General features: G+C 65.8%; 50 protein-coding genes, 1 tRNA gene and 1 pseudogene. 18 read left to right on the forward strand and 34 right to left on the reverse strand.

Going from position 1 to position 55,272, the window contains the following annotated elements:
• Window positions 1-452 (forward strand): polyphosphate kinase 2 family protein (locus tag GOOTI_RS00290; protein WP_007236548.1); only part of this gene is annotated, 452 nt, incomplete at its 5' end.
• A gap of 38 nt (window positions 453-490) precedes the next feature.
• Window positions 491-787 carry a DUF503 domain-containing protein gene (locus GOOTI_RS00295; protein WP_007236549.1) on the forward strand — a complete coding sequence of 99 codons (297 nt, stop codon included), beginning with the start codon at window positions 491-493 and terminating at the stop codon, window positions 785-787.
• Between the two features lie 53 nt (window positions 788-840).
• Here the strand turns inward: GOOTI_RS00295 and mug are convergent, their stop codons facing one another.
• Entirely contained in the window at window positions 841-1,410 is a 570-nt protein-coding gene (gene mug, locus GOOTI_RS00300; RefSeq protein ID WP_007236550.1) for a G/U mismatch-specific DNA glycosylase, read from the reverse strand.
• A gap of 55 nt (window positions 1,411-1,465) precedes the next feature.
• Here mug and GOOTI_RS00305 point away from each other — a divergent pair, with 55 nt between their 5' ends.
• From GOOTI_RS00305 to poxB, 3 genes are all read left to right on the forward strand, one after another.
• The gene (locus GOOTI_RS00305; protein ID WP_007236551.1) at window positions 1,466-1,846 is read left to right on the forward strand and encodes an NYN domain-containing protein; all 381 of its coding nucleotides are present in this window, start codon (window positions 1,466-1,468) and stop codon (window positions 1,844-1,846) included.
• Between the two features lie 86 nt (window positions 1,847-1,932).
• Window positions 1,933-3,069 carry a baeRF11 domain-containing protein gene (locus tag GOOTI_RS00310; RefSeq protein WP_007236552.1) on the forward strand — a complete coding sequence of 379 codons (1,137 nt, stop codon included), beginning with the start codon at window positions 1,933-1,935 and terminating at the stop codon, window positions 3,067-3,069.
• Window positions 3,070-3,201: 132 nt separating this feature from the next.
• Window positions 3,202-4,935, forward strand: a complete 1,734-nt coding sequence (poxB, locus tag GOOTI_RS00315) for a ubiquinone-dependent pyruvate dehydrogenase (protein WP_007236553.1) — start codon at window positions 3,202-3,204, stop codon at window positions 4,933-4,935.
• Between the two features lie 29 nt (window positions 4,936-4,964).
• Here poxB and GOOTI_RS00320 read toward each other — a convergent pair whose 3' ends face one another.
• On the reverse strand, window positions 4,965-6,335 hold the full coding sequence (locus tag GOOTI_RS00320) for a glycoside hydrolase family 183 protein (RefSeq protein WP_007236554.1): 1,371 nt from the start codon (window positions 6,333-6,335) through the stop codon (window positions 4,965-4,967).
• A gap of 117 nt (window positions 6,336-6,452) precedes the next feature.
• Window positions 6,453-7,265 (reverse strand): shikimate 5-dehydrogenase, encoded by an 813-nt coding sequence (locus GOOTI_RS00325; RefSeq protein WP_007236555.1) that lies wholly within the window; start codon window positions 7,263-7,265, stop codon window positions 6,453-6,455.
• A 95-nt stretch (window positions 7,266-7,360) separates the two neighbouring features.
• On the opposite strand from GOOTI_RS00325, the gene GOOTI_RS00330 reads away from it, so the two are divergent.
• Window positions 7,361-8,134, forward strand: a complete 774-nt coding sequence (locus tag GOOTI_RS00330) for an SGNH/GDSL hydrolase family protein (RefSeq protein ID WP_007236556.1) — start codon at window positions 7,361-7,363, stop codon at window positions 8,132-8,134.
• Between the two features lie 24 nt (window positions 8,135-8,158).
• Here the strand turns inward: GOOTI_RS00330 and GOOTI_RS24890 are convergent.
• Window positions 8,159-8,530, reverse strand: a pseudogene (locus GOOTI_RS24890) (NUDIX hydrolase); the annotation flags it as partial.
• Between the two features lie 70 nt (window positions 8,531-8,600).
• Window positions 8,601-11,090 (reverse strand): Tex family protein, encoded by a 2,490-nt coding sequence (locus GOOTI_RS00340; protein ID WP_007236557.1) that lies wholly within the window; start codon window positions 11,088-11,090, stop codon window positions 8,601-8,603.
• Window positions 11,091-11,265: 175 nt separating this feature from the next.
• Between GOOTI_RS00340 and GOOTI_RS00345 the strand changes: the two genes are divergently transcribed.
• The gene (locus GOOTI_RS00345) at window positions 11,266-13,179 is read left to right on the forward strand and encodes an acyl-CoA thioester hydrolase/BAAT C-terminal domain-containing protein (RefSeq protein WP_007236558.1); all 1,914 of its coding nucleotides are present in this window, start codon (window positions 11,266-11,268) and stop codon (window positions 13,177-13,179) included.
• Between the two features lie 57 nt (window positions 13,180-13,236).
• Here GOOTI_RS00345 and GOOTI_RS00350 read toward each other — a convergent pair whose 3' ends face one another.
• Window positions 13,237-14,256 carry an LLM class flavin-dependent oxidoreductase gene (locus GOOTI_RS00350; RefSeq protein WP_007236559.1) on the reverse strand — a complete coding sequence of 340 codons (1,020 nt, stop codon included), beginning with the start codon at window positions 14,254-14,256 and terminating at the stop codon, window positions 13,237-13,239.
• A gap of 180 nt (window positions 14,257-14,436) precedes the next feature.
• Between GOOTI_RS00350 and GOOTI_RS00355 the strand changes: the two genes are divergently transcribed.
• From GOOTI_RS00355 to GOOTI_RS00365, 3 genes are read left to right on the forward strand one after another with little or no spacing between them, the layout of a single operon-like run.
• Window positions 14,437-16,398 (forward strand): amidohydrolase family protein, encoded by a 1,962-nt coding sequence (locus tag GOOTI_RS00355; protein WP_007236560.1) that lies wholly within the window; start codon window positions 14,437-14,439, stop codon window positions 16,396-16,398.
• On the forward strand, window positions 16,391-17,788 hold the full coding sequence (locus GOOTI_RS00360; protein WP_007236561.1) for an MFS transporter: 1,398 nt from the start codon (window positions 16,391-16,393) through the stop codon (window positions 17,786-17,788). Before GOOTI_RS00355 ends, GOOTI_RS00360 begins: the two co-directional genes overlap by 8 nt.
• Window positions 17,789-17,807: 19 nt before the next feature.
• Window positions 17,808-19,331 (forward strand): pyridoxal phosphate-dependent decarboxylase family protein, encoded by a 1,524-nt coding sequence (locus tag GOOTI_RS00365; RefSeq protein WP_007236562.1) that lies wholly within the window; start codon window positions 17,808-17,810, stop codon window positions 19,329-19,331.
• A 10-nt stretch (window positions 19,332-19,341) separates the two neighbouring features.
• On the opposite strand, the gene GOOTI_RS00370 is transcribed toward GOOTI_RS00365, so the two are convergent.
• Complete coding sequence (locus GOOTI_RS00370; RefSeq protein ID WP_007236563.1) at window positions 19,342-20,175, reverse strand: aldo/keto reductase; 834 nt, start codon at window positions 20,173-20,175, stop codon at window positions 19,342-19,344.
• A 148-nt stretch (window positions 20,176-20,323) separates the two neighbouring features.
• Here GOOTI_RS00370 and GOOTI_RS00375 point away from each other — a divergent pair, with 148 nt between their 5' ends.
• The 3 genes from GOOTI_RS00375 (at window position 20,324) to GOOTI_RS00385 (ending at window position 22,739) form a co-directional block, all read left to right on the forward strand.
• Window positions 20,324-21,400: a threonine aldolase family protein gene (locus tag GOOTI_RS00375; RefSeq protein WP_007236564.1), complete on the forward strand. Its 1,077-nt coding sequence runs from the start codon at window positions 20,324-20,326 to the stop codon at window positions 21,398-21,400.
• Window positions 21,401-21,510: 110 nt separating this feature from the next.
• The gene (locus tag GOOTI_RS00380; RefSeq protein ID WP_007236565.1) at window positions 21,511-22,365 is read left to right on the forward strand and encodes a sigma-70 family RNA polymerase sigma factor; all 855 of its coding nucleotides are present in this window, start codon (window positions 21,511-21,513) and stop codon (window positions 22,363-22,365) included.
• Between the two features lie 137 nt (window positions 22,366-22,502).
• Entirely contained in the window at window positions 22,503-22,739 is a 237-nt protein-coding gene (locus GOOTI_RS00385; protein WP_007236566.1) for a hypothetical protein, read from the forward strand.
• Between the two features lie 11 nt (window positions 22,740-22,750).
• Here the strand turns inward: GOOTI_RS00385 and GOOTI_RS00390 are convergent, their stop codons facing one another.
• Both GOOTI_RS00390 and GOOTI_RS00395 read right to left on the reverse strand, forming a co-directional pair.
• The gene (locus GOOTI_RS00390; RefSeq protein WP_007236567.1) at window positions 22,751-23,245 is read right to left on the reverse strand and encodes a flavin reductase family protein; all 495 of its coding nucleotides are present in this window, start codon (window positions 23,243-23,245) and stop codon (window positions 22,751-22,753) included.
• Between the two features lie 126 nt (window positions 23,246-23,371).
• Window positions 23,372-23,794, reverse strand: coding sequence for a nitroreductase family deazaflavin-dependent oxidoreductase (locus GOOTI_RS00395; protein WP_007236568.1), 423 nt, complete (start codon window positions 23,792-23,794; stop codon window positions 23,372-23,374).
• A 106-nt stretch (window positions 23,795-23,900) separates the two neighbouring features.
• On the opposite strand from GOOTI_RS00395, the gene GOOTI_RS00400 reads away from it, so the two are divergent.
• Window positions 23,901-25,274 (forward strand): NADP-dependent succinic semialdehyde dehydrogenase, encoded by a 1,374-nt coding sequence (locus GOOTI_RS00400; RefSeq protein WP_007236569.1) that lies wholly within the window; start codon window positions 23,901-23,903, stop codon window positions 25,272-25,274.
• Window positions 25,275-25,339: 65 nt separating this feature from the next.
• Here GOOTI_RS00400 and GOOTI_RS00405 read toward each other — a convergent pair whose 3' ends face one another.
• Entirely contained in the window at window positions 25,340-25,984 is a 645-nt protein-coding gene (locus GOOTI_RS00405) for an Ltp family lipoprotein (protein ID WP_083835799.1), read from the reverse strand.
• 222 nt (window positions 25,985-26,206) lie between these two features.
• Between GOOTI_RS00405 and thiD the strand changes: the two genes are divergently transcribed.
• Window positions 26,207-27,022 (forward strand): bifunctional hydroxymethylpyrimidine kinase/phosphomethylpyrimidine kinase, encoded by an 816-nt coding sequence (gene thiD, locus GOOTI_RS00410; RefSeq protein ID WP_007236571.1) that lies wholly within the window; start codon window positions 26,207-26,209, stop codon window positions 27,020-27,022.
• A gap of 119 nt (window positions 27,023-27,141) precedes the next feature.
• Entirely contained in the window at window positions 27,142-27,960 is an 819-nt protein-coding gene (locus GOOTI_RS00415; RefSeq protein WP_007236572.1) for a DUF1684 domain-containing protein, read from the forward strand.
• Here GOOTI_RS00415 and GOOTI_RS00420 read toward each other — a convergent pair.
• From GOOTI_RS00420 to GOOTI_RS00450, 7 genes are all read right to left on the reverse strand, one after another.
• Window positions 27,954-28,562, reverse strand: coding sequence for an MSMEG_1061 family FMN-dependent PPOX-type flavoprotein (locus tag GOOTI_RS00420; RefSeq protein WP_007236573.1), 609 nt, complete (start codon window positions 28,560-28,562; stop codon window positions 27,954-27,956). The genes GOOTI_RS00415 and GOOTI_RS00420 overlap by 7 nt on opposite strands.
• A 125-nt stretch (window positions 28,563-28,687) precedes the next feature.
• Window positions 28,688-29,563, reverse strand: a complete 876-nt coding sequence (locus tag GOOTI_RS00425) for an exodeoxyribonuclease III (protein WP_039993004.1) — start codon at window positions 29,561-29,563, stop codon at window positions 28,688-28,690.
• Between the two features lie 47 nt (window positions 29,564-29,610).
• The gene (locus tag GOOTI_RS00430) at window positions 29,611-30,135 is read right to left on the reverse strand and encodes a GNAT family N-acetyltransferase (RefSeq protein WP_007236575.1); all 525 of its coding nucleotides are present in this window, start codon (window positions 30,133-30,135) and stop codon (window positions 29,611-29,613) included.
• 85 nt (window positions 30,136-30,220) lie between these two features.
• Entirely contained in the window at window positions 30,221-31,882 is a 1,662-nt protein-coding gene (locus GOOTI_RS00435; RefSeq protein WP_007236576.1) for an ABC-F family ATP-binding cassette domain-containing protein, read from the reverse strand.
• A gap of 90 nt (window positions 31,883-31,972) precedes the next feature.
• Window positions 31,973-32,746, reverse strand: a complete 774-nt coding sequence (locus GOOTI_RS00440) for an amino acid ABC transporter ATP-binding protein (RefSeq protein ID WP_007236577.1) — start codon at window positions 32,744-32,746, stop codon at window positions 31,973-31,975.
• A gap of 1 nt (window position 32,747) precedes the next feature.
• Entirely contained in the window at window positions 32,748-34,484 is a 1,737-nt protein-coding gene (locus GOOTI_RS00445) for an ABC transporter substrate-binding protein/permease (RefSeq protein ID WP_233425384.1), read from the reverse strand.
• 188 nt (window positions 34,485-34,672) lie between these two features.
• Window positions 34,673-35,020: a VOC family protein gene (locus GOOTI_RS00450; RefSeq protein WP_007236579.1), complete on the reverse strand. Its 348-nt coding sequence runs from the start codon at window positions 35,018-35,020 to the stop codon at window positions 34,673-34,675.
• 205 nt (window positions 35,021-35,225) lie between these two features.
• Here GOOTI_RS00450 and GOOTI_RS00455 point away from each other — a divergent pair, with 205 nt between their 5' ends.
• Together GOOTI_RS00455 and GOOTI_RS00460 are read left to right on the forward strand one after the other, a co-directional pair.
• The gene (locus GOOTI_RS00455; protein WP_007236580.1) at window positions 35,226-35,969 is read left to right on the forward strand and encodes an SDR family NAD(P)-dependent oxidoreductase; all 744 of its coding nucleotides are present in this window, start codon (window positions 35,226-35,228) and stop codon (window positions 35,967-35,969) included.
• 56 nt (window positions 35,970-36,025) lie between these two features.
• Window positions 36,026-36,346: a hypothetical protein gene (locus tag GOOTI_RS00460; RefSeq protein ID WP_138985124.1), complete on the forward strand. Its 321-nt coding sequence runs from the start codon at window positions 36,026-36,028 to the stop codon at window positions 36,344-36,346.
• Window positions 36,347-36,481: 135 nt separating this feature from the next.
• Here the strand turns inward: GOOTI_RS00460 and GOOTI_RS00465 are convergent.
• The 17 genes from GOOTI_RS00465 to GOOTI_RS00545 form a co-directional block, all read right to left on the reverse strand.
• Window positions 36,482-36,555, reverse strand: a tRNA-Pro gene (locus GOOTI_RS00465).
• A 207-nt stretch (window positions 36,556-36,762) separates the two neighbouring features.
• A complete protein-coding gene (der, locus tag GOOTI_RS00470; RefSeq protein ID WP_007236582.1) occupies window positions 36,763-38,211 on the reverse strand; it encodes a ribosome biogenesis GTPase Der in 1,449 nt (482 codons plus the stop codon).
• Window positions 38,208-38,906, reverse strand: coding sequence for a (d)CMP kinase (gene cmk, locus GOOTI_RS00475; RefSeq protein WP_007236583.1), 699 nt, complete (start codon window positions 38,904-38,906; stop codon window positions 38,208-38,210). Before cmk ends, der begins: the two co-directional genes overlap by 4 nt.
• The gene (locus GOOTI_RS00480; protein WP_007236584.1) at window positions 38,903-40,069 is read right to left on the reverse strand and encodes a pseudouridine synthase; all 1,167 of its coding nucleotides are present in this window, start codon (window positions 40,067-40,069) and stop codon (window positions 38,903-38,905) included. The genes cmk and GOOTI_RS00480 overlap by 4 nt, the downstream gene beginning before the upstream one ends.
• Before the next feature lie 3 nt (window positions 40,070-40,072).
• Window positions 40,073-40,963 carry an SMC-Scp complex subunit ScpB gene (scpB, locus tag GOOTI_RS00485; protein ID WP_007236585.1) on the reverse strand — a complete coding sequence of 297 codons (891 nt, stop codon included), beginning with the start codon at window positions 40,961-40,963 and terminating at the stop codon, window positions 40,073-40,075.
• Window positions 40,960-41,892, reverse strand: a complete 933-nt coding sequence (locus GOOTI_RS00490; protein ID WP_007236586.1) for a segregation and condensation protein A — start codon at window positions 41,890-41,892, stop codon at window positions 40,960-40,962. The genes scpB and GOOTI_RS00490 overlap by 4 nt, the downstream gene beginning before the upstream one ends.
• Window positions 41,889-42,836 carry a ParA family protein gene (locus GOOTI_RS00495; RefSeq protein WP_007236587.1) on the reverse strand — a complete coding sequence of 316 codons (948 nt, stop codon included), beginning with the start codon at window positions 42,834-42,836 and terminating at the stop codon, window positions 41,889-41,891. The genes GOOTI_RS00490 and GOOTI_RS00495 overlap by 4 nt, the downstream gene beginning before the upstream one ends.
• A 172-nt stretch (window positions 42,837-43,008) precedes the next feature.
• Window positions 43,009-43,920: a site-specific tyrosine recombinase XerD gene (xerD, locus tag GOOTI_RS00500; protein WP_039993005.1), complete on the reverse strand. Its 912-nt coding sequence runs from the start codon at window positions 43,918-43,920 to the stop codon at window positions 43,009-43,011.
• A gap of 32 nt (window positions 43,921-43,952) precedes the next feature.
• Entirely contained in the window at window positions 43,953-44,606 is a 654-nt protein-coding gene (locus GOOTI_RS00505; RefSeq protein WP_007236589.1) for an NUDIX domain-containing protein, read from the reverse strand.
• A complete protein-coding gene (gene pyrG, locus GOOTI_RS00510; protein WP_051997817.1) occupies window positions 44,603-46,381 on the reverse strand; it encodes a CTP synthase in 1,779 nt (592 codons plus the stop codon). The genes GOOTI_RS00505 and pyrG overlap by 4 nt, the downstream gene beginning before the upstream one ends.
• A gap of 185 nt (window positions 46,382-46,566) precedes the next feature.
• The gene (locus GOOTI_RS00515) at window positions 46,567-47,508 is read right to left on the reverse strand and encodes a copper transporter (protein ID WP_007236591.1); all 942 of its coding nucleotides are present in this window, start codon (window positions 47,506-47,508) and stop codon (window positions 46,567-46,569) included.
• Window positions 47,509-47,511: 3 nt separating this feature from the next.
• Window positions 47,512-48,693: a putative cytokinetic ring protein SteA gene (gene steA, locus GOOTI_RS00520; RefSeq protein WP_007236592.1), complete on the reverse strand. Its 1,182-nt coding sequence runs from the start codon at window positions 48,691-48,693 to the stop codon at window positions 47,512-47,514.
• A 92-nt stretch (window positions 48,694-48,785) separates the two neighbouring features.
• Window positions 48,786-50,558, reverse strand: coding sequence for a DNA repair protein RecN (gene recN / locus GOOTI_RS00525; RefSeq protein ID WP_007236593.1), 1,773 nt, complete (start codon window positions 50,556-50,558; stop codon window positions 48,786-48,788).
• A gap of 9 nt (window positions 50,559-50,567) precedes the next feature.
• Entirely contained in the window at window positions 50,568-51,620 is a 1,053-nt protein-coding gene (locus GOOTI_RS00530; protein WP_007236594.1) for an NAD kinase, read from the reverse strand.
• Between the two features lie 59 nt (window positions 51,621-51,679).
• On the reverse strand, window positions 51,680-52,615 hold the full coding sequence (locus tag GOOTI_RS00535) for a TlyA family RNA methyltransferase (protein WP_007236595.1): 936 nt from the start codon (window positions 52,613-52,615) through the stop codon (window positions 51,680-51,682).
• A gap of 56 nt (window positions 52,616-52,671) precedes the next feature.
• Window positions 52,672-52,929, reverse strand: coding sequence for a hypothetical protein (locus tag GOOTI_RS00540; protein WP_007236596.1), 258 nt, complete (start codon window positions 52,927-52,929; stop codon window positions 52,672-52,674).
• Window positions 52,930-52,941: 12 nt separating this feature from the next.
• Window positions 52,942-55,185 carry an HAD-IIA family hydrolase gene (locus tag GOOTI_RS00545; RefSeq protein WP_039993000.1) on the reverse strand — a complete coding sequence of 748 codons (2,244 nt, stop codon included), beginning with the start codon at window positions 55,183-55,185 and terminating at the stop codon, window positions 52,942-52,944.
• Window positions 55,186-55,272 lie beyond the last annotated feature (87 nt).

Genomic DNA, 55,272 nt, shown 5'->3' on the forward strand with positions numbered 1-55,272 from the left:
CACGTTTCCTCCGACAGACGCCGATCTTCGAGCAGATGCTGATCGACGACGGCATCCTCCTGCGGAAGTACTGGTTCTCGGTGTCCGATGAGGAGCAACTCCGACGATTCCGGGCCCGCATGAACGACCCTGTGCGGCAGTGGAAGTTGAGTCCGATGGATCTCGAGTCCGTCTACCGGTGGGAGGACTACTCCCGCGCCAAGGACGAGATGATGGTGCACACCGATACCGCGATGAGTCCCTGGTTCGTCGTCGAATCCGACATCAAAAAGCATGCGCGACTGAACATGATGTCGCACTTTCTCTCGACGATCGACTACCACGAGGTGCCGCGTCCGCAGGTGTCGCTACCGAAGAAGCCCATCGAGAGCGGCAATTACCATCGCCCGCCGCGGTCGTTGTCGAAATACGTTCCCGACCACGTCGCTGAGCTCATGGGTCACGATGACTGAGTTCCGCACGCTCGGCCCCGTGCGTAGCATGATCGACGATGTGGATCGGTATCGCTGAATTCGAGTTCCTGCTCGGTGACGTGCACTCGCTCAAGTCGAAACGATCGCTGGTGCGGCCGATCGTTGCCGAGTGTCGCCGACGTTTCGCAGTCTCCGTAGCCGAGGTCGATCACCTCGACGCACACCGACGAACGTCGATCGGGGTGAGTCTCGTGGCGCCCGATCGCGCGCACGTCGTCGAGGTTCTCGACTCGGTGGAGCGATTTGCCGCCGCACGCCCCGAGGTCGAGCTGCTGTCGGTGCATCGACGCGAACTCTCGTCGACGGACATCTGACGACCATCGCCTGCCCGAACGCCGAGCGGCGAGACCTCAGGGTGCGTGAGATCTCAGGGTGCGAGAACAGCGGCCGCCACCGCCACCTCTCGATAGGCCGCGGCGAGACTGTCGATCGTCTCGTGTGCGTTGAGTCCACTGGGATTCGGGACCACCCAGATCCTGGTCTCGCCCCAGCGTTCGGGTTGCTCACCCGACGTCGCACGACGGTCACCGAATGCGCTGCGATAGGCCGTGATCCCGGCGACCGCCACGACATCGGGACCGATCTGTTCGACGCGGTCGCGGAGGTGTCGACCGCCCACGACCAATTCGGTGGCGCTCAATTCCGCGGCTGTCGCCGTCGCCCTGGCGACCACATTGGTGATCCCCACCCCTCGGCCGATCAGGTACTCGTGGTCGGCATCGCTCATTCCCGACGACGCGTCGACGAGGTGGTCGGTGATGCCTGCTCGATAGAGCGCGGGCCAGAATCGGTTTCCCGGGCGGGCGAAGTGAGCACCGGTCGCCGCACTCCACAATCCCGGATTGATGCCGACGAACAGCAGCCTGCAGTTCGGCCCCACCAGGTCGGGGACCAGACGATCGCCGCATGCTGCCAACTCGGCTCGGGTGAAACCCATCCGTCACACGCTACGCGCGGTTGACGCTCGCGACCTGAGCACATTCGATGGACGCATGAGCGCAGACGATGATCGACCCCTGCTGGTGGTCGATGCCGCCAACGTCGTCGGATCCGTTCCCGATGGATGGTGGCGTGACCGACGGGCCGCGACCGAGCGCCTCCTCGACAGGATCGCGGAATTGCCAACGACAGGTCTGGCGGACCTACCCGGCCCCCTCGACGTCTTCGTGGTCGTCGAGGGCGCTGCGCGCGGCGTGTGTCCTCGACAAGGGATCCGCATCGTCGAGGCCCCAGGGTCCGGTGACGACACGATCGTCGATGTGGTGTCGGAGAACGGCGACCGAGCTGTCACGGTCGTCACCTCCGATCGCGGATTACGTTCTCGCGTAGCGCATCTTGGCGCTCACTCGGTCGGACCCCGTTCGATACGCTGAGCAGGTAGGACCATTCGGTGGCGAGCAGAGACGACACGCATAGGATATTGGTACGGGGAACGCCGGGGGGCGACGAGAGGATGACAATGGCCCGCTATGACCTGCCTACGCTTGACGATCTTCGCGAGCTCGGGACGCGACGAGACAACGCGATCACGATCTATGCCGAGACCTCTCCTGCACCGGATGCACGCGAAGGCAGCTACCTCAATGCGAAGAGCGCGTTCGACCGCGCAATCCGCGAGCTCCGCGAGGAGGGCATCAGACACGCGACCGAGACCGCGCTGCGCGATCAGTGGGAGAAGGTTCGCACGGACGAGGCCTGGACGCGCCTGTCGAGTTCAGTGGCCATCTTCCTCTCACCCGACCAACTGCAGCTGTTCGTCCTGCCCAATCGGCTCGAGAACCAGATGCAGACCGGCGGACACTTCGACCTGGGGCAGATCGTTCGTGCGGTGACCACGCCGCAGAGTGCGTTCGCGTTGACGCTGTCGGCAAACGGCTGGAATCTCTGGCAGGCTACGCCGACGACAGTGGCGACCGAGCTGGAGCTCCAGGGCGATCACAGCACGGATGTGGCCGACGCCACCAACAGGGCGACCATCCGCGACCGCGGTCACGTCCGCAGGCTCGTCGGAGACGAAGGCAAGAAGGTTCTGCTCGAGCAGTACGCCAATCGTGTCGCCGAAGCGGTCAGCGCCGAACTGGCACTGGTCGACCGGAGCGGAGAGCGCCCACTGTTCCTCTTCGCCACCGACCCGCTACTGGACATGTTCCAGGCCGCCTACACCGACCGCACCGTGGTGCCGGTGCCCGGCGCACCCGACGAGCTCCGCGCCGACGAGATCGACACCGCGATCCGGGCCGAACTGCCTGCACTGAACGCAGCGCAGAACAATGCTGTCGTCGCGCGTCTGTCCGACGGAGTGAATCGCGGTCTGGTCGCCACCGACCTGGCCGAGATCAGCAAGGCCGCCTCCGCCGGCGCCGTGGCGACACTCGTCTACGACTTCACTCGCGACATCCCCGGCGACATCGACTCGGAGACAGGCGAATTGACCTATGACGACAACGGGTACGACGTCATGTCGTCGATCGTGGTCACCGTACTCGACCGCGGCGGAGAAGTGATCGCCGTCCGAGCCGACGAGATCGACTCGCCGCTGTGGAACGACACGGCCATCGCCGGCCTGCGGTTCCCGCTGATCGACACCGCACAGTAGGCACTAGTTCCACCGACGCCGTCGCACGGCCTGTAGAGCACACTGCAGAATTGTTCCGTGCGGCGGCGCCGCCCGCATCGCCGTACCACGCGCGTGAGGTTGGACGCGCGTGCCGACCAAGGAGTGTGCACCGTGGCTCGAACCGTCGCCGACAACATCATCGAAACGCTCGACCAGTCAGGGGTGCACCGGGTGTACGGCATACCCGGCGACTCGCTCAACGGCTTCACCGATGCGCTGCGCCGAGACGGGCGCATCGAGTGGGTGCACGCCCGCCACGAAGAGGGCGCAGCCTTCGCCGCGTCGGCGGAGGCGACGCTCACCGGAGAACTCGCGGTCTGTGTCGGCAGTTGCGGACCGGGCAATCTCCACTTGATCAACGGCCTTTTCGACGCACAGCGCAGTCGTGTGCCCGTGCTCGCGATCGCCGCTCACATCCCCGAAGCGGAGATCGGGAGCGGCTATTTCCAGGAGACACACCCCGAACAACTCTTCGTCGAGTGCACCGATTTCTGCGAACTCGTGAGCAACGCGGAACAACTCCCCCGGCTGCTCGACATCGCGATCCGCACGGCTGTCGAACGCCGCGGGGTCGCGGTGCTGGTCATTCCCGGCGAGATCTTTCTGGCAAAGGCACATGAGCGTCGGGCCGGAGGTGCCATCAAGGCCATCGAGAAGATCGTGCGACCCACCGACGCGCAGATCCGTGACCTCGCCGAGGTGCTCAACATCGCGGAGAAGGTCACCATTCTCGGCGGCGCCGGCGTTGCGGGAGCCCACGACGCCGTCGTCGAACTCGCGGGTGCACTACAGGCGCCCATCGTGCACGCGCTACGCGGCAAGGAATTCCTCGAGTACGACAACCCATACGACGTCGGTATGACGGGTTTGCTCGGATTCAGCTCCGGCTACCGCGCCATCGAGAAGTGCGACACGCTCCTGATGCTGGGCACCGACTTTCCCTACCAACAGTTCTTCCCGTCCAAGGCAAAGATCGTCCAGCTCGACATCCGAGGTGAACAGATAGGGCGTCGAACGCCGGTCGATCTCGGGCTGGTGGGCTCTGTCGCCGACACGATTCCCGCCCTGCTGCCGCTACTCGACCGCAACCGCAGCTCGGATCATCTGCGTTCATCGCGCGAGCACTATCTCAAAGCGCGGGCATCGCTCAACGATCTCGCCGTCGACGACGGCAAGACGCCGATCCATCCGCAGTACCTGGCCAAGTTGCTCTCCGACCACGCCACCGACGACGCCGTGTTCATCCCCGATGTCGGCTCACCGGTCGTGTGGGCTGCGCGCTACCTGCAGATGAACGGGTCACGTCGACTGATCGGCTCGTTCACCCACGGCTCGATGGCCAACGCCCTGTCGCAAGGTGTCGGCGCCCAGGCGTCGTTCCCCGGGCGACAGGTGATCGCCATGGCAGGTGACGGCGGTCTGGCGATGCTGCTCGGCGAACTGCTGACGCTGACACAGAACGCGCTTCCGGTGAAGATCGTCGTGTTCAACAACTCGTCGCTCAACTTCGTCGAGCTGGAGATGAAGGCGGCGGGTTTCGTGAACTTCGGCACCGACCTCGAGAACCCCGACTTCGCCGCGTTGGCGCGTGCGATCGGGATCAAGGGCGACCGCGTCGAGAATCCCGGCGACCTCGACTCCGCCGTACGTGAGTTCCTCGCGCACGACGGACCCGCGCTGCTCGACGTCGTCACCGCACGTCAGGAGTTGTCGATCCCACCGACGGTCTCTGCGGCCCAGGCGAAGGGGTTCACCCTGTATGCGATCCGAACTGTGCTCTCCGGGCGCGGCGACGAACTGATGGATCTCGCCGAGACCAACGTGTTCCGCCGCCTGTTCGACTGACCCGCCGGGCGCCGGTCCGCCTTCGCGAGTCAGTGCGGAATCCGGCTCAGATCGGCGCGGATCAGCATCACGTTGTAGTCGCTCCACCGTGAGGCGTTGAAGAACAGTTCGGGCGACGACCCGACGACCGCAGGCGACCGCGGTTGGATCATCGGACCGTAGAGGACGACGGCCCCCTTCTCCACGAGGTAGGTCGGCGCGCTCCACGGACCCTCCGGCCGGTCTGCGGTACGGATGCGAATCCCGTTGTCCCCGTCGAGCATCATGTATTTGTTCAGGTAGGGACTCCACGCCACGGACAGTTCGGTGACGGGCGCCGGCACCACGATCGCCGATCCGTCGTCGGGCACGCGAGTGATGTCGTCCACCCACCCCAGCTCGCGACCCGCCCAGTACTGGTACTTCCCGCGATCGAGGATGTCGCGCGGAGCGAATCGGGCGAGAAAACCTGCGCCGAATCGTCCGTTGGGAGTGCCGAATTGGTACACGTAGTCGCCCTGCGCACCGTGGCCACGAACGTAGGCGTTCTGCTGGAACTTGCCGTTGTTGGGGTCAGCAGGCGGCAAGCCAAACGGAAGTGGTACCGACACAGGAGAATTCACGAGAAAGGTGCTCTGGGGCGCCGTCCACGTCTGACCGTTGTCGTCGGAGTAGGCGATACCCGAATAGTTGGTCACCCAATGCCCCGCCGAGCCCCAGGAACGTACCGACATGAAGTTGATGAACTGCCGATGACCCGAGCCCCAGGGCAACGAAATCGCCGCGGTCGGGATGGTTGTCACCTCAACCGGACTGAATCCCAGTGCGGGGATCAGCTCGCGGGCATACGTCGGACGCCCGGCGTCGACGGGACTGCCGGACCCGACGTCACCCGGCACACCGGGTGGAACGCTCACGCCGTCGCCGAGTGTGGCGTCACGCGTCCGCAGCAGGGTGTTGTGCCGCCACTGTTGGCCTGGCGCATTGCAATCACCGAAGGTGTCGCCGAATGCCATCAGCGTCTGGCCGGACCCGTTGTCCCATGAGATGCCCAGGTCAGTCCCGCTGATCGAGTATCGGCTGAAGGTGCGGTTGATGCTGCGTGGACCGGTCACCCACGCGACAGTGCGGGCGCGCGGAGTGAGGTAGACGGGTAGCGGACCCTGGGTTCCCAGGCCCGGCCGAGCTCCCGATGAACCCGACGACCCTGCCGATCCCGGGCCAAGCGATCCCGTGCCCAGCGAACCGGTACCGCCCAGCGATCCCGACGCGCTCCCGAGATCCGGCAGTGAGCCGTTACCCGCATTGGCACACGGCGCTGCCGCCGCATACCCCCCACCGGAAACGAGCAGACCACTCATCGAGATCGCGACCGTCCCGGCGACGAGCAGTCTGCGGGCAGCTGATCGGTGTCGGAGCATGGGTGACGGTCCTCTCGGTCAGCAGGGCAACCCCGCGTGTGACATCTGTGATAGATGTGACTTAAGAGGCCAGTGTGAACTATGCGCATCACCGTAGACCGCCGTAGACGGTCACGATCACGTCTCGGAGCGGGAGAACTCCGACGCCCGCGCGACTTGGTCGACGGTCACGACCCTGCCGGTGTACTTCTCGAATTGCGCCGCCGCCTGCAGCGCGATGACCTGAGCACCGGTGATGAGTCGCTTTCCAGCAGACTCTGCCGCGACGACCAACGGCGTCCGTTCCGGCAGGGCGACCACGTCGAACACGATCTCAGCTGCGTCGATCGCGTCGTCGTCGAACGACTGCACCATCTCATCGGCACCACGCATTCCCAGCGGCGTGACATTGACCAGTACCGATGCGCCCGGGACGGGCGCCGTGTCGATGCTGCGGTAGTCGTAGCGGCTCGCCAGGGACCGTCCGGCCTCCGCGTTGCGTGCCCACACGGTGAGGTCGTCGAAGCCCGCTCCGCGAAACGCGGCGACCACGGCTTTGGCCATGCCGCCCGAGCCACGCACCACGACCGGCAGCGCCGGATCGACGTCGGTGATGAGTGTGGCGACCGCCTCGTAGTCGGTGTTCGACCCCGTCAGCTGCCCGTCGTCGTTGACGATCGTGTTCACCGACTCGATCGCTTTCGCGGACGGTTCCATGTGGTCGACGAGGGGGATCACCGCCTCCTTGAACGGCATCGACACCGAGCACCCGCGGATACCCAGTGCTCGTACTCCACCGATCGCGCCCTCGATGTCGGTCGTGGTGAACGCCTTGTAGATGAAGTTCAGGCCGAGTTCGTCGTAGAGATAGTTGTGGAACCGCGTGCCGATGTTCGAGGGCCGCGCGGCAAGCGAGATACACAACGTCATGTCTTTGTTCAATATCGGCATGCGAGAAACCCTAGGCCCCGACGCGATGTGACAGCGGCTCAGCGGAGGTCGTAGCCTCGTCGGGGTGACGAGACAAAGTCAGGAGGTCGATCACTGTGTCATGGAACACATATGTGGCACTTGGTGATTCGTTCACAGAGGGGGTCGGCGACCCGGATCGCACCCGCCCGAACGGGCTGCGTGGATGGGCCGATCGTGTCGCAGAGCAACTCGCGCTCGGCAATCCCTCACTGCGCTATGCGAATCTCGCGATCCGAGGCCGACTGCTCGATCAGGTACTTGACGAACAGATCGACCGTGCGGTGGGCCTCTCACCGGATCTGATCACCATCTACGCGGGCGGCAACGATCTCATGCGCGGCTCACTCGACCTCGACGCGATGATGGGTCGCTACGAACAGGCCATCGCCCGTCTGCGGGCGACCGGCGCGCGGGTGGTGGTGTTCACCGCATACGACGCGGGATGGGCCCCGGTGTTCCGGCTCACCCGCGGGCGGTGTGCCATCTACAACGAACTGCTCCGCGAGATCGCGGATCGACAGGGCGTCCACATCCTCGACTTCTGGCGGCTCCGCGGATATGACGACTACCGGATGTGGGATACCGACCGACTTCACATGTCGTCGCTGGGACACACGCGTATGGCAGCCGAGGTGCTCGATCTGATCGGCGCGCCGCACCAGATCGACGTGCCCGCACTCGCGCCCGCTCCTACTCCGACACGCGAGGAGCGTCGACGCGACAACCTCGAGTGGGCGCGGACGTTCCTCTATCCGTGGGTCATGCGGCGTGTCCGCGGGGTCTCCTCCGGCGATGGAATCGCGCCGCGCTGGGCCGAGCCCGTCGCGGCCGCCGACGCACTCAGCTGAGTCGACGCCGATCGCGTAACAGTGGAGCACGTGATCGGCGAGCAGCGGCGCCAACAGAACTGCGGGCGCGTCGATGTCGATCCACCTCAGTTCCGCAATCTCGGCAGCGGGCGCGTCGACGCACACAGGGGGATGTTCGAACACAGTGGCCTCGACGAGGTGCCCGGCCTCGTTGGCCGCATCGGCACGGAAGACACCCAGTTCGACGAGGTCGTCGTCGAACAATTCGACCGACAATTCCTCGCGCGATTCACGCAGCGCCGTCTCCCGACGACTCTCGCCGTTCTCTGGTTTACCGCCGGGCAGCATGAACCGGACGGCCCCGCTCTTACGGACGGTCAACAGCCTCCCGGCACGGTCGACGATGACCACGGCGGCCACCGTGATCACCGGCATCGGTGTGCTGCTCGGCGTCATCGGCCGCCAACCGGCTCATGCCACCGCATACTGCGCGCCGCGGACGCTGTCACTTTCCGAAGCCGGCGTCGCGCAGCGCCTGAGCCATCGATCCGTTGAGGGGTTGGGACTCACGACGACCCCTGCCCTGACCGCCGCGTGCCTGACCGCCACCCTTCTGTGCACCATTCTTCTGGGCACCATCCTTCTGTGCACCATTCTTCTGGGCACTACCCTTCTGGCCGCCCGACCGTCCCCGTTCGGCCTGCGCGTTGTTGCGCCCACGTGCCGGCCCGCCAGACTCCTGGCCCTTGCGCGCGTCTGCGCGCCGCGCACCGCGGTCGGCGCCGGGGGTCCGGACCTCATCGTCGAGCCGCAGACTCAAGCCGATGCGCTGACGGTCGACGTCGACCTCGACGACCTTGACCTTGACCACCTGCCCTGATTTGACCACCTCGTGCGGGTCGGACACGAAGCGGTTCGCCATGGCTGAGACGTGGACCAGACCGTCCTGATGCACCCCGACGTCGACGAACGCGCCGAAGGCTGCGACGTTGGTGACCACGCCCTCCAGCACCATTCCGGGTTTGAGGTCGGCGACCTTCTCGACTCCGGCGGCAAACGTCGCGGTGCTGAACGCCGGGCGCGGGTCGCGTCCTGGCTTCTCGAGTTCGCCGAGGATGTCGGTGACCGTCGGGATCCCGAATCTCTCGTCGGCGAACTCCGCGGGCTTGAGCGACTTCAGCGAACGCTCGTCACCGATCAGCTCGGCGAGTTGCAGGCCGGTACGCTCGAGGATCCGTCGGACCACCGGATACGCCTCGGGGTGCACACCGGAGGCATCGAGCGGATCGTCACCGTCGGTGATCCGCAAGAATCCTGCGCACTGCTCGAATGCCTTGGGACCCAAGCGCGGAACGTCGAGAAGCGCGCCTCGACTGCGGAAGCGACCGGCGGCATCCCGATGGCCGACGATCGCCTCGGCCAACCCGGGTGTCACCCCCGAGACGCGGGCGAGCAGGGGTACCGACGCTGTGTTCAGGTCGACGCCGACAGCGTTCACCGCGTCCTCCACCACCGCGTCGAGGCTGCGCGCGAGCGTGCCGGGCGTGACGTCGTGCTGATACTGGCCGACGCCGATCGACTTGGGGTCGATCTTCACCAGTTCAGCGAGTGGATCCTGCAGCCGACGCGCGATCGACACAGCCCCGCGCAGTGAGACGTCGAGGTCGGGAAGTTCGTCGGACGCGTACTCCGACGCCGAGTACACCGACGCGCCGGCTTCACTCACCGTCGCCTTGACCGGCGGCTGCGCTCCGGACGCCTTGATGTCCGAGAGCAGTTCGGCGGCAAGCGAATCCGTCTCCCGCGACGCGGTCCCGTTGCCGATCGCGATCAGTTCGACGCCGTGCCGTGCAACGAGTGCGGCCAACGTCGCTTTTGCGGCGTCCCACTGCTTCTGCGGTTGGTGCGGGTAGATCGCGCACGTGTCGAGCACTTTGCCCGTCCCGTCGACCACAGCCACCTTCACGCCGGTCCGGAAGCCCGGATCGAGGCCGAGAGTGGTCCGGTTGCCCGCGGGGGCAGCGAGGAGAAGGTCCTTGAGGTTCTTCGCGAACACCGCGACGGCGTCGTCCTCTGCGCGCTGACGCAGACGCACCCGCGCGTCGACAGCGGTGCTGATCATGAGTTTCGTCCGCCACGCCCAGCGCACGGTGGTGGCCAGCCAGTTCGACGCCGGCCCGTTCCCGGACAGGTCGACGCCGAGACTCGCCGCGACCATCGCCTGATAGCCCTCGTCGTCACCGCCGGTGAAGTCAACGGCGAGGACGCCTTCCTTCTCGCCGCGGAGCACGGCGAGGACTCGGTGCGACGGCATCTCCTCCAGCGGCTCGGAGAACTCGAAGTAGTCGCGGAACTTCTGACCCGCCGCACTTTTCGCGATCTCCTCCGAGCGTGGAGCGCTGCTGCACGACCCCTGGCGCCAGAAGGTCTCGCGCACCTCACCGACCAACTGCGCGTCTTCGCTGACCCGCTCGATGACAATGTGGCGCGCGCCCTCGAGTGCTGCGGCGGCATCGGTCACCGTGTCGGAGACGTACTCGGCAGCGACGACAGTCGGGTCGAGCGACGGATCTTCGAGCAGTCGGTCGGCCAGCGGTTCGAGGCCGGCTTCGCGCGCTATCTGCGCCTTTGTCCGACGCTTCGGCTTGTACGGCAGGTAGATGTCCTCGACTCGCGACTTCGTGTCGGCGGCCAGCAGAGCGTGCCGCAGCTCGTCGGTCAGCTTGCCCTGCTCCTCGATGGAGGCGAGCACCGCGGCTCGTCGTTCGTCGAGTTCACGTAGGTAACGCAGTCGTTCGTCGAGTTGGCGCAGTTGCGCGTCGTCGAGCGAGCCGGTCACCTCCTTGCGGTAGCGGGCGATGAACGGGACCGTCGATCCCTCGTCGAGGAGCCGGACCGTCGCGGCCACCTGATGCTCGCCGACCTGGAGCTCTTCGGCCAATCGCGCGTTGACCGACTTGATTCCGGAAACAGTCTCGGATGCACTCGAAGTCACTCGGAGCACCCTACCGAAGGGCGCCGACAGCGATTCGTGTGGAGGAGATGCGTGTCGCGGATGTCCGCGACGGCCCACAGGGGCCGCGTTTTCGACCGCGCTTCCGACACCGGCCGTAAAATCCCACGGTGGGGGTCATGTCACGACCGTCGCCCACTAGCGAGAATCGAGCCCCATGGGATTCCTGATCGGCTTCTCCCCCTGGATCATCTACTGGATACTCGTCGGCAACGCATCGTTTCGGGTCGCCGTGATCGTCGCACTGTGTCTCGCAGTCCTGGCCGTTCTCGTTCAGCGACTCCGCCGACAGCCCTGGCACACCCTGGAGATCGGGGCGGTGGTGGCGTTCGCAGCCTTCAGCGTCCTCGCCTTCACCGTCAGCGATTCCTTTCTGGAGCGCTGGCTGCAGCCGCTCGGAAACGCTGCGATCTTCCTCATCGTTCTCGTCGGCATGCTGATCCGGCGGCCTTTCGTCCGCGAATATGCACGCGCGACGGTCACCGACGACGTCGCGCGCAGCGACGGGTTCCAAGTGATCACCGCCGCCATGACCTGGATGTGGATAGCCGTCTTCGCGATCATGACCGTGGTGTCACTGATCCCACCTCTCGTGCAGGGTGACGCGACCATCCACGACGGCGCATCGACGTTGTCGATCATCTGCTACTGGGTGATCCCGTTCACGATCATGGGCGTCGCCGGGACCGTCTCCGGGGTGTTTCCGGCATGGTTCTCCTCCCACATCGATGCAATCGACAAGCGCCAGGCTTCCGCTCGCCCCGGCGAGCCGGTCGCCCAGCCGACAGCACCCCCAGACGAGCTGGATCCACGTGTCGTCGTCCACGCGCCGTCGACCAGTCGCCACGACGAACCCTTCTCCATCGGCGTCGACGCACCGGGGATCGCCACGCTCGGCGTCACCGTCTCCGGTCAGGATCTCTACGGACGACTCTGGCGTTGGCAGGGCAGGCTGGCAGGCACCGGACAATCCGTCGACGACATCCTCTGCGGCATGGCATTCACAGGTGAACCCGATCGCGCCGACCTGTTCGTACCACCGGTAGAACCGTGGCAGGTGCGTATCGAAGTGAGCGGCGAACAGCACCGGACGGCGGTCACCCGGCTACGCTCGTCGACGGCCCCCGGCGTGCACGTGACCGAGGTCGACGTCGACGGACGTCCCGGCCTCCTCGCGCTACCGGTAGGCGGGCGCGCTCGTCAGGCAGTCGTCTGTTTCGGCGGATCCGAGGGCGGCTACGACTCACAGCGCGCCGCCATCTCGGCGCTGGCGTCGCGCGGCTTGGTCGCCCTCGCATACAACTGGCTCGACGCCGACCCCGAAGCAGTCCCCGTCGCGAACATCCCGCTCGAGCGTTTCGCCACCGCGATCTCGTGGCTGGCGGCACGAGCGGAAGTTGAATCGAACACGGTTGTCGCACTTGCTATTTCACGCAGCTCCGAGGGCGTGGCGGCTACTCTCGCACGCGAGCCAGACCTTCCGGTCAGCGCATTGATCCTGGTGAGTCCCAGCTCGGTGACCTGGCAGGCCATCGGCGCCGGCGGCGAGATACCCGACACCTCGTCGTGGACCCACCGCGGGCATCCGTGCCAGTACGCACCGCTACCCAGCGGAACCCTCATGCCGCAATTGGTGAGCAATGCCTGGCATCTCTCCCGCGACATCGCCCGGCACGAGCCGACGCTGCTGAGACTGGCGCCCGCCTACAGTGCCGGTCTCGACGCGCTGGGACGCAGCAAGACCGCAACCGGAGTGATCATCTCCGCGGAGAACATCCCGTGCCCGATCCTGTGTGTCAGCGGGTCAGACGACCACCTCTGGCCGTCTGAGCAGATGGCCGACACCCTCCTCGCCCGCCGCCAGACGGCATCGGACAAACACATCCGCTACGACGGCGCAGGTCACCTGCTCCGGCCGGGGCTCTATCCGTCCACAGTCCAGGTGGTCGGCGGCATCGACCTCGGCGGCCGACCCCGCGAGCACGGCCTGGCGTGCCTGGCCCTGACGGACGAGATCGTCGGGTTCGTCGGTTCGGCAGGCAACGTCGACGCCGTGCGCTCAGCGCGGTAGCCATCTCGCGCTCAGCGCGGTAGCCATCTCGCGCTCAGCGCGGTAGCCATCTCGCGCTCAGCGCGGTGACCACCCGAGCGCAGGGCCGAGGTGCTGTGCCATGTCGGTGATGATCTGCTCGTAATCCTCCGCGTCGAACGTGAACGGCAACGCGAAGGCAACCTCGGTGGCACGCTGGAATCCGGCGTGCGAGAACAACGTCTCGGCGAGTTGTGCCGAGCTACCGACGTAGTCGGGCGAGAACAACATCCCGCGCGGACCCTGCGGAGTGAGCGTGCGCTCGAAGCGGGCCGCCGCGTAGGCCTCGTACTTGCGTACCTGCTCAGGCGTCGCCGAGTCCGTCGGAATGACGACGAGACCCTGTGACACCCGCGCCGATGCCGGGTCGGCGAGGTTCGCCCGGTAGGCGTCGATGTGTTCGCCCTGGATCGTCGCGAAGTCGCGCGACGTCGTGCCCTCGGTGGTGACGACCGAGGAGGTGAGGTAGTTGAGGCCATTGCGCGCAGCCCATTTCGCCGATTCGAGACCGCCGCCGTACCAAACGCGATCGGCCAGTCCTGGCGACTGTGGCTGGACCTTGCGTGAGAACGTCTCGATACCGACAGTGCCCTCGAACGAACTGACCGGCTCGCCGCGCAGATGGGACAACAGTCGCAGCACGCGGTACTTGGAGAAGTCCTCGAGCTCGTGGGTATCCGGATAGAGAGCGGTCTTGAAATCGTCGTAACGCATCGGAGTGCCCACGGACACGCCGGGATTGACGCGGCCACCGGAAAGGAGATCGACGGTCGCGAGGTCTTCGGCGAGACGAAAAGGGTTCTCGAGTCCGAGCGGGATCACCGCGGTGCCGAGTTCGATCCGACTCGTGCGCATCGACGCTGCGGCGAGCATCGCGACGGGCGACGAGATTCCGAACTGCAGGTGCCGGTCGCGCAGCCAGACGCTGTCGAATCCGAGTTCCTCTGCCGTCTCGATGGTCCGTAGCGTCTCGAGATGGCCTGCCCTGGGATCGGCTTCATCGAAGCGTCCGATGGTGAGGAACCCCATCTTCTCCAACCGTTGACCCTCGCGTGGCATCGTCTCTCCGATCGTGCTCGTTCTCTCGTGACAGTGATACCCGCTCACGCGGGTCTACGCGTCATCGATCTCCCGCCGCACACGACGCCGGACCGATGAGCGGCGGTGACCGCGCCGGACTTTGGCTCATGGGCGTCGAAAAGTCGGCGTCGACGCGTCAGCTCCGTTACGGTGCCGGGAATGACCAGATGTGCGACGGCCGGGTCGCGCCCACGAGTACGCGTCGCCCCGACGTCGATTCTGCTCGCCTGCGCTCTCGCGATCGGCACCGCGACCCTGCTGTTCCCGGCAGCTGCGGGTGCAGCGACCAAGGACGTCTACGCCCTCGCCAACACCTGCGTACAGATCACTGATCGGACGGGCACCCAGGTGGGCGGCCGGTCGGCTCCGTTCACGGCCAAGGCCGCAGGTCTGGGCAGCTACCTGTTCTCCGGGCGGGACGGCCGACTGCTCACCGCGTCCGCGGTCGGCGCTCCGACACTCGTAGTTGGCGCGACTCCCCGCGCTCAATGGAACGTCACCGGCAGCGGGCGTGACTTCACGTTGAGACCCGCGGTCTCGGACAGCGGCGGCGCGCACAACGTCCGCCTCACTCCCGCGACAGGATGCCGGGCGTTCCCCGAACCCGAGATCGACGTGAGCGGTCCCGTCATGCGCGGCACCGATCCGCAGGGCAACCTCCGCGGTTTCGTCGATTCCCATGCACACCTGCTCTCCGAGCAGTTTCTCGGCGGAGAGCTGCACTGCGGCAAGCCGTTCGACCCGCTTGGGGTGACCGTCGCACTGCGCGACTGTCCCGACCACGACCCCGAGGGCATTCCGGCGGTGTCCGAACAGGTGCTGTCCCGTCCCGGCCCCCACGCAACCGACGGCTGGCCGACGCTGTCGCAGTGGCCGAGGTGGGACTCACTGACCCACGAGCAGACCTACTACCGCTGGATCGAGCGGTCATGGCGGTCAGGACTACGCATGATCCAGAACTACTACGTGCAGAACCGCGTCCTGTGCGAGAAGTACTGGCGCGGCGACCAGCCGTGCGACGAGATGGAATCGGTACGTATCCAACACAAGCTGCTCCACCAACTCGTCGACTACATCGACGCCCAGAACGGCGGCCCCGGAAAGGGTTTCCTCCGGATCGTGTCGTCGGCGGCTGATGCGAGACGCGTCATCGCCGACGGCAAGGTCGCGGTCACACTCGGTATCGAGATCTCCGAACCGTTCGGATGTCGGGAGGTCTCCGGACGCTCACTCTGCTCGCGTACCGACATCGACCGCGGTCTCGACGAACTGCGGTCCATGGGGATCCGTCAGGTGATCCTCACCCACAAGTTCGACAACGCGCTCGGCGGAACACGTTTCGATCAGGGCGTCACCGGCGCCGCGGTCAACACCGGCGAGCAGATCTCCACCGGCCACACCTGGCAGGTCGAGAACTGCCGCACCGAAGAGAAGGACAATCCGGTGCTCGGTTACCCGGCTGGGCAGCGTTGCAACGTCCGCGGCCTGACCGATCTCGGTGCGTACGCCGTCAACGGTCTCATCGCACGCCGCATGGCCGTCGACGTCGACCACTTCAGCGCGAAATCTGCCGAAGCCGTCCTCGACATCGCCGCCGGGCGCCACTACCCGGGAGTCATCTCGTCACACACCTGGACCGACCCGCACAATTACCGACGTATTCTCGATGCGGGCGGGATCGTCGGACTCTTCGCGACGCCTGCCGAGGCCAGGCCTGGCGAAAAGGGACGCCACGGCGATCTGCCGCCCGATTTCCTGTCGGCGTGGCGGGTTCTCCGCGCGCAACGCAGCCCCGACCACTTTTTCGGCGTCGGCTTCGGTCCGGACATGGGCGGACTCGGTGCGCAGGCACAGCCTCGACCGTCGGCGGCACGCAATCCGGTGCGGTATCCGTTCCGCGGCGCCGATGGGGTCACCGCGATCAGCAGGCAGGTCTCCGGACAGCGAGTGTTCGACGTGAATGTCGACGGCACCGCCCACTACGGTCTGCTCCCTGATTGGATCGAGAGTCTGCGCATCGAGGCAGGTCCCGTCGACGGACCGCGCGTCGTCGGCGATCTGTTCGCTGCGGCCGAGGCCTATACCCGTATGTGGGAACGAGTCGAGGCCTACCGTGGGTGACCGATCGAACACAGCACCCGACCCCGACACGATCGGTCGGCGAACGCTGCTGTCGTATGCGGCAGGCAGTGTCGGTACCGGCGGATTCGGCACGCTCCCGGGACTGGTACTTGCGTACTACCTGACCGATACCCTGTCCGTCGCGGCGACGGTGGCCTCGGTTGTCGTGGTCGCCCCGAAGATCATCGACGTGGTGGTCAATCCGCTCATCGGATCCCGCTCGGACGCCCGCGCGATACGTACCGGAAGTCGACGGGCGTTCATGTTGTTCGGCGCTCTAGCCCTTGTTCCGTTGTTCATCCTCATGTTCCTCGTGCCATCGGGCGCGTCACCTGCCCTCGCCGCGGTGTGGGTGTTCGTGTTCTTCACACTTGCCGCTATCGCCTACGGCTTCTTCCAGGTGCCCTACATAGCACTGCCCGCCGAGATCACCCACGATTACCACCAACGAACGCGCCTCATCACCACCCGGATTGCAGTACTGGCTCTCGCGATACTCCTGGTCGGTGCGGGCGGACCCGCGGTCCGCGACGCCGTGGGCGGTGGTCATCTGGGCTACGCGGTGATGGCTGTCGTTGCGGCACTTGTCCTCTGCGCGGGGATGGTCATCGCGACGTTCGGCGCAGCGCCGCGTAGCGGGGCCACGGACATCTCGACCCAGCAACCCCGCCATGCCCGACTGCGTGACGGGCTGACCGCGTTGAGCGAGGTACCCGACTTCAGACTCCTCGTCTCGCTCTTCGTCGTGCAGGCACTCGCGAGCGCGGTGATGCTCGGCGGCGCACAGTACGTCGCGATGTATCTGCTCGGCGATGCGTCGGCGCTGACGTACATGTTCGTCGCGCTTGTCGGACCGGCACTGATCGTGATGCCGCTCTGGTACCGGCTGGGCCGCCGACTCGGAAAGGTGGCCGGATTGATGCTTGCGTCGGCGTTGTTCGTCGTCGCAACCGCATCGTTGTCGATCGCGGTCTGGGCACCGGGATGGTGGATGCTCGTGTCCGTGGCCGTCGCCGGCATCGGATATGCGGGGATGCAGGCTTTCCCGCTGGCGATGCTGCCGGACATCATCGACACCGACAGACGTTCGACGGGCCACGATCGGGGAGGAGCGATGTCGGGCGTGTGGACCGCCTGCGAGACCGTCGGCCTTGCCCTGGGGCCTGGGGTGTTCCTGGTGATCCTGGCATTCGGCGGATTCGTGTCGTCGAGCGGTGATGCGACAGTCGCGCAACCGGACTCGGCGCTGACCGCCATCGCGCTCGCCTTCTCGGTGGTCCCTTCGCTTCTCGTCGCATGCAGCCTGCTACTCCTCCGCCACTATCGCGACCACACCACCGCCGGACTTCTCCCGGGCCGACCGACCGCAACCCGACACCTCGCACAGTGACCCGTAAGGACCGCCGCCGATGACTCCGCCCGACTCCCCCGCTCCCGGCACACCCGATCCCGTGGATATCCACCATCTGACGGAGCGAGCAGACGCAGCCCTGCAGGTCCTGGCAACGTACCGATCGGCGGACGCTCCGACGCACGGTGGGCGCGTACTGTCCTATGTCTACGACTCGGGGCTCGCCGTGCTCGATGAGGTCGCGGCGTCGGCGGCACGGATGGTCCAATCGGTCAACGGACTCGATCCGACGGTGTTCGGCTCGGTCGCCGCAATGGAACGCGACCTGATCGAATTCGGCCGCAGCGTTTTTCACGCTCCGGATGCCGTCGGTTCGGTGACGTCCGGCGGGACGGAGAGTTGCCTGCTCGCGGTGAAGACCGCCCGTGACCACGCAGGCGCGGCGCCCGGACAGGCGTCCATGGTCCTGCCGACGACCGCGCACGCGGCGTTTCTCAAGGCCGCCGAGCTGTTCGGCGTCGAAGCGATCCGGGTACCCGTGCCGACGCCGTCGACCGCGGTGCGCGCCGACGACATCGCCGGCGCCATTCGCGACGACACGATCCTCGTCGTCGCATCGGCACCGAATTATCCGACCGGAGTGCTCGATCCGATCACGGAGATCGCCGAGGTCACCAGCTCGCACGATCTCACATTTCACGTCGACGCATGCCTCGGAGGTTTCGCTCTGGCGTGGTGGGACGGGCTGCCGCCGTGGGACTTCCGAGTCGACGGAGTCACCAGCTTGTCGGCCGACCTGCACAAGTACGGCTACGCGCCCAAAGGATCGTCGATTCTGCTGCACCGTGATCGTGACCGGCACCGCGCCCAGTTCTTCTCGATCACTCGGTGGCCCGGCTATCCGATCGTGAACCCGACACTGCTGGGTTCGCGATCCGCCGCGGGGCTCGCGTCGGCATGGGCGGTCAGCCGGACACTGGGTGCCGACGGATATGCCGCACTCACCGCGCGCATCCGTCAGGCCTTCGATGCCGTCGTGGCGGCCATCGACGGCATCGACGGGCTGAGCGTGGTCGGCGCACCGTCGGGGCCTGTGCTCGCGGTGCGCACAGATCCCGACGCGGACGAGCCCGTCGACACCCACTTGTGGGGAGCAGCCGTCACCAACCGCGGCTTTGCGCTGCAGGCGCAACCGGCGTTCACGCAACCAGACGGCACCGAACTGCCGGCCACGACACACCTGACGATCACCCCGGTCACAGAGGCTGTGCTCGACGACCTCGTCCCGACACTGAGGAGCGCCGCCGACGAGGTCCGCGGTACACCGCCGCCACTGGCGCCGCCCGCACTGCGCGAGCTGGCAGCAGCGTTCGACAGCGGAGCCGTCACCGTCGAGCAAGCGCTCGGGTTACCCAGCGCCGCAGCGGAGGAGGTCCTGGTCTCAGCCGGAATCGATCCGCATCGGCACGGCGGCGCGGCGGACCTGGATATGCCCGCGATCATCGCCGCGGTCGAGTCGCTGCCGCGGGAGGTCACCGCATGCCTGCTCGCCGAATTCCTTGCCGCTTACTGCAATCCGTAGCTCGAACGGATCAGAACTCCTCGTAGGTCGCGGGGTCCTGATCATTGATACGGCCATCGGGGCGTCCCAGCGCGGTGATGGCGTCGATGTCGTCTCCGGACAAGGTCACCGACGGCGCCTCGAGATTTTCCACCTGCCGCTCGGGCGAGGAGGCCTTGGGCAGAGGCAGCGCGCCCCGTGCGACCTGCCACGCCAGCACGACCTGGCCCGGCGAGGCATCGACACGCTCGGCGATGCCGGTGATGACGGGGTTCGTCAGAAGGTCGTTGCCCCGTCCCAGCGGACTCCATGCTTCGGTGATGATGCCGTGCGCACGGTCGTAGGCGAGCGTCTCTTCTTGCGGGAAGTACGGGTGCAGTTCTATCTGATTGACAACGGGCATCACCGAGGTCTCGGCGTGCAGGCGATCGAGGTGCTCCGGCAGGAAGTTGCACACACCGATCTCGCGGACCAGTCCTCGACGTCGTGCTTCGATGAGCGCGGTCCACGCCTCGACGTACTTGTCGACCTTCGGATTGGGCCAGTGGATCAGATAGAGGTCGAGATGGTCGAGACCGGTGCGGTAGACACTCTCCTCGATCGTCGCCAGCGCTTCGTCATAGGCGTGATGGCGGCCGGGCAGTTTCGACGTCACGACCACCTTACCGCGATCGGTCGATGCGCGGCGGACCGCCCGGCCCACTGCCCCCTCGTTCTCGTAGTTGAAGGCCGAGTCGATGAGGGTGTAGCCGGTGTCGATGGCACGTGCGATGATCTCCGAGCCGTCAGAACCGTTGAGCTTGAACGTTCCGAAACCGATCGTCGGCAATTCGAACCCGTTGGCGGCGGTGAACACGTCAGGCATCTCGTCTCATCTCGTTTCGTGGCAATCTACTTCGCTGACAACACTCCAGAGTGGCGAAACACCGGCCGATGCGCCACCACAGTCCGACACAGTGCAGCGGAAGTGGCGCGCATTGAGTCGGCGACGTGTCAGTGGGAACGTGGGAGACGTGACCCTCACCTCGTTGCACGATGACACGCGGCATTCCTTCGCCAGCGACAACTACGCCGGAATCCACCCCGACGTCCTCGCGGCTCTGGCAACCGCGAACGGCGGACACCAACCGCCCTACGGCGCCGACGACTACACCCGCCGACTCGGCGACGTGGTCCGCGATCATTTCGGAGACACGGCCGAGGTGTATCCACTGTTCAACGGCACGGGCGCCAACGTCGTCGCGCTGTCGGCCGTGCTCCCCCGATGGGGAGCGGTCATTGCTCCGCTCAGTGCGCACATCAACACCTCCGAAGGGGCTGCACCCGAACGTCTTTCGGGAATCAAGGTGATCGGCGTGGACACCGCCGACGGCAAATTGACTCCCCCACAGATCGAGATGGAGGCACTTGCCCTCGGCGACGAGCAACTCGCGCAACCCCTCGCCGTGAGCATCACGCAGGTGACCGAACTCGGCACCCTGTATACGGCTGTGCAGATCGCTGAACTCTGCGAGACCGCGCATCGCCTCGGGATGGCCGTCCACGTCGACGGCTCACGACTCTGGAACGCCGCAGCCGCACTCCGACAACCCTTTCGGGAATTCCTGACCGACGTCGGCGTCGACATAGTGAGCCTCGGTGGCACGAAGAACGGAACCATGGCCGCCGAGGCCGTCGTCGTCATCGACCCGACCCGGGCGCCGGGGGCCGGGTTCCTCCGCAAGTCGACGACCCAGTTGTCGAGCAAGATGCGGTTCACCTCGGCACAGTTGCTCGCCCTGTTCGACGACGACCTCGGCATTCGCAACGCGACGCACTCGAACGCCATGGCGGCGCGGCTGCGCGCCGCGCTGGAGAGGGGAATCGCTGACGGTGCGCTGACCGGGCTCGCGTTGTCCCGGCGGACGGAGTCCAACACCGTCTTCGCGCGACTGCCCAACGAGACCGCCGACCGCATCCGCGAGAAAGTGCACTTCTACGACTGGGACCGAGGCGTGGGCGAGGTGCGCTGGATGACCGCCTGGGACACCACCGCCGACGACGTCGATCGATTCGTGGAGGCGATCCGCTGGGGATTCGCGCAGCGGTGAGCGCACCGTGAGAGGCCGCTTCCCGCCCGATACACCGGTCAACCTACCTGTCACAACCGTGCCTGCTGCCGCGTCGATGATGTGTGAACAGCTACGAAGAGAGAAATGGCATGGACGAGAGACGCCCCGACCTCACCATCGAATTCGAACGTGAACGATCGCGACTGGTGCGGCTGGCGGCACGCGTACTCGGCGACGACACCGAGGCACACGACGTGGTGCAGCAGGCGTGGTTGCGGATGAACTCGACGGACACCGTCATCGAAAACCTGCCCGCATGGCTGACGACAGTGACCAGCCGACTGTGCCTGGACCGGCTGCGCGCACGGGTTCCCGAGGCCGCGGAACCGACGGTGGACGAACGCTCCGACGACCCCGACCCGGCGGACACCGTGGCGCTCGCCGATTCCGTGGGACTCGCACTGACCATGGTGCTCGACCGCCTCACCCCTGCCGAGCGTGTGGCGTTTGTGATGCACGATTCCTTCGGCTTCGACTTCTCGACCATCGCGTCAGCACTCGACGTCACGCCGACCACAGCACGAAAACTCGCGTCACGCGCACGCGCCAAGGTCCGTCAGCCCACTCCTGACGATGCGCTCGCCGATTGGGAGATCGTCGACGCGTTCATGAATGCGGCTCGCGACGGTGATTTCGAGCGGCTGCTCGAGTTGTTGGCGCCAAACGCCGAGGTGCGGGCCGATGATGAGGCGATCGCAGCCGGCACCCCGGGCGCGATCGACGGCCGTCGCAGCATCGCGGAGTTCTTCAACGGCAGCGCCAGTGCTGCGCTGCCGGTCCTTGTTGACGAACGCCCGGCAGCGGCGTGGTTCCACCGCGGCGCCGCAGCCGTTGTGTTCGATTTCGAGCTGGTCGACGGTGACGTTGCCCGCATCACCTTCCGGGCCGACCCCGCACTTCTCTCGCGGGTTATCCGACGCGAACGGGACACGCCGCGAATCTGACCCCCGTCGCACCTCGGCCTCACGCGCCGGGTGCTCGGCAACCGCGTCACGTTTCCGGTCGCCGCGTCGTCAGCAATGTGTACCCCATCAGCAATCCGCGGCGGAGAACCGCTGTCGCGAAAACGAGGAGTAAGTCGATGAAGACCATGACCTGCATCCAGCTCGGAGGCCCCTGCGACCTGGCGCACCACGGTGCCACTGCGGACGAGATCATCAAGGCCCAGGATCAGCACCTGAAGGAAGCCGAGAAGCTCGGCGACGCCAGCCATCAGGAGGCGAGGGATGCGATGAAACGCCGGTGGCGCCACCCGCGGCAGTCACTGGGTTGGTACACGGGCATCAAGCAGACGTTTGCCGGACTACCCGAGGACTGATCACCGCGGGATCAGTCCAGCGTGTGAAATGCGCGATCCCGGTACACCATCGGTGCGGCCGCCGGGCCGAGCCGGGTCTCGATCACCTCGGCGAGCACCAACGTCGACGACCCGACGGCAACCGTCGAATCGATCACGCACCTCAGCGCCGCGTGCGCGTCCTCGAGAATCGGCTCACCCGAGTCGAATCGGGTCCAGCCCTGCTCCGGGGTGAATCGAGGCGCCCCCGGCTGCGCGAACGCCCGCGCAACGTCGACGTGGCGGGCGTCGAGCAGGCTGATCGCGATGCTGTTGGCCGACAGCACCGCCCCCGCGCTCCCCCGCGAACTGGTGACCGAGAACGAGACCGCGAACGGGTCGACCGCCACGGAGGCGAGGCTGGAGACCGTCAGACCAACCAGACCATCGGGACCGTCTGCGGCAACGATCGCGACCCCGGCGGGATGGAGACGAAACGCGGTGGTGAAGGCCGTACGTGCATCCACCGCGTCGGACAATGGCTGCATGCCGTCGACGATAAGACTTCAATGCGACTTGAAGTCCACGGGTTGCGACGGAGATCACCCGAAGCCGTGTGGGCGTCGACTCCCCCGGCCGTTGGCCGGGGTCTACGACCAACCGTCGGACTCCGACTACTCCAGGACGAATACCGGGATCTGGCGATCGGTCTTGGTCTGATATTCCGCATAATCGGGGAACGCGGCGACGGCGAGTTCCCACCAGTGCGCGCGTTCGTCGCCGTCGACCTCGCGTGCGGTCAGTTCGTACACCTTGTCACCATCCTGGGCTGTGACCTGCGGGTGGGCCTTCACGTTGTAGTACCAAGCGGGATGCTCCGGTGCGCCGCCCTTGGATGCCACCATCGCGTACTTGCCGTTTTCCTCCACCCGCATGAGTGGCGTGTACCGCTTCTTTCCCGACTTGGCACCGGTTGTGGTGAACAGGACGACCGGGCGATCTCCGACCTGAACGCCGTCGGTGGTGCCCTGCTCGAGGATCTTCTTCGTCTGGTCGCGTACCCACTCGCTCGGGCTCAGTTCTGGTTGTTCGCTCATGGATCGCACAACGCGCGAGATGCGACCGGGATTCCGGCGCCGACGCAACGTTTCGATCACGAGTGGTAGGCATGGAGTCAGACCCTTATGCGGAAGGACCAGTGACATGGCCATTGCCACCATCAACCCGGCGACCGGAGAGACCGTCCGGGAGTTCGATTCACTCACCGACGCACAGGTCGACGAAGCACTCGATCGTGCGGTACGCGGTTTCGCCGACTATCGCACGACCTCGTTCGAGCAACGAGCGGCCTGGCTTCACGCGACCGCCGATCTACTCGAGGCCGAGGCCGACAGCGTCGCAGCGATGATGACGGAGGAGATGGGTAAGACCCTCGCCTCGGCGAAAGCGGAAACTCTCAAATGCGCGAAGGGATTTCGTTACTACGCAGACCACGGAGCCGCGATGCTCGCCGACGAGGCCGCGGATGCCGACGCCGTCGGCGCAAGCCGCGCCTACATGCGGTATCAGCCACTCGGTGTGGTGCTGGCCGTCATGCCGTGGAATTTTCCACTCTGGCAGGCCGTCCGTTTCGCCGCGCCTGCCCTGATGGCGGGCAACGTCGGCATCCTCAAGCACGCATCGAACGTGCCACAGTCGGCGCTCTATCTCGAAGACGTGTTGCGCCGTGCGGGATTTCCCGACGGTTGTTTCCAGACTCTGTTGATCGGCTCGAGCAAGGTCGAGTCCATCCTGCGCGATCCGCGGGTCGCAGCCGCGACGCTGACCGGTAGCGAACCGGCGGGCAGATCGGTGGCTGCGATCGCCGGTGACGAGGTCAAGCACACGGTCCTCGAACTCGGGGGCAGTGATCCCTACATTGTGATGCCCAGCGCCGACATCGCGCAGGCGGCGAAGACCGCGGTGACCGCGCGCGTACAGAACAATGGCCAATCCTGTATCGCTGCAAAGCGATTCATCGTCCACACCGACGTCTACGACGAGTTCGTCGATGCCTTCACCGAGGGGTTCCGCTCGCTCGTCGTCGGGGATCCGACCGACGAAGCCACCGACGTCGGGCCACTCGCCACCGAACAGGGACGTACCGATCTCGAAGAACTCGTCGACGATGCAGTCGGTAAGGGTGCCAAAGTCCTCATCGGGGGCAGCCGAGTCGACCGGCCCGGTTGGTTCTTCGAGCCGACGATCCTCGCCGACATCACCGAGGAGATGGACATCTACTCGGCCGAGGCCTTCGGTCCTGTAGCCGCGTTGTACCGCGTCGAGAACATCGACGACGCCATCGCGATCGCCAACGACACCACGTTCGGTCTCGGTGGCAACGCGTGGACGACAGATGCGGCCGAGCAGGAGCAGTTCATCGATCGGATCGAGTCGGGCCAGGTGTTCATCAACGGCATGACCACCTCGTACCCCGAACTCGGATTCGGCGGGATCAAGCGATCAGGCTATGGACGCGAACTGACCTCGCACGGCATCCACGAGTTCTGCAACATCAAGACCGTCTGGATCGCCTGAGCGTCGACCGTGCCGGGGTGGCACCCCCCTCAACGGCTCAGCGGTAGGCACCGGTGCCGGCACAGTCACACGCCGGCACCGGTTGCTCCGGCCTCCGCCTGCTGTGGAGTGAAACCCTCGTACTCGAGTTGTTCCACGAGACCCGAGTGGCTGAACGCGCTCATCTCCAGGTACGCCTTGCCCTTGCGCACAGCCTGCGCCGTCCAGTCAGCGCCGCAGTTGTCGGCTGCGTAGGTGGCGTCGGCGGTGGAAAAGCCCTCGTATTCGAGTTGCTCCACCAGTCCGCTGTAGCTGAACCCGGACATCTCGAGGTACGCGTCGGCCTTCGCCAACGCATTGCGCTGTCCCGACGACGCGCCCGTCGGCGCCACATATGTTGACGTGGCGGCCGTGGCCTCTGCGGTCGTTTCCGGTGATGTCACTTCGACCTCGGAGGTGTCGGTGTCAGCTTCCGTCGGTGCGGGAGCCAGAGCCGAGGTGACAGTCGTGGTCGACGGTGTGACTGTCTCTGTGACGGTTGCCGTTGTCACTGCCGCAGCCTTTCGGGTCTCCTTGCACCCGCCGACCGTTCCGACGACGAGGACAGCGAGCAGTGACAGCGCAACACATGCGATCCATCTGGTCGACCGCGCCCGGCCACCACGTGCCTGCACAGGATCTGACTGGGTGAGACCTGCTTGCGAATGTCCTGCTTGCGTATGACCTGTCATGGCCGAGCCTCCGTATCGGATGAATGTGCACCCGCGTGCGGAGATCATCATGTCTCTCACATCTGACATTCCGGGCTTTGAGAGCCGAGAGGTGTCGTGCGTTCGACAGACACCGCGACCGATCGAGACGCCACGCAGCGCCATCGTGTCGATCCCCGATCGGACGCAGAGGCCCGTATGGCCGACCCGCGGCGACGAGCGATGAGATCGTAGGCTTGAGGTGTGGTTGATCTCGCATATGTCATCGCCGGTTCCGAAGCGACAGGCGGAGCAGGACTACAAGTCGATCTGAAGACCTTCCAAGAACTGGGCGTCTATGGGGTCGGCACGATCACCTGCATCGTGTCCTTCGATCCGAAGAACAACTGGGCGCATCGTTTCGTACCCGTCGAACCGCAGGTCATCGCCGACCAGATCGAAGCGGCCACGGCCACCCACGACCTCGACGTGGTCAAGGTCGGCATGCTCGGCACCCCCGCGACGATCGACGTTGTCGCCGACGCCCTCGCGGCCAGGCAGTGGCGGCAGGTCGTCGTCGATCCGGTCCTGATCTGCAAGGGCCAGGAACCCGGAGCGGCACTGGACACGGATACCGCGTTGCGCGAGAAGATCATTCCCCTCGCAACAGTCGTGACGCCCAACCTCTTCGAAGCGCAGATCCTGTCAGGAATGGACGAGATCACAAGTGTTGAAGAACTGGCAGAGGCGGCACGTCGAATCGCTGATCTCGGACCGAAATACGTGGTCGCCAAGGGCGGCGTCGAACTGCCCGGCGACGACGCCGTCGACGTGCTCTTCGACGGAACCGACATCACCGTCCTGGCCGCACCCAAAGTCGGAGCCGAGCGCGTGTCGGGTGCCGGCTGCACCCTGGCCGCAGCGATCACCGCAGAGCTGGCCAAGGGCGCAGAGATCGGCGATGCCGTCGCCTTCGCCAAGGAGTTCACGACGGCGGGCATCAACGGCCGCGTCTCGGCGAACACCCCATTCGACACCGTCTGGCAGGGCGCCTACGTCGACCAGCTCGCCGAGGACTGAGAGCCTCAGCTGCCCAGAGCTCCGTCAAGGATTGAGCCCACCACGACGGGAAGAGGCATAGCGGTGCGTCGCGGAATGTTGTGACGAGTACGCACCCGCCCCTTCTCATGGAGGTTCCGATGACCGAAAGCCTCTCCGCTCAGAGCGCACCGACCGAGAGTGACTTTGTCGACGCCTGGCACCGGTGGCACACAGCGCGTGAAATTGAGCTGGCCACACCCCTCGGGTGGCTCTCGATCAACCGCCTCGAATGGCTCGATACCGAGCCTGCCCGCTTCGACGGTCTGCCGGGACTCTGGTGGTTCGACGGCAGCACCGCCCACCTGCGCCCCGGCGACGCCGAAACGTTCGCCGCCCGTGACTTCGAGCTGCAGCCAACCGGTCCGGGCGAGGTGATCGAGGTCGACGGCGTTCACATCGAGGTTGTCCGGCGCGGCGACGGCTACCTGATCCGCGTGCACGACGCAGATGCACCGGCAGTCCGCGACTTTCACGGGGTGCCGGCGTATGCGCCCGATACGTCGTGGGTCGTCGAGGCGCGATTCGAACCATACGGGGAGCCACGGCCGGTGACGGTCGGCGCCGTCGCGGAGGGCTTGGCGCACGTGTACGTCTCCCCCGGTGAACTGGTCTTCGACTGGGACGGAAACCAGCGCCGACTCGTCGCTTTCAACGGCAAGCAGCGTGGATTGAGCGTTCTGTTCACCGATGCCACCTCGGGGATCACCACCTACGCGGCGAATCGAAGCGTGGCCGTCGAAGCATCCGACGACGTCCTCCGCCACGGAGGACGAGTGGTACTCGACTTCAACCGAGCCGTCAACCTGCCGTGCGCGTTCATCGACTTCGCGACCTGCCCGCTGCCACCGGCGGGCAATCACCTGGACTTCGACGTGACTGCAGGTGAGAAGACGCCGTACGAACGCGAAACTCAGTAGAGCCAGGCCCGATAGGCCTCGTCACCGAACTCTTCGTCAGGTACGTCGTCGAGGCCCTCCAGTACTTGTTTGGCAAGCCTCGCGGTGCTTGGCACGCTCTCGGGTTGCCACGTCTCCGGCTTCCAGAGTTCCGATCTGAGAAACGCTTTGGAGCAGTGGAAGAACACTTCTTCGACGGCGACCTCGACCGCGAGGATCGGCCGCTTACCCCGGACGGCCAGCTGATCGAAGTACGGGCCGTCGTCGACGATGCGCGCCGAGCCGTTGACCCTGAGGGTGTCGCCTCTGCCGGGAATCACGGCGATCGCACCCACGTGCGGGTTGGTGAGGATGTTCTCGTAACCGTCCACCCGTCGGTTGCCCGGCCGTTCAGGGATGGCGATGGTGCGAGCGTCGATGACGTGCACCACTTTTCCTGCGGGATCGCCTTTGGGCGAGACGTCGACGCGGCCGGAACAATCGGAGGTGGCCAGGAACAGCATCGGTGTCGCGACAAGCCAGTCGACGTGGGCTTGCAGGAGCTGCGACCGGACCTTGTTGGCGATGATCTCCGCGGGATGCCCGACGACGTCCCTCAATTGCTCTGACGTGGTGATCCGCATACCTCCATGATGCCGACTCAACCGGCGGCGACGGTCGGCAGTCCAGGTCGAGTTGAATTCCGGCTGAGGTGCGTCGCGCGCTGATGGTTCCGCCGTGCGCTTCCTCCGACGACACTCCGTCGCCTTCATCGGTAAGACACCACGAGAGGTGCGTGGTCGGACAGACGCTGCTCGGGCGAGGGTTCTTTGTCCACGGCGACCGACACGGCGCGACGAGCCAGACCGGGGGTAGCGAGTTGGTGGTCGACGCGCCAGCCGACGTCCTTGGTGAACGACTCCCCCGCCCAGCTCCACCAGGTCAGTGGTCCTGGCCGGTCGCCGTACACCTGCCGCACGACGTCGACCAGTCGACGACGGCCCAGGACGGAATCGAACCATGCGCGGTCTTCGGGGAGGAAGCCGTCCATCGGTCTCGCTGCTCTCCAGTTGGTCACGTCGAACTCAGTGTGCGCGATGTTCAGATCACCGACGAGTAGGAACTCGCGACCCTTCCGCATCGCAGCCAGGCGATTCCGGTTCACCTCTCGACCGAAACCCGCCAGAAAGCGTTGTTTGCGTTCGTACTTCGCGCCACCGTCCGGTGCGTCGCGCATGGCTCCGGGACGCTGCCGGTGTGCCGGGAGTCCACCCTTCGGCAGGTAGATGCAGGCGATGGTGACCGGACGATCGGACAGATCCACTTCGACGTATCGCCCCTGCGTGGCGAACTCGGAGAGTCCACGGGCGCGCGGCGGATGCGACACCCAGGTACGCGCCGCTGTCGGGCTCGTCCTGGTCAGAATCGCGACGCCGTTGCGGCCGGCCACCGATCCTACGTCGGCGGCGACCGCGTACCCGGGAAACTCACCCAGTTCTGATGCAGGGCAACGTAATTCTTGGAGTGCAACGACGTCGGGCGCGCGTTCGGCGAGCCAGCGATCGAATCCTCGACGACGCGCCGCCCGAATCCCATTGACGTTGAAGGTAGCAACCGTGAAGGGTTCGGGGTCGGCAGGACGCATACCGAACACTGTGCCCGACAGCGGCGAGTCGCCCGCAGGTACCCGTATCAGATGCCGAACGGCTTCGCGTAGTGGATGAGGCCGCTCGGCAGGGGCTGATCGTCGAGGCTCATGGCCATCAGCGCGTCGTCGGGGACGTCGACGTTGAGGGTGATCCCATGGCTGGACGCCCGCGTGAAGCCGAACCGGGGGTAGTAATCCGGATGTCCCATCACGGTGACGAAGTGTTCGCCCTGAGCCGCAGCAGCCGACAGCACTGCGCGAATGGCCGCCGATCCCGCCCCGGTTCTCTGATGTTCGGGTAGCACAGCACACGGCGCGAGACACAAAGCGGGCGTCGTTCCGATGTGGCAGCGGGTCAGCAGCGCCTGACCGACGACCGCGCCGGCGTCGTCGGTGGCGACATACGACAGACCGTCGATCCAGGCATCGGGATCGGCCCGCAGGGCGTCGACGAGGTCGGCTTCCTCCGCGGTGTCGAAGGCGGAGAGGACGACATGGCGGATCGCGTCGATGTCGGCGTTCGTCTCGGGGCGGGTGGTCCAGCGGCTCTTTGTCGATGAGTCTTTCATCGCGATCCTTTCGGTCAGACATAGCTCGATGGATGACATCTGTTGCTGTGGAGTCGACCGACTCCTGCGCCAGGTCACTTGCACGTCACAGCTCTGCGACTCGTCCATCCTCGACGCGCCAGCGTGTGTCAAGGCGAACGCCGTCGATCATCCGCCGATCGTGGGTGACGAGCAGCACCGCACCGTCGAAGGACTCGAGTGCCGATTCGAGCTGTTCGATCGCGGGGAGATCGAGGTGGTTGGTCGGTTCGTCGAGCACGAGCACGTTGACTCCTCGCGCTTGCAGCAACGCCAGTGCCGCACGAGTCCGTTCGCCCGGCGACAGGTCGGCGACCGGTCGGTCGACGTGATCGGCGCGCAGCCCGAATTTGGCCAACAGCGTGCGCACCTCGGCTGTCGTGAACTCCGGCACGAGTTGTTCGAAGCGCTCGGCGAGTAGCTGCGGTCCGGCGAATTGACCACGCGCCTGGTCGATTTCGCCGATCGCGACACTCGCGCCGAGCTGTGCGGTGCCCTCGTCGGGCACGATGCGACCGGTCAACACACCGAGCAGCGTCGACTTTCCCGCGCCGTTCGGTCCGGTGATGCCGATGCGCTGACCGGCGTTCACCTGAAGCGAGACGGGGCCCAGAGTGAAGTCGCCGCGTCGCACCACCGCATTGGTGAGTGTCGCGACCACCGAACTCGATCGGGGGGCTGAGCCGATGGTGAACTCGAGCACCCATTCCTTGCGGGGCTCGGCGACCTCGTCGAGGCGAGCGATCCGGCTCTCCATCTGACGTACCTTCTGCGCCTGTTTCTCGCTGGATTCGCTTGCCGCTCTGCGTCGGATCTTGTCGTTGTCGGGCGCCTTGCGAATCGCGTTGCGCACGCCATGACTCGACCATTCCCGCTGAGTACGCGCTCGCGCCACGAGATCTGCCTTCTTCTCGGCGAACTCCTCATACTCCGCGCGACGATGCTGTCGGGCGATCTCCCGCTCCTTCAGGTAGCTTTCGTATCCGCCGTTGTAGACCGTGTTGGTGTGCTGGACGAAATCCAGTTCGACGATCCGAGTCGCGCTGCGCGCCATGAACTCTCGATCGTGACTGACAAGCACGACGCCTCCGCGCATACCGGCGACGACGTCTTCGAGGCGGGAGAGTCCGTCGAGGTCGAGGTCATTGGTCGGTTCGTCGAGCAGCACGACGTCGAATCGTGAGCACAGCAGTGCCGCCAGTCCGACCCGTGCGGCCTGCCCACCGGAAAGGCCAGTCATCAGTGCAGAGCCCGCAGCGACGTCGCCCGCCGGCAGCCCGAGGTCGGCAAGAACTGCGGGCAGACGTTCGTCGAGGTCCGCGGCGCCACAGGCGAGCCAGCGATCAAGGGCGGTCGCGTAGGCGTCGGCCGGGTCGTCGGGCCCTGAGTGGTCGTCGTCGCCGAGGGCGGCCGCCGCAGCCTCCATCGCCTGCGTCGCGGCGGCACAGCCTGTTCGGCGTGCGACGTACTGCGCGACCGTCTCGCCCTGCACGCGTTCGTGTTCCTGCGGCAACCAGCCGACGAAGGCATCAGCCGGGGCGCGGGTCACAGTGCCTTCCAACGGTGCGAGCTCACCCGCGAGGATGCGCAGCAACGTCGACTTGCCCGCGCCGTTGGCCCCGAGTACCCCGACCACGTCGCCTGGTGCGACCGTCAGATCGAGGTGATCGAACAGCACCCGATGTGCATATCCACCGGCGATGTCCTTGGCGACGAGCGAGGCTGTCATGCCTCACATGGTCCCATTCACGGCTGCCGGGCACTGCTGGGGAGTCGTGCGTGCAACTCTCCGCCACCCGATGGATCATGCAGTCACCGATCACAGGACCTGCGAGAGAAAGGCCTTCAAGCGATCGGATCTCGCGTCGGTGAACAGTTGATCCGGCGTACCGGTCTCCACCACCTCGCCGTGATCCATGAAGACCACGTTGTCGGCCACGGTGCGTGCGAACCCCATCTCGTGGGTCACCACCACCATCGTCATGCCCTGCCCGGCGAGTTCGGTCATCAGCGCCAGGATGCCCTTCACCAGTTCCGGGTCGAGTGCTGAGGTGGCCTCGTCGAAGAACATGACCTGCGGCGCCATGGCCAGAGCGCGCGCGATCGCGACCCGCTGTTGCTGACCGCCGGAGAGGTTGGCCGGACGTACGTCGGCCTTTGCGCGCAGCCCCACGACGTCAAGCTCATCGATCGCACGTGCTCTGGCCTCGTCCTTGGACAAACCCAGCAGTCTGCGCGGTCCGAGTGCCACATTGTCGGCCACACTCATGTGGGGGAACAAGTTGAAGTGCTGGAAGACCATGCCGATGCGTCGGCGCAGTTCGTCGGGATTGTCTTTCAGGACCGATCGGCCGTCGAGCAGGATGTCCCCGCTGTCGGGCTCGTGCAGTCGGTTCAGGACCCGCAGCAGCGTCGACTTTCCTGAGCCGGACGGACCGATGACCGTCGTCGTGCTTCCGGCACCCACATCGAGACTGATGCCACGGAGCACGTGATTCTTGCCGAACGAGAGGTGTAGGTCTTTCCCTGTGAGAGAAACCGCGTCGCGGTGTTGTGTCGCGGCGGCACTCGAAGTGTCAGTTACGTCGGCCATGTCAGCTCTCCTGAAGGGTGCTCGCCGAGACCGGCGGCGTACTCTCGTCGATCTGTTTGCCGGTGCGCAGGCGATTGTCGACGTAGTTGACGAAGTGGGTCAGCGGAATGGTCAGACACAGGTACACGATGCCCGCGGCAACCAGTGGCGACAGATTCCCGGTCTGCGCGTTGAGATCTCGGCCGACCGCGAAGAGCTCGCGTTGGCTGGCCAGAAGACCGAGGAAATAGATCAGCGAGCTGTCCTTGATGAGACTGATGAACTGATTGACCAGGGCAGGTAGGACCCGACGTACGCCCTGCGGGACGACGACCAATCGCATCGACTCACGGTAGGAGAATCCGATGGCGCGCGATGCCTCCAATTGTCCGGCGTCGACGCTCTGAATGCCCGAGCGGAAGATCTCTCCGATATAGGCGGCCGCGAGCAGGCCGAGCGCGAAAGCGCCCAACCAGTACGGGTTGTTGCCCGTCAGATTCTTGACCACCGGCCCTATCCCGAGACCCACGACCAGAATCACCACCACGGCGGGCAGCCCTCGGAAGATGTCGGTGTAGATGCGGGCGGGCCAGCGCAGCCAGCGGGATCGGGAGATCCCGGCGACGGCCAGTAGCATGCCGAGCACGATGCCGATCAGACCGGAAACCACCGACAGGATCAGCGTATTCGGCAGCCCCGTCTTGATCAGATCGGGGAACGCCTGCTTGTAGAGATCCCAGTCGAAGAACGTCGAGCGTAGTTGCGCGAGTGTGCTCTTCGGCTTCTCCGACGCACTCTCGTCGGGCTTCTTCGCCGCATTCTGCTTGGCGATGGCCGCGAAGTCGGGCAGCTGCGGCGCCGGTGCCGCCTTGCTTCCCGGCTTCCACCCCTTGGGCAGTTCGCGGGGCACCCAGTCGGAGTAGAGCTTGGCGTAGGTGCCGTCGGCGATGACGGCGTCGAGACCCGAGTTGAGGGCGGCCACCAGTTTCGGCTTGTCGGGTGCTACCGCCCACGCGACGAAGTTGTTGACGCTGAAGGTGTTTTCGATGATGGCGGTGCCGTCGCCTGGCTTGACGGCGCCCTCGGCCTGCTGCGACGGCGCGACCCACGCATCGATCTGGCCGCTCTTGAGGTTCGCGTATGCCGTGGCATAGTCGGGAAACTTGACGGGCTCCAGGTGCAGGGTGTTGACGACGTAATCGTCTTGCACCGTGCCCTGGACGACGCCGATTCGGGTGTTCTGACCCAGACTGCCGAAGCCCTTGATGCTGCCTCCGGTCGGCGCGACCAGCGAGAAGTATCCGAAGTCGTATCCGTTGGTGAACGCGACAGTCCTGCGTCGCTCGTCCGTGGTCGTGATCGACGACGACCCGACGTCGAAACGATGGTTGGCGACCTGGGCGAGCAGCCCGGAGAACTCGGTACCCGAGAACTCGATCCGGAGACCGAGTTTCGCGGCGATCGCTCTGAGCAGTTCATTGTCGAACCCGGTGAACGTGCCCTTGCCGTTCACGCAGATGCTGGGTCCGGCATCCGAGAGTGTGCCCACCGAGATCACGCCGGGCGTGCCCAGTCCCAGATCGTTGACGTTGATCTGATCCACTGGCGTGGTATCGGCAGTGGTGTATCGGTCCTCGCCGCCCTGCTCGGCGGCAGCGAGGTTGGTGGGTGCCGCCGACGCCGAATTCTGGCCCGGCGGTGAACAATTGTCGGCGGGCGCAGCCGACGCCAACGGCACGGGACTCATTGCGGCTGTCATCAACGCGACGAGTGCCACGACCACTCCGAGGACGGATAGTCGGGCGGCTCGTGTCGTCGACTGCGTGGGTGCAGAACTCGTACGGCTCACCGGAGAACACTAGCCAGACAAGCGAGCGAAATCCCAAACGTTCGGCTCACGGTGAATGTAGAGGTGGTTCACGTCGCTGCTGATGACCGGTGACGCGGTTACGCAGTGTGCGTGCCGACGTTGATCACCCGACCGTCCGACCCCCGGTAGAAGAATCGGGTGACACCCCAGGGTTCGTCGGTGAGCGGGTGCACGATCTCGAGTCCCGCAGCCCTCGCGTTCGCGAACGCCTCGCGAACGTCGTCGACGAAAACCGACACGTCGGGGTTCACCGGCGCGGACGCGTCTTCGGTCATGACGCTGAGCTGATGCCCGTCGTCGTCTCCCAGGGTCACGATCCAGCCGTGATCCATGAGGACACGCAGCCCGAGCACCTCGGAGTGCTCTGCCACGGATCGGCGGAGATCAGCGACGGTTAGATTGGGAACCACTCGATCAACACGCATGCGTCCACTCTCCCATCGAGCTCTTTCTCATCACCTCATCTCACGGACTCGACGGAGGGGCCGCCGCTCGGGTGCGGCAATGAACCCGTCGAGCGTCGTTGCCACGAAATAGACGATTCTGCGCATCGGACGATGGTCCCTTGGGCGACGCCGTCGCAGCCGAAGCACCATGAGAACCGCTGCGACACTGCCCTAACGTTGAGCCGTGGACACGAACAAGCCGGTGGCGCTGGTGACCGGCGCGACGTCGGGGATAGGCCTCGGCATTGCCCGCCATCTGGTGCAGGCCGGTTACCACGTGATACTGCACTCGCGGTCGTCGGTCGACGCAGGGCGGGCACTGGCTGCCGAACTGGTCGACGCCACGTATCTGCAGGCAGATCTTGCGGACGACGAGCAGCGGGGTCGGCTCGTCGACGAGAGCATCCGTGTCGCCGGACGCATAGACGTATTGGTCAACAATGCAGGTATCAGCTCGGTGATACCGCATGCAGATCTGCAGGCAGCGTCGGCTCAGGTCTGGCGAGAGATGTTCGAAGTGAACGCGATTGCCCCTTTTCGGCTGGTAGCCGAGGCCGAACCCCATCTACGCGCGGCAGCCGAGGACGGGCGACCGGCAGCCGTGGTGAACATCGCGTCCCACGCGGGAGTACGGCCGAAGGGAGCGTCGATCCCCTACGCGGCGAGCAAAGCTGCACTGATCCATACGACCCGACTTCTGGCGCTGACACTCGCGCCTGACATCCGGGTCAACGCCGTCGCGCCCGGTCTCGTCGATACTCCGCTCACCGCGGAGTGGACCGACAGTCACACGCTGTGGCGTGAGCGGTCGCCCATGGGCAGACCGGCAGGCGTCGACGATGTCGCGAAAACCACTTTGGCGCTGATCGACTCGGACTACATCACCGGCGAGTGCGTGGTACTCGACGGCGGACTCGGCCTGACCTGATCCGCTACACGGGCCCTAGATCCGGATTCGGTTCTGCGTAGCGTGAGTGATGCGTGGTGCGGTCAGACATTGACGTCGAAGCCCGGTTCGACCTCGAACAACTCGAGTCGGCGCCCGACTCGGTCGAGTGCGCGCTACAGCTGGTCACCCACGACCGCCGCATACTCGAGAAGGTGCACATCGACACGTGGTGGCACGTCGACGCGGGCGGTTGTTGTGGAGTGAACCCGCCGGCGACCATGGTGCTCGTGTGGGGGCGGCAGACTTCTCGGCGATCTACCCTTGTGGGCGCAGCGCGACGTCCAGCGGATATGGAGCTCACCCGCACGAAGGACGCGCTGACCGCGGCACAGTACCGGTCTGCTCTACCCCTTTGAGCGGCAGTTTCACTTGCGGTTGCCCACACGCGCGGTATCCGCGCTTCTGGGCAACCGGAAACCTAGTTGCTCACCAACCGGTGATCCCGGAGACGAGAAACCCCTTCCGATACTTGTCGGAAGGGGTTCTCTTCGTCGGGCTGACAGGATTTGAACCTGCGACCACTTGACCCCCAGTCAAGTGCGCTACCAAACTGCGCCACAGCCCGTTGCCCTCTCGCGAGGGCCTCGACAACATTAGCGGACACCGACGGCTCGACGCTAATCGCCTGGTCGGAGCGCCGTCCCACTCGATCCCACCGCCAGCCACCTCATCTGTGTGCCGCTACCTTCGGCGGTGCTGAAGGTAGCTGCGCACAGATGAGGTAAGGAGACCCGGACGCGGCGGCCCGATCACAACACCCCGCGCCCTTCGCTCAGCGCTTGCGACGGTCCCGCTTGTCGCGCACGCGCACGTTGATCCGCACGGGCGAGCCGTCGAAGTTGAATTCCTCGCGCAGCCGTCGCTCCAGGAAGCGCCGATACCCCGCCTCGAGGAACCCCGTGGTGAACAGCACGAAGGTCGGGGGCCGCACCGACGCCTGGGTGGCGAACAGCACGCGCGGCTGTCGTCCGCCGCGCAGCGGTGGCGGATTCGACGCGATGACGTCCTTGAGCCAGTTGTTGAGCTGACCGGTGGAGACACGCTTGTCCCACGATTCCAGCGCACCTTCGAGTGCGGGCACCAGCTTCTGCACCGCGCGTCCGGTCATCGCCGAGATGTTGACCCGACGCGCCCACGGAACGCGTGCGAGTTCGCGGTCGATCTCCTTGTCGAGCTGGTAGCGACGATCCTCGTCGACCAGATCCCACTTGTTGAAGGCGATCACCAGCGCGCGTCCTGTCTCGATGATCAGCGACAGCACACGCAGGTCCTGTTCGGTGATCGGCTGCGACGCGTCGATCAGCAGGATCGCGACCTCGGCGGCCTCGAGAGCCGACCGCGTGCGCAGCGACGCATAGTATTCGTGCCCGCTCGCGGTATGCACCTTGCGACGCAGACCGGCTGTGTCGACGAACAGCCATGGCCTGCCATCGAGTTCGACGACCTCGTCGACGGGGTCGACGGTGGTGCCCGCGACGTTGTCGACCACCGAGCGATCCGAGCCCGCGAGCTTGTTCAACAGAGAACTCTTGCCGACATTCGGCTTACCCACCAGTGCGACACGACGCGGGCCGCCGAACGCGGGTGCCGACTCACGGGGCGTCTCGGGCATCTTCTCGAGGATCACGTCCAGCAGGTCACCCGCTCCCCTGCCGTGCGCGGCCGACACCGTGTGCGGCTCACCGAGTCCCAAGGACCACAACGATGCCGCTTCGGCTTCGAGCTTCTCACTGTCGACTTTGTTGGCCACCAAGATCACCGGAGTCTTCGACCGGCGCAGAACACGTGCGACCGCCTCGTCCGTCGAGGTGGCACCGACGGTGGCGTCGACCACGACGACGATCACGTCAGCCGTCTCCATCGCCGACTCCGCCTGCCTGGCAACGGCCTGCTGCAGACCCTTGGCATCCGGCTCCCACCCGCCGGTGTCGACGACGGTGAACCGGTGCCCCGACCACGACGCCGAATACGACACGCGGTCGCGAGTCACACCGGGAATGTCCTCGACGACGGCCTCACGGCGACCGAGGATGCGGTTGACCAGAGTGGACTTGCCCACGTTCGGTCGGCCGACGATGGCGACGACGGGGAGACGTTCGGGTTCGCCGCCCTCCTCTCCGAGATCGAAGTCGGTGATCTCCCAGTCTGATTCGTCCGACCAGACCCCGTCCCCCGGTTGTGCGGTCACATCGGTTGTCACGAAATCATCGTGCTCGGTCACACGGCACCTCCGGTTCGTGTCTGGACCAGTCCGGCAAGTTCGTCGAGAACCTTCTCGAGTGACAGATCACTGGTGTCGACGATGACGGCGTCGTCTGCTGGCCGCAACGGCGATACGGTGCGCGTCGAGTCGAGATGGTCACGGCGATTCACGCTGTCGAGAACCTTGTCGAAATCGCTGTCGCGTCCGGCGGCGAGGTTCTGCCGATGTCGTCGCAGCGCTCGCGCCTCCGGCGTCGCCGTCAGGAATATCTTGACCTGTGCGTCGGGAAAGACGACTGTCCCGATGTCACGACCCTCGACGACAACGAAATCATTGACAGCATGGAGTCGTTGCAGCGCAACCATTTTCGTTCGGACGGCGGGTACAGCCGACACCGCTGACACAGCATTGGTCACCTCGTCGGTCCGTATCGGCCCGGACACGTCGACACCGTCGAGCAGCACGTGGGATCCGCCGGAGCCATCTGCGCGCAGTTCGATCTCGGCGTCGGACACAACGGAGGCGATGTCATCCGGTGCGTCAAGTGCGACTCCGGCGCGCAGCACCGCCAGGGTTGCCGCCCGGTACATCGCTCCGGTGTCGAGGTAGTGCGCACCAACGCGCTGGGCAAGAACCTTGGAGACACTGGACTTTCCGGTCCCGGTGGGTCCGTCGATCGCGATGACGCGCGAGGCGATCGAGGGGTCGCTCACAATCCCACCGCCTTGTAGAGCGCGCCGACCTCGTCGCGTCCGAGTACCCGCAGAGTGCCGGGACGCTGCTCACCGAGAGCTACATTGCCGATGTGCGTACGCACCAGCGAGGTGACCGGGAACCCGACAGCTTCCATGAGCCGACGCACGATCCTGTTACGCCCCTCGTGCAGGGTGATACGTACCAGCGACTGTCCGTCGTTGACGTCCATCACGGTGAACGCGTCGACGGCGACGGGTCCGTCATCGAGTTCGACGCCGTCACGCAGCGTGCGCGACAACGCGCGCGGGACTTCGCCCTTGACCGTCGCGAGATAGGTCTTGGGTACCTCGAAGGACGGGTGCATCAATCGGTGCGCGAGTTCGCCGTCGTTGGTGAGTAGCAGCAGGCCTTCGGTCTCGGCGTCGAGTCGGCCCACGTGGAAGAGGCGCTGACCCGACATGACGCGTTCTGCGACGATGTCGCCGACGCAGGGGCGGCCCTGGTCGTCGGCCATCGTCGACTGCCAACCCTTGGGTTTGTTGAGCGCAAGGTACTGCCTGGTCTCGTCGATGATGACGCGCGCACCGTCGACGCGGATGACAGCGGTGTCGGGGTCGATCCGCAGGCCCTGTTCGGTGACGACCTCACCGTCGACCTCGACGCGACCGGCAGCGATCATCTCCTCGGCGCCGCGCCGCGACGCGACGCCTGCCTGCGCGAGCACCTTCTGCAGGCGCACGCCGTCGTCGACGTACGTCGCATGACCGCTCTCGTCAGCGCCGACCTGGTGGCGGGCGGGACGGGCGTTGTTCAGCCTGATACGACCAGCTTCGACGTCGGGCGTCGAGCGACCCTTCCGGTGCTGCTTCTTCGCGGAGGGCTGCTGTACTCGGCCGGTACCAGCGGGAATGCTGCGGCCACTTGCGGATCGACCTGAGGCACCTCGCCCGGTTCCCGCCTTGCCGCCGGCGGTCCTGCCGGAGGAAGCGCGACCCGAGCCGCCCTTGGCGCCTGTCGACCGCTGGCCGCGCGGATCGTCGCCCGCAGTGTTCTTGCGGTCGGTGTTCTTACGGTTCGAGTTCTTTCGATCTGTGTTGTTTCGATCAGGGTTTTTTCGGTCGGTGCGTCCCGCATTTCTCCTGCGGTCGCCCGGTGTGCCGTCACGGCTAGCGGATGCCATATGTCAGTCCTGGTCGTCGATGGTTGCTCCCGACGAGGTGCCGGGTATGTCGTCTCCCTTTGAGTCTGACCGCCCACCGCTCAGTTTGGCGAATCGCGGGTCGGACGAGAGCTCTTCGTCGAGGTCGTCGATGACGTCGACGTCGGGCAGCAGCGGGGCCAGGTCGGGCAATTCACCGAGAGACGCCAAACCCAGGCGCTCGAGAAACAGCTCGGTGGTGCCGTAGGTGGTGGCGCCCGACGCCGGATCGGAGCCGACCTCGTTGATGAGTCCGCGGGCCACGAGCGTGCGGATCACGCCGTCGACATTCACGCCCCGGATCGCGCTGACGCGTGCCCGGCTGACGGGCTGCCGGTACGCGATCACGGCGAGTGTTTCGAGAGCCGCGCGCGTGAGCTTCGACCTGGCGCCGTCGAGCAGCAGCCGCTCGACGTACGGCGCGTATTCGGCGCGCGTGTAGAACCGCCAACCGTCGCCTGCGAACCGGAGATCGAAGCCGCTACGCGCCTCGGTCAGTTCCGCAGCCATGCCGGTGAGCATCGCGTGGACACGCGAGCGGTCGTCACCCACAGCGGTGGCCAGTTCGTCAGCGGTGACCGGCGTGTCGACAACCAGCAGCACGGCTTCGAGCGCAGAACGCAGCCGGTCGTCGTCGAGGACAGGCTCGGCCTCGACCTCGTCGACACCGATCTCGCCGACGTCGAGCGCGGTCTGCCCAGCTCCGGGCAATTCCGCTCCGGTCGATTCTGTCTCGGCGGGCGCTGTCTCGGTGGGTTCTGTCTCGGCGGGTTCCGCAGCGGGGTATTCGGCGTTGCTCGGTTCCGCAGCGGTGTGCCCCTCGTCGGTCGGTTCGACAGCGTCCGTGGAGCCCGACTCCTCGTCGACGTCGGTCATTCGTAGTCCTCCGCTTTCTCCATACGCAGATCGTCGGTGTCGCGCTCGCCCGTCCACGACACCTGCAGCTCGCCGAGCGCCTCCGGCTGTTCGAAGACGACAGCGCGTTCGCGGAACAGTTCGAGCAAGCCGAGGAAACTGCCGACCACTTCGAGGCCGTTCACGCAGTCGGCGACGAGGACTCGGAATGTGAGCCACTCGCCGGGCGCTGCGGAGAGCAGCGTGGCCATGCGACGCGCCTGACCCGGCACCGAGACCCTGTGCATGTCGTGGAGGTGGTCGAGGCCGACCGTGGGTACCGGACGCGGAGTGAGTGCCGCGACCGCCACCTCGGCGAAGCCGTCGGCGTCGACGCCGAGTGTCACCTCGGGCAGCAGGTCGGTGAACCTCTGCTCCAGCGACACAGCACGTGGGTAGCGCTGGAGTGCCGCCGCTTCGAGTTCCCCGAACAGCGCTGCGACCTGCTTGTACGCGCGATACTGCAGAAGTCGGGCGAAGAGCAGGTCGCGCGCTTCGAGCAACGCGAGATCCTCCGGGTCGTCGACCTCGCCGGTCGGCAGCAATCGCGCTGCCTTGAGATCGAGCAGCGTCGCTGCGATGACCAGGAACTCCGTGGTCTGTTCGAGACCGAGCTGAGAGCCCATCTCGCGTGTGTATGCGATGAACTCGTCGGTCACGGCGTGCAGTGCGACCTCGGTGACATCGAGTCGGTGCTGGCTGATGAGATTCAGCAGCAGATCGAACGGACCCTCGAAGTTCGCGAGTTTGACCCGGAACCCCGGTTCCTGGTTCTGCTCATCAACGTTGTTCTGCTCAGCAACGGTCCCCGACGCTTCCTCGCGTGCGACGTCGGCGCTCTCGGCGCCCGATCTGTCGACGACGGTCCCGGCGTCGACGGTCCCCGCGTCTGCGGTGCCGGCCTCGGTCATGCCTGCTTGACGTTGCGCGCGATGACCTCGCGTGCCAGCGCGCGATACGCCTTGGCGCCCGCGGACTTCGGCGCCCACGACGTGATCGGTTCGCCTGCGACACTGGTCTCGGGGAACCGTACGGTGCGGGCGATGACCGTGTCGTACACCGCGTCGCCGAACACCTCGACGACGCGCGCCATCACCTCGCGCGAATGCAGGGTGCGGGCGTCGAACATGGTCACCAGGATGCCGCCGAGTGTCAGACGGAAGTTGAGGCGGTCACGCACCTTCTCGATGGTGTCGGTGAGCAATGCGAGACCACGGAGGCTGAAGTACTCGCACTCCATCGGAATGATGACGGTGTCGGCGCAGGCCAGCGCGTTCACGGTGAGCAGTCCCAGCGACGGCTGGCAGTCGATCAGCACGACGTCGTAGCGGTCGAGAACCGGGTGCAGCGCCCTGCCGAGCGCCTGCTCGCGCCCGACTTCGCTGACGAGTTGGATCTCCGCTGCCGAGAGATCGATGTTCGACGGCAGCAGATCGAGGTTGTCGACGCGGGTGCGCATCAGCACATCCTCGATGGAGGCGTGGGGCGGCACCAGGAGGTTGTACACCGTCTCGTCGAGTTTGTGATGCGGCACACCGAGACCTGCCGACAACGCACCCTGCGGATCGAGGTCGACGAGAAGCACACGGCGCCCGTACTCGGCGAGCGCGGCACCGAGGTTGATGGTCGAGGTCGTCTTGCCGACGCCACCCTTCTGGTTGCACACGGCGATGACGGTCGCCGGTCCGTGCCTGTCGAGCACAGCGGGTGTCGGGACATCACGGTAGGGACGTCCGGTCGGTCCGATCTCATCGTCGGCGTGTTCGGCTTCGTCCACGTCGAAACCGGGAGTCACATGAAGGCGGTACTGATCGTCGGCATGACCCCCCGACCGCGGCGTACTCGGTGTGCTCACGTACCCGCCTTCCTCACTGATCGTGGTCGTGCTCGCAGATCCTCGGCCCGCCGGAGATGATCCCCGAGTGTGTCGTGCGTTGGGGAATTGCTCGTAGAGAAGCCGCTTGTCAGCCTAGTAGGTCGCCGCGCCGATCCCGCGGAGCATCGCCGCAACGACCTCGTCTCGGCGCTCAGCGCGCCCGTGGATGGGCCGTGGCATACACCTCGCGCATCGTGTTGACCGTGACGAGTGTGTACACCTGGGTCGTCGTGACCGACGCATGTCCGAGTAACTCCTGCACCACCCGGACGTCGGCGCCACCGTCGAGGAGATGAGTCGCGAAGGAATGTCGCAGAGTGTGTGGTGACACGGCTGTGCCTACGCCCGCGCGCTCGGCGGTGTCGGCGAGTACCTGCCATGCGCCCTGGCGCGTGAGCCTGCCACCTCTGGCGTTGAGGAACAATGCGGGTGTCGACCGCGCCACGAGCGCGGGTCTGCCGCGCACGAGGTAGGCCTCGATGGCCTCCACTGCTGGTCCACCGACCGGAACGAGCCGTTCTTTTCCCCCCTTGCCGCGCAGCAGCACCGTACGGGCGTCCGTATCGAGATCGTCGACGTCGAGCGACGTCGCCTCGGAGATCCGTGCTCCGCAGCTGTAGAGGAGTTCCAGTAGGGCGCGGTCGCGCAGAGCGCGCGGATGATCACCTGCACCTGCGGTGTCGAGGATCGCGACGACGTCCTCGACGGGCAGCGCCTTGGGAAGTCGTCGGGCCGGCCGGGGCGGCCGGACACCGTGGGCCACGTCGCCGGGCACGACGCCCTCGGCCGCGGCGAACTTGTGAAAGCCTCTGGTGGCCACGAGGGTTCGTGCAACCGAACTGTCCGCCAGTGGCATGGTCCCTGCTGCGGCGTCGCCACGACGCAGGTCGACGAGGAACTCACGGACGTCGTTCTCGGTGACCTCCGCGAGGTCGGCGATCCCACGATCGGTGAGATAGCGCCGGTAACGGTCGAGGTCACGACCGTAGGACGCGAGTGTGTTCGCCGCCATGCCACGCTCGACGGTGAGGTGATCGAGGTATCTCGTCACCACGTCGTCCACGGTGCGGCCGACTCCCTGCGCGGTATCCGTCCTCACCCCGATGCCCGACCCGCCTTGCGATCGGCAAACGCGTGCGGCTGGTCACGCCACGGGGTGTCCGTCGTCCTGAGTGCGATGTCGGCGCGGTCGGCAGCGAACACCGCCAGGATGCCCGCTACCGCGGTCGCGTTCACGATCTCGCCCGAGAAGACCTTCGCGACAGCCTCGTCGAGGTGGAGCCACTCCAGCGACATGTCGGCTTCCTCGTCCTCGCGATCGGCGATGTGATGCTGCGACAATTCCTCCGCGAGGTACACGCGCAACGCTTCGTCGGTGAAGCCCGGCGAGAGATCGAGATCGACCAGCACCTGCCATCGCTCGGCGCGCAGGTCTGTCTCCTCGGCGAGTTCACGCTGCGCGGCGGTCAACGGTGATTCCGCTGAGCCCTTGTCGAGCAATCCCGCAGGGATCTCGAGCAGTCGGCGCCCGACGGGGTGCCGATACTGGCGCACCATCGCGATCCTGCCGTCGTGATCGCGGGCGACCACGGCGACTGCACCGTAATGCTCCACGACCTCACGCTCTGCTATCCGGCCCCCCGGCATCTCGACCTCGTCGAGTCGTAGCGCGAGAATGGCACCGTCATAGGCGACTTCACTAGACCGCACCACGAAGTCGTGCGTGCCCGGACCGGAGTTCTCACTCAATCGAGGTGTCCCTCGACCTCGGCACCGACGACGATGGCCTCGGCGTCACCGTCGGCCACCACGCCCTCCACGGTCGACGGCGGGTCATAGTCACCCAGATCCACCGGGAGTCGTTCTGCCGCCTTGTATTTCAGCGACGCATCGATGAACGAGCGGAACAGCGGGTGGGGCCGCGTCGGCCGACTCTTCAGTTCAGGGTGCGCCTGGGTGCCCACCAGGAACGGGTGAATCGACGTCGGGTACTCGACGAACTCGACAAGGTGACCGTCGGGCGAGGTCCCGGAGAACACGAGACCCGACGCAGCGATCTTGTCGCGATAGGAGTTGTTGACCTCGAAACGGTGCCGATGCCGCTCGGACACCTCGGTCGAGCCGTACGACTCTGCCACGATGCTGTCGGGCTTGAGTGTCGCGGGATAGGCACCGAGACGCATCGTGCCGCCGAGATCTGCCTCTCCTGCGACCACGTCGGTCTGGTCGGCCATCGTCGAGATCACCGGGTACGGGGTGCCGGGATCGAACTCGGTCGAGCTGGCGTCCTCGAGACCAACCGAACGGGCGGCCTCGATGACGATGCACTGCAGGCCGAGACACAGACCCAGCAGCGGGATGCCCCTACGCCGCGCGTAGCGGATCGCACCGAGTTTGCCCTCGATGCCGCGGATGCCGAATCCACCGGGGATGAGCACACCGTCGACGTCTCCGAGCGCGGCCTGCGCCCCCGCCTCGGTGGCGCACTCGTCGGACGGAACCCACTTGATGTCGGTCTTGGCACGCCACGCGAATCCACCCGCGCGGATAGCCTCGGTCACCGACAGATAGGCGTCGGGCAGATCGACGTATTTGCCCACCAATGCGATTCGCACGGTCTCGCGAGGCTCGTGGACCCGGTTGAGCAGTTCGCCCCACACAGTCCAGTCGACGTCGCGGAAGGGCAGCCCGAGCTTGCGCACGACGTATGCGTCGAGCTGTTCGGAGTGCAGCACCTTGGGGATGTCGTAGATCGACGGCGCGTCCGGCGTCGAGATCACGCCGTCGATGTCGACGTCGCACATCAGCGCGATCTTCTTCTTGAGCCCCTCGGGGACGTCCCTGTCGCAGCGCAGGATCAGCGCGTCCGGCTGGATACCGACGTTGCGCAATGCAGCGACCGAGTGTTGCGTGGGCTTGGTCTTGAGTTCGCCCGACGGCGCGAGGTAGGGCACGAGTGAGACGTGGATGAAGAAGACGTTGTCGCGGCCGACGTCGTGACGGATCTGCCGGGCGGCCTCGATGAACGGCAGCGACTCGATGTCGCCGACGGTTCCGCCGATCTCGGTGATGACCACGTCTGGCGGTTCGCCGTCGTCGCCGGGAGCGCGCATCGCGAGCACCCGTGACTTCAGTTCGTCGGTGATGTGTGGGATCACCTGGACGGTCTCACCGAGGTACTCGCCGCGACGTTCCTTGGCGATCACGGTCGAATACACCTGTCCCGTGGTGACATTCGCCGATTGCGAGAGGTTGCGATCGAGGAACCGCTCGTAGTGCCCGACGTCGAGGTCAGTCTCCGCGCCGTCCTCGGTGACGAAGACCTCGCCGTGCTGGAACGGATTCATCGTGCCGGGATCGACGTTGAGGTACGGATCCAGTTTCTGCATGGTGACGCGCAACCCGCGCGCCGTGAGTAGTTGGCCGAGGCTCGACGCCGTCAGACCTTTTCCGAGCGACGATGCGACGCCGCCTGTAACGAATATGTGCTTCGTGCCTTCATGCACGTGGCGAAGTGGTCGCAAAACCCGTCTCTCCCGTCGGCTGGATCAGGCCGGAAAACCTGTTGACCTACGGGACTCCAGGGTAACACCCATCGCCGGTTCGGCGCTCCGCCACACCGGGCGGGGTCGCGGACGGACTGTGATCCTCGTCGTTCTCGGGGTGTCCTCCGGGACGACGACCGGCCCGCAGGCGCCGATTTCGGAGATCAGGTCGACGGGCGATCGTTTGCCGGCGCCCCGACGGTGATGGCCTTGGCGCCGGCTCCGGTGCCGTACGCACCGGTGCGACCCTTCTTCTCCTCCTGGAGAACCAGGATCGAGGTGATGCGCCCCGTCTGCTGATCGATGTTGTCGACGGTCGACACGGCGTTGCCGAGGCCCGGATCGGCTCGGACGACCGCGATCGGGGAACCGCCGTCGGTCGAACCGGTCCGACCGAGCAGCGCACCACCGTCACCGCGGCCCGACAGCGCTGCCGCGAAGCGACCGACGAGAGCTCCCTGCGCTCCGGAGTCCTTTGGGTAGCCACCACCGGTGACCACCACCGCGAGGTCGGCAGGTGCCGGGCCCGCACCGTCGTAGTCGATGAATCCGCCGTCGTGCAGTGCCTGAAGCCCGGTACGCCGGTCGTCGGCCGATGCCGCACCCTTGCCGCCACGATCGAGCGTCAACGCACCGAGCAGGTCGCCTGCCCGTCCACCGGAGTCGACGAGTTCGGCGCGCAGCGTCGATCCTGGAGGAATCGTCTGGTCGATGATCGTCGACAGCTGCTCGGACTTCTGGTCGGAGACGAACTGCTGGGTCAGACCGATCTGGCCCGATACCTTCGCTCCCGCGCCACCGATCGCGTCCTTGACGGCGGCGACGTCGGTGTCAGACGCGCCGGGTGCGGTGACCACCAGAACCGAGTCACCACGCAGTGCCCCGGCGATCACGCGACCGGTGATTGCGGTGTCGAAGCTGTTGGCGCTGTTGAGCTGATCATTGAGTTGATCACGCTCGTCCTGCAACGCGCCGATGCGATCACGGCTGGTGCCGGTCAACGAGTTCATCCTGTCGCCGACGAAGCCCGAGCCGATGAACAGGCCCAACGCGAGTGCCAGAAACACCGCGGCGAGCGAGATCGCATGCTGACGAACGGAAATCATTGCCTACCTGTTCCAGACCCCGCGGGCCCACTCGACCAGTTGATCCCATTGGGCGACGACCCAGTCGGTCACCTCGCCGCCCATGCTCGACAACACGACAGCTGCGATCACCGCGATCAGAGCAGCGAGGACGACGAACGCCACCGCTGCGGCCGACACGCGGCTGCGGTACAGCGTCGCAACAGCTTTCGCGTCGACGAGCTTCGGACCGACCTTCATGCGTGTGAGGAATGTCGACGGGTTGCTCTCACGGCGCGAACGATCGAAGAAGTCGTCGAGAGTACCGCCGTAGCCGACCGTGACAATCAAATCGGCGCCGTGATAGTCGGCGAGCAGCAACGCAAGATCCGACGCCGAGCCCGCCGCCGGGAATGTCGTTGCCCCGATGCCCAGATCCTGAATGCGCTCCAGGCCCGCAGCGTGTCCGTCAGTGTCGGCCGGAAGAACCAGTTGCGCACCGCATTTGAGTGTCGCCACCTTCATCTCCTCGGGGTCGCCGACGATCACCGATGGTTTGTAGCCGGCCTTCGTCAACGTGTCGGCACCGGCGCCGACACCGATGATCACCGGCGAGTACTCCTTGATGAACGGCTTGAGCGCGCGAAGATCCGCTGCGCGATCGGGCCCGTCCGCGACGATCACGACGTGCTTGCCGACCAGCGAGACATCGATGTCGGGCACTCCGACACCGTCGATCAGCAGCGGGGACTCGCTGCGAATGAACTCGATCGTGTTGCCGGAGAAGGCCTCCAGATGATCGACGAGGCCTGTCTTGGCCTCGATCATCATGTCCGCGATTTCGTGCTCGTCGAGCGTGGTGCCGCGGGCGAGTCGTCGTTCACCGACGAACACCTTGCCGTCGTCGACGCGCAGTTTCGCACCGTCCTTGACCCGCTTGAACACTTCGGGTCCGACCTCGTCGACCAGCACGATCCCCGCCCCGACCAGCACTTCCGGTCCGAGGTTGGGATACCGCCCGCTGATCGAGCGCGAGGCATTGACCACCGCGACGACATTGGCTTCGACCAGCGCGTCGGCAGTGACACGATCGAGGTCGACCTCGTCGAGAATGGCGATATCCCCCGGCCCGATCCGGTCGAGCAGACGGCGTGTGTTCTTGTCGATCCTGGCGATACCGGACACGCCAGGCAGTTCTTCGGAGTTACGTGCGAGCAGTGCGGGCATCTTCATGCACCACATGATTGACCGTGCACCGCGACTCCACGTGGAGGCGCGCCGCAACATGGGCAACTTTTGTCACACGAGTATCACGCGTCTCAGCGCTTCTGGCGGTCGCCCTTCGTCTTCTCCGCATCGGCCGTGGCCAGCAACTCCTCGGCATGTGCGCGCCCGGTGTCGGATTCGCCGGGCCCGGCCAGCATGCGCGCCAACTCGGCGATGCGTGCGTCACGGTCGAGTGTGCGCACCGTGCTCGTCTGCGCACGTTCTCCGGTCGTGGACGTCTTGCCGATCACGAGGTGGTTGTCGGCGAAGGCTGCGACCTGCGGCAGATGCGTCACGACGATGACCTGGTGTGCCCGCGCGAGTCCTGCCAGTCTGCGTCCGATCTCGACCGCAGCCCGACCGCCGACGCCCGCATCGACCTCGTCGAACACCATGACCGAGCCCGAGGTCGGCTCCGCGAGAACCACTTCGAGTGCCAGCATCAGGCGCGAGAGCTCACCGCCGGACGCCGATTTCGCGATCGGCTGCGGGTCGGCACCAGAGTGCGCGACGAGCGCGAACTCCGCGCGATCAGCACCGACGGTTCCTGCGTGACAGGTCACACCGTCGACAGTGATCGCCAATCGGTCGTCGGAGCCGGCCACATCGTCGGTCACGTCAACCGAGAGTGCGGCGTCGCCCATCGCGAGCCCCTTCAGCTCCTTGGAGACTTTGGTGGACATGGATTTCGCCGCCTTGCGCCGAAGGGCCCGCAAGGTCGACGCTGCCGCCTCGACGTCGGCTCGCGCCGTCGCCGCCGCCGCCTCGAGTTCGTCGATCGACCCCTGTGGATCGTCGATCTCCGAGAGCCGACGCTCCGCGGTCTCACGCCACTCGATCACGCCGTCGATGTCGGGGGCGTACTTGCGGACCAGAGCCTTGAGTTCGCCCTGCCTGCTCAGCAGTTTGTCGAGTTCGTCGGCGTCGCTGGGGAGTCCCGACAGAAACGACGACAACTCGTCGCCGATGTCGGTGACCACCGTCAGAGTTTCCGACACCCGGTCGGCCAGACTCCGCAGTTGCGCGTCGGCCGCCGACTCGAGCAACGTGCGCACCTGCCCGAGCCCGTCGACGACCGATCCTCCCTCACCGGCGACGATGTCGTGCGATCCGAGGGCAGCAGACCGGATCGACTCGAGATCGGACAGGCGCCGAATGGTTTCGGCAAGTGCGTCGTCTTCCCCGGGTTGCGGGTCGACAGCCGCGATCTCGTCGATACCGAAGCGCAGCCGATCGGCCTCCTGCGCGAGCTCACGATGATTGGCACGTCTCTCGTCGAGCTCGTCGAGCACCCTTACCCATTGCTCGCGCGCCGTGCGATAGCGAGCCACGGCCGACGCCGCGCGATCACCGGCGAAGCTGTCGAGCGCATCGCGCTGGTGATCCGGGCGCAACAGACGCAGCTGGTCGTTCTGGCCGTGAATCGTCAGCAACGCACCCGTGAACCTGCCCATGACGCCAACCGGAACCGAGCGCCCGCCGAGATGTGCGCGCGACCGACCGTCGGACCCCACAGTCCGCACCGCGATCACCGAACCGTCGTCGTCGAGTTCTGCGCCCGACGACTCGACGATGTCGGCCACGTCGGCGCGTGTTGCCTCGTCGGCGGAGTCGGCGAGGCGGAAACGTCCTTCGACAGTGGCTTTCTGGCTTCCCGAGCGCACCCTCCCGGCGTCGGCGCGAGCACCGGACAGCAGTCGAAGGCTGCTGACGATCATCGTCTTGCCCGCACCGGTCTCGCCGGTCAGCACGGTGAAGCCCGGCGTGAACTGTGCAGCGGCTCGGTCGATGACGCCCAGGCCGGAGATCGAGAGCTCTTCGAGCACTGCTCCCCCTTATGCCTGTCGTCCGCGCCAGCCGGTCACCGGCAGGTCGAACTTGGTCACGAGACGGTCGGCGAACGGATCGGAGTCGATGCGCACCCAGAGCACCGACCGATCGCTGCGAACCACTTCAACGCGCCCGCCCGCAGGTACGTAGATCTGACGACGTCCGTCGCACAGGGCGATCGCCGACCGTCCGTGCTTGTCGATCTCCACGGCTATCCGCGACCTCGGACTGGTGACCATCGGGCGTGCGAAGAGCGCGTGTGCATTGCTGGGAACAATCAGGATCGCCTCGAGATCGGGCCACATCACCGGACCGCCCGCAGAGAACGCATACGCCGTCGATCCTGTCGGAGTCGACACGAGCACACCGTCGGCACCGAACGCCGACACCGGCCGACCATCGACCTCTGTCACCAGTTCCAGCACGCCGTTGTTGGTCCGGTTGAGAATCGCAACCTCGTTGAGCGCCCAGCTGCGACGCACATCGCCGGGGCGGGCTGGATTGGTGATGGAGATGTCGAGGGTCATGCGCGGTTCGACACGGTAGTCGCGTGCGATGAGCTGCGCCATGACGTCGTCGATCCGATTGGCCTCGGCCTCCGCGAGGAATCCGATGTGGCCCAGGTTGATCCCGAGGACGGGAACACCTGCGGGATAGGCGAGTTCCGCTGCGCGCAGAAACGTCCCGTCGCCACCGAGGACGATGACCACCTCGCACCCGACGGCTGATTCTGGCTCGCCCATCGCCACGGTGACGTCGACGCCCAGTTCCCGTAGGCCCTCGATGTCGAGGGGGTGGCTCGGTGGCCGCCGCGGACCGTGATGGGTTTCTGACTGCTCGGCCGGGTCTTCCGGGTCACGATCATCCGGTTCGGGGTCGTCCTGTGTCGCGGGATTGTCGGCTGTGAGGTCGTGGTCGATGATGCGTAAACCGACACCCGCGGCAGCGCAGTGGCGTGCGATCGACTCGACCGTACGAGTCACCACGGCCCGGCCGGTGTGCGCCACCACCATGAACTCACGCTGACCGGATGTGGCGACCACCGATTCGTTGATCACCTGGTTCCTTAAGTTCGTAGGTGCAGTTACGTCATACCGAGTTCACGATGAGGGAAAGCTCAGCGAGGTCCCTCGTCCACGGCCCGGTGGATCATCTCCCACAACCGACCGTCGCCTTCGCCCTCGCCATTCTCCTCGACAGTATCGTCTGCGCGAGCGGCGGGCCTCGACCGGTGTGCATCGGTGTGACGCTCACCGGTTGGGCGCTCGTCGAAGCGGTATTCGGCGCTGTCATTCTCGTCGGGTCGGTAAGTGAGCCACAAGAAGTACTCGACGTTGCCGGACGGCCCCGGCAGCGGACTGGCCACGACGTCCCTGGTCATCAGACCCAGGGATGCTGCGTCGCGTGCCACCCGATACACAGCTTCGGCACGCAGCCGGGGATCGCGCACCACGCCGCCAGAACCGACTCTCTCCTTACCCACCTCGAACTGCGGTTTCACCATGGGCAGCAGGTCGGCGCCCGGCCGCACACTCGCCGCGAATGCCGGAAGCACCAGTGACAGAGAGATGAAGGAGAGATCGGCGACGACGATGTCCACGAGTCCGCCGATGTCCTCGCCGCGCAGATGCCGCACGTTCGTGCGGTCGTGTACGTCGACGCGCTCGTCGCTCTGCAGGCGCCAGACGAGCTGCCCGTAGCCGACGTCGACCGCAACTACCTCACTGGCTCCCCGCCGCAGCAGTACGTCGGTGAAACCGCCGGTGGACGCGCCCGCGTCGAGACACCGTTTGCCGGACACCGTGAGCCCTTGCGGTTCGAATCGTTCGAGCGCACCGAGCAGCTTGTGCGCACCACGCGAAGCCCAGTCGTCGCGAGGACCGTCATCGGACACGACGATCGGCGTGTCGCGCGAGACGTTGGTGGCCGGCTTCGCGGCGAGGACACCGTTGACTGTGACCTGCCCGGCCTCGATGAGCTCGCGCGCCTGCTCACGCGAGCGCGCGAGCTTTCGGCGGACGAGTTCTGCGTCGAGCCGTGCGCGCGCGGCCACTCAGTCGGTCCTCGACGTTCGGGAGCTCGATGATCGAATCGAGCGACGGTCACCCCTCATCGGGGATCCACCTCTGCCAGTGCAGCGGTGAGGACATCGTGAGCCTGCTCGAGCAGTTCGCTCTGCCGCGCGAGCGCAGCGAGGTCGAAAGTGTCGCCTGCCTGCTCACGGATCACGTCGACCTCGTTCAGCAGCAAACGAACAGTTTCGCCGACAGGGATCTGCGGCTCGGGCACCGCATACTCGGTGGATGGTCGCGCTCCCGGCATGAGGTGTGGTCCGGGAACCGGGGTGTTCTGGTGCTCGTCGTTCATGACACGACCACGCTAGCGCAGGGCACCGACACCGAGCTCGTCGATCTGCGCTTGCACGTCCGGATCGTCGCTGGTGATAGTCACGTCAGCCGGGTCGACCGATTCGGCCTCGACGTCGTGCCCGTCGAGCAGTGCCCACACCGAATGGGCGAGTGCCGGCAGCAGTGCAGCCCGTGCCGGCGTCGAGCCGGCAGCACTCACCGACACAGTGGCTCCCGAGATGGTGACATCCCAGCTCTGCTGGGCGGCGATACGAACCGTGCTCTCCTCGTCGAGGAGGCCGGTGAGGTCGTCGATGACGTGCGACGGCCGCTGCTCGGGCGGAGCCAGCAGCAGATCTTTCGCTGTGCTCACACCGGTCAGAACGAGTGCGCTGTCGAGGCCGACGGAGTGCGCTCCCTGGATGTCGGTATCGAGACGGTCACCCACGACCAGCGGGTTCGATACCCCGCTGCGCTTCATCGCGTCCGACATCAACGGGGCTGCCGGCTTGCCCGCCACGAGGGGCTCGGCACCGGTGGCATTCGCCACCGCGGCGACGAGCGAGCCGTTCCCGACCAGTAGTCCACGCTCAGACGGCAGAGTCGCGTCGGTGTTGGTGGCGATCCACAGAGCGCCCGCGCGAATGGCGAGCGCCGCCTCGGACAGGGTCGACCAGTTCGTGTCCGGCGAGAACCCTTGGATGACGGCCGCCGGGCGATCGTCGGCGCTGCGAGCAACACCAACGCCGACCTCACGGACCTCTTGAGCGAGTCCGTCGGTACCGAGCACCAGGGCACGGGATCCCGGCTCCACATGCTCGGACAACAACCGCGCCGCGCTCTGCGCGCTGGTGACCACCTGGTCGGGGGAGGCGGAGAACCCCATCGAATCGAGATGCGCCGCGACCTCCTGCGGACGTCGACTCGCGTTGTTGGTGACGAAGATCTGCGGCAGGTCGAGACCGTCGAGCGTTTCTCGAGCTCCGTGTGTCGGCTGTGCGCCAGCGAACACCGTGCCGTCGAGATCGAGGAGAAGCGCTTCGTAGTGATCAGCGAGCGATCCGTGAGGAGGTGCCTGGGGCTCGACGGGATCGGGGCTGCCCACCGCTGAAGCGGAAGTGGAGGAAACGGCATCGGCAGACCGGGACGCCGCGCCCGGTGCCGAGGACGGTGTGATCGTCTCCGGCGGCCGCGACGTGCTCGTCGCAGACGGATCAACAGTGGTCGCAGTCGATTCACCGGGCGCAGTCGACGATTGCGCGCCTGAGCCAGAGGAATCATCGGACACAGCCCACTCAGCGGGAGAAGACGCCCCGGCGGGAACCGACGACTCAGCGGGAACGGAGGACTCAGCGGAAGACGACACCGCAGCGGACCGGCTCTCCGACTCCGACTGCCCAGCATTCGGCACTGAAGGCGACGACGACGGCTCGAGTGAGGACTCCACTGCCTCAGCGGCCCCGTCACTGCTGCCGTCGCCGGCACCAACACCTGTTTGCCCATTGTCTCCGCTGTCTTTCGCGGAGGAGCTCGCGTCGGGGCTCATCTCGTCGGAGAGCTCCATCAGTCGGAACTCCGCATCGGTCGCATCGTCGACATCTGCGGCTGCGGCGTTCATATACCAGGTGACGGCGTCATCGCGGCGACCCGCTGCGAGTAGCGCCGACGCGTACGCATAGAACAGGCGGGCGGCCATGGTCCCGGTACGGCCAGGGGCGAGGTTCTCCGCCTGTAACGTCACCAAAGCCTTGTCGGCATCTCCTGCGTCAATGCGCGCTCCCGCCTCGACGATGCGCATCTCGGTGGCCTCGTCGCCCGTGAGGGCGCGACCATCATCGCTGCGTGCGATCTCGATCGCGCGCTCCGGACGTCCCAGTCCACGCTCGGCATCGGCGATCAGAGGCAGCAGGGCCGAGCTGCCACTTATCCGGCGTGCTGCCCGCAGTTCGGTGATGGCTTCTTGCCATTCGCCCGCGTTGTAGGCGGCAATCCCCGCGGTTTCCCGTACGAGGCCGACACGTGACGCCCGCTCGCGAGCAGCACGCGCGTGTGCCAACGCGAGCTGGGGATCGGATTCGAGGAGTTCGGCGACCATCACCAGGTGGCGCGCCACGCGGTCGGCGTTGGTCTTGTCGAGCGTCAGTAGATCGCGTCGGACTTCGGGATCGAGGTCCGACGCGGCCACGTCGTCGGGCAACGGCGGTCCCGAAGGCCGACCTTCGGCTCCCCGGCCGCGTCCACGTCGTCCCTGCTGTCCCCGATCGCGATCGTTCATGGTTCTCAATCTAGGCCTTGCGAGACCTGTTGGCGGAATCCGGCAACCAGTCCCGCTTCGCGGAAGTATTGCCGGTGGTTTGGGTGG

The sequence above is a fragment of the Gordonia otitidis NBRC 100426 genome, assembly GCF_000248075.1.
Taxonomy (GTDB): Bacteria; Actinomycetota; Actinomycetes; order Mycobacteriales; family Mycobacteriaceae; genus Gordonia; species Gordonia otitidis.

What these genes read in the sequence shown, in the direction of transcription:
- GOOTI_RS00365 (WP_007236562.1), top strand. Translation starts at nt 17,808, where the DNA reads ATGACTCCGCCCGACTCCCCCGCTCCCGGCACACCCGATCCCGTGGAT.
- GOOTI_RS00305 (WP_007236551.1), top strand. Translation starts at nt 1,466, where the DNA reads ATGAGCGCAGACGATGATCGACCCCTGCTGGTGGTCGATGCCGCCAAC.
- GOOTI_RS00430 (WP_007236575.1), bottom strand. Translation starts at nt 30,135, where the DNA reads ATGAAAGACTCATCGACAAAGAGCCGCTGGACCACCCGCCCCGAGACG.
- GOOTI_RS00440 (WP_007236577.1), bottom strand. Translation starts at nt 32,746, where the DNA reads ATGGCCGACGTAACTGACACTTCGAGTGCCGCCGCGACACAACACCGC.
- GOOTI_RS00395 (WP_007236568.1), bottom strand. Translation starts at nt 23,794, where the DNA reads ATGAGCGAACAACCAGAACTGAGCCCGAGCGAGTGGGTACGCGACCAG.
- GOOTI_RS00420 (WP_007236573.1), bottom strand. Translation starts at nt 28,562, where the DNA reads ATGCGGATCACCACGTCAGAGCAATTGAGGGACGTCGTCGGGCATCCC.
- steA (WP_007236592.1), bottom strand. Translation starts at nt 48,693, where the DNA reads ATGCCCGCACTGCTCGCACGTAACTCCGAAGAACTGCCTGGCGTGTCC.
- mug (WP_007236550.1), bottom strand. Translation starts at nt 1,410, where the DNA reads ATGGGTTTCACCCGAGCCGAGTTGGCAGCATGCGGCGATCGTCTGGTC.
- GOOTI_RS00355 (WP_007236560.1), top strand. Translation starts at nt 14,437, where the DNA reads ATGACCAGATGTGCGACGGCCGGGTCGCGCCCACGAGTACGCGTCGCC.
- GOOTI_RS00350 (WP_007236559.1), bottom strand. Translation starts at nt 14,256, where the DNA reads ATGCCACGCGAGGGTCAACGGTTGGAGAAGATGGGGTTCCTCACCATC.
- GOOTI_RS00325 (WP_007236555.1), bottom strand. Translation starts at nt 7,265, where the DNA reads ATGCCGATATTGAACAAAGACATGACGTTGTGTATCTCGCTTGCCGCG.
- GOOTI_RS00540 (WP_007236596.1), bottom strand. Translation starts at nt 52,929, where the DNA reads ATGAACGACGAGCACCAGAACACCCCGGTTCCCGGACCACACCTCATG.
- GOOTI_RS00490 (WP_007236586.1), bottom strand. Translation starts at nt 41,892, where the DNA reads ATGACCGAGGCCGGCACCGCAGACGCGGGGACCGTCGACGCCGGGACC.
- GOOTI_RS00405 (WP_083835799.1), bottom strand. Translation starts at nt 25,984, where the DNA reads ATGACAGGTCATACGCAAGCAGGACATTCGCAAGCAGGTCTCACCCAG.
- GOOTI_RS00445 (WP_233425384.1), bottom strand. Translation starts at nt 34,484, where the DNA reads ATGACAGCCGCAATGAGTCCCGTGCCGTTGGCGTCGGCTGCGCCCGCC.
- GOOTI_RS00295 (WP_007236549.1), top strand. Translation starts at nt 491, where the DNA reads ATGTGGATCGGTATCGCTGAATTCGAGTTCCTGCTCGGTGACGTGCAC.
- GOOTI_RS00425 (WP_039993004.1), bottom strand. Translation starts at nt 29,563, where the DNA reads ATGCGTCCTGCCGACCCCGAACCCTTCACGGTTGCTACCTTCAACGTC.
- GOOTI_RS00415 (WP_007236572.1), top strand. Translation starts at nt 27,142, where the DNA reads ATGACCGAAAGCCTCTCCGCTCAGAGCGCACCGACCGAGAGTGACTTT.
- GOOTI_RS00370 (WP_007236563.1), bottom strand. Translation starts at nt 20,175, where the DNA reads ATGCCTGACGTGTTCACCGCCGCCAACGGGTTCGAATTGCCGACGATC.
- GOOTI_RS00545 (WP_039993000.1), bottom strand. Translation starts at nt 55,185, where the DNA reads ATGAACGATCGCGATCGGGGACAGCAGGGACGACGTGGACGCGGCCGG.
- GOOTI_RS00320 (WP_007236554.1), bottom strand. Translation starts at nt 6,335, where the DNA reads ATGCTCCGACACCGATCAGCTGCCCGCAGACTGCTCGTCGCCGGGACG.
- GOOTI_RS00400 (WP_007236569.1), top strand. Translation starts at nt 23,901, where the DNA reads ATGGCCATTGCCACCATCAACCCGGCGACCGGAGAGACCGTCCGGGAG.
- GOOTI_RS00450 (WP_007236579.1), bottom strand. Translation starts at nt 35,020, where the DNA reads ATGCGTGTTGATCGAGTGGTTCCCAATCTAACCGTCGCTGATCTCCGC.
- GOOTI_RS00310 (WP_007236552.1), top strand. Translation starts at nt 1,933, where the DNA reads ATGGCCCGCTATGACCTGCCTACGCTTGACGATCTTCGCGAGCTCGGG.
- GOOTI_RS00515 (WP_007236591.1), bottom strand. Translation starts at nt 47,508, where the DNA reads ATGATTTCCGTTCGTCAGCATGCGATCTCGCTCGCCGCGGTGTTTCTG.
- GOOTI_RS00435 (WP_007236576.1), bottom strand. Translation starts at nt 31,882, where the DNA reads ATGACAGCCTCGCTCGTCGCCAAGGACATCGCCGGTGGATATGCACAT.
- scpB (WP_007236585.1), bottom strand. Translation starts at nt 40,963, where the DNA reads ATGACCGACGTCGACGAGGAGTCGGGCTCCACGGACGCTGTCGAACCG.
- GOOTI_RS00390 (WP_007236567.1), bottom strand. Translation starts at nt 23,245, where the DNA reads ATGCAGCCATTGTCCGACGCGGTGGATGCACGTACGGCCTTCACCACC.
- GOOTI_RS00380 (WP_007236565.1), top strand. Translation starts at nt 21,511, where the DNA reads ATGGACGAGAGACGCCCCGACCTCACCATCGAATTCGAACGTGAACGA.
- GOOTI_RS00480 (WP_007236584.1), bottom strand. Translation starts at nt 40,069, where the DNA reads ATGGCATCCGCTAGCCGTGACGGCACACCGGGCGACCGCAGGAGAAAT.
- GOOTI_RS00385 (WP_007236566.1), top strand. Translation starts at nt 22,503, where the DNA reads ATGAAGACCATGACCTGCATCCAGCTCGGAGGCCCCTGCGACCTGGCG.
- GOOTI_RS00345 (WP_007236558.1), top strand. Translation starts at nt 11,266, where the DNA reads ATGGGATTCCTGATCGGCTTCTCCCCCTGGATCATCTACTGGATACTC.